Genomic DNA, 57,671 nt, shown 5'->3' with positions numbered 1-57,671 from the left:
TGCACGATCCCGGAGGTCTCCAGGCCGCGCGGCGCGCCCGCGCCTCCGCCGGAGGAGGCACCCTCCGTGGAGGAACGCCAGAAGCCGGGCCCGGGGAAGTAGGCGTCAAGCGGTACATGGGAGTTGAAGACGATGTGCGGGATCCGTCCGTCGTCCCACTGGCCTCCGAGGAGCGTCTCGAGTTCGCGCTGGGCACGGACGGGCGAGAGATGACGGAGCCCGATGGCGATGAACGCCGAGTCCCAGCTCCACTGGTGCGGATACAGGCCGTGCGAGGGCACCGTCGAGGCCCCGGTCCAGTTGCCCAGCAGGACGCGGTGGGCCCCGCGCCGCAGGCCGCTGCGTTCAGATCGTCCTGGAAACCGGTGCGGAGGAAGGGACTTCGCCGAACCGGGCGGGGCCTCCCGCGACGCGGACGCTCCCGCAGATCCCTGTGCCGTCCGTGACGCCGAGGCAGGCGCGGCGGCGTTCACGCGGCGGCCCGCTCGAGGAACGCCGGTACGGAACGGACGGCTTCGACGGGGTCGCCCGTCAGCCTGCATTCGACGGCCAGTTCGCCCGTGTAGCCGGCCGCGTCCAGCGCCCCGAGCCAGGCGGGCCAGTCCAGGTGCCCCGCGCCCGGCTGGAAGCGGTTGGAGTCGCTGACCTGGGCGTGCCCGATGTACGGGGCCGCGGCGAGGAGGGCGGCGGGCGGGTCCGCCTCCTCGATGTTCATGTGGTAGCTGTCGACGCCCACACGGACGGACTCCAGACCGGTCTCGCGTATCAACTCCACTGCCTGATCGAGCCTGTTGACCATGTGGTCCTCGTACCGGTTGAGCGGTTCGAGGAAGAGGGCGACCCCTTCGCGGCGGGCGTGCTCCCCGAGTTCCGTGAGACCCGCGAGCAGCACCTCGCGGTCCTCCTCGCCGCTGCGCGGCGGCTCGAAGGGGGGCAGACGGCGGGAGAACATCCCGTAGGAGGCGGGGGTCATCGCGCCGCGGCCGCCCAGTTCACCGATGACGGACAGCTGGGACTTCATCTGCTCCACGGCGTCGCGCCGCAGTTCGTCGTCGAAGGCGCCGAAGAAGTGCAGCATCTCGACGCACACCGTCGGCATGACGACACCGTCCGCGAGGGCCTTTCGCAGTTCCGGCAGCCGTTCACGGAAGTGGAGACCGCCCTTTCCGCGCAGCTCGATCGCGCCGTAGCCCGCCGACTGTGCGAACTCCCACTTCTGCTGGAGGGTTTCGCCCGGCAGCAGCTGCTCCTGGCAGGCGGTTGTGAACATGGTGGGGCCTTTCGCAGGTGTTCTCGGTGCGTCGGTGCGTCGGTGCGTCGGGTCGTCGGGGGGCGCCGGGTCCGGTCTCAGAACTCCAGGACGATCTGGAGGGCGTCGGCCGGGCGTTCGTCCAGCAGCGCGTAGGCGTCGCCGGCCTCGGCCACCGGGACGACGTGGCTGACCAGTGACTTCACATCGATCTGCTCCTCGGCGACCAGCCGCAGGAACGTCTGCTGGAGGCGTTCCACGCTCCACCGTCCGGCCAGCTCCTGGGGCACGTCTCCGATCTGCGAGCAGATCAACTGCGCCCGGTTGTGGTGGAATTCGTCGCCGAGTCGCAGCCCCGCGCCTTCGCCCTGGTAGAAGCCGGAGGCGACGACGCGTCCGCCGACGGCCACCGAGCGCAGTGCCTCGTGGAGCGCGGGGTAGGCGCCACTGATCTCGATGGCGGAGTCCGCGCCCCGGCCCTCCGTCAACTCCCGTATGCGTTCGGCGACATCGTCCTCGCGGGCGTCGAGGGCGATGTCCGCGCCGTAGCGGCGTGCGACCGGCCGCCGCGCCGCGAGCGCGTCGACGGCGATCACACGGGCCCCGCTCAGCCGGGCGAGGCGCGTGGTCAGAAGCCCGATCACGCCCTGCCCGAACACCGCGACGTCCTCACCGAGGTTGACCGCGGCGCCGAGTACGGCGTTGTAGGCGATGGCGCCGACACGTGCGAACGCCCCCGCGAGCGGTTCGAGTTCAGCGGGCAGCGTGTGACCGGCAAGCCTCTCGCCCGGGACGATGCCCTCGCTGCGGTGCCCCCAGATGCCCCACGCCAGGTCGCCGACGGCGGGCATCCGGGGGAACCCGGTCAACTCGGGGGAGACTTCGGTGACTTCGCCGACCTCGGAGTAGCCCCAGCCGGTCACGGGATATTCGATGCCCGCGGCGCCGTCCCGGAAGAGCCGGGCCTGCGGGTCCCAGGTGCGGGTGAGATAGGGGTTCGTGCCCCGGTACGCGGTCAGTTCCGTGCCCGCCGATATGCCGGAGTACAGCGTGCGGAGCCGCACATGGCCGGACGGCAGCGGCGCACGCTCGTGCTCGGCGATCTCCACCTGCCGCGGTCCGGTGAACTGGACGACTCGCTCCACAACGCACTCCGGGGGTCTGGCTCTGACGTGGGCTTCCCAAGTTCCGTCGAAGATACATGAGAATTACGTCTTGTTAATAGACAGAAGTGGTGCTGAGATGCATCACTGTGAAGCGGAAGCCAGGTGAGGACAAGGCAGGCATGGCACTCATGCGGATGTGGGCGCGGCGCCGGCACACGAGGTACGCCGCCCGGAAAACCGCCGTGGCCGCCGTGGCCGTGTCGCTGGGTGCCGCGCTGCTCGCGGGATGCTCGGCGAACGCCCGGACGGGCCCGGACCGGCCGGACAACAAGATCACCGTGTGGACGCTGGAGAACCTGCCGGCGCGCATGGCGGCCGAGAAGAAGATGGTGGCCCGCTTCGAGAAGAAGAGCGGAGTGCGGGTCGAACTCGTCGGCGTGGACGAGGGCCAACTCCCGCAGCTCATCATGTCCGCCGCCGCGTCCGGCAATCTGCCCGACGTCATCGGTTCGCTGCCCCTCGGCCAGGCCTGGCAGATGTACGGCAACGGGCTGCTGAACACCGAGGCCCCCGCCGACATCGTCAAGGAGCTGGGCCGCGACACCTTCAACCCCAACGCCCTCGAGCTGACGTCGGACGGCCCGGCCCGGCTCACCGTCCCCTCCGACGCCTGGCTGCAACTCCTCGTCTACCGCAAGGACTTGCTGAAGAAGGCCGGCCTGCCCGCGCCCGACAGCTACGCCACGATGCTCGACGCCGCACGGAAGCTCGACAGAGGCCGCATGCACGGCATCTCGCTGGCCACCGATCCCGCCGACGCCTTCACACAGCAGAGCTTCGAGGACCTCGCCCTCGCCAACGACTGCCAGTTGGTGGGCAAGGGCGAGGTGACACTGGACTCCTCCGCGTGCCGGCGCACCTTCGCCACGTACGACGAACTGGCCCGCGAGCACGGAGCCCCCGGCACACAGACCGTCGACACCACCCGCGCCACGTACTTCGCGGGCAGGTCGCCCATGATGGTCTGGTCCTCCTTCCTGCTGGACGAGTTGTCCGGGCAGCGCGCCGACGCGGTGCCGAGCTGCCCGCAGTGCAAGAAGAACAAGGCGTTCCTCGCGGAGAACAGCGGCATCACCACGGCGTTGAAGGGCCCGGACGGCAAGAAGCCCGTGCAGTTCGGCGAGATCACCTCGTGGGCCATGACGAAGACCGCGGAGACCGGAGCGTCCCGCAAGTTCGTGACGTACATGCTCAGCGACGGCTACGAGGACTGGTTCGGGATGGCGCCCGAAGGCAAGATCCCGGTACGGCAAGGGACGTCGGACGACCCGCACAAGTTCACCCGCGCCTGGCACTCCAGCCGGCTCGGCGTCGAGGCGAAGGTGCGCAAGCCCCTGAACTCGATCTATCCCGACGAACTGCTGGACGAACTGACCGAGGGCATCGGCGTGATGCGCCGCTGGGGCTTCACCCAGGGCGAGGGAGCCCTCGTCGGCGCCACGAACGGCGAACTGCCCGTGCCCAAGGCCATCGGAGCCATGACCAGCGGCCAGACCTCGCCGGACGAGGCGGCCCGCGAGTCCCAGGACGAGGTCGACGCGCTGCGGCGGTCCCTGCGGTGAGCCGCTCCCGCGCCCAGGGGGCCGTCCACGCGGGCCCGACCACCCCCGTCACCCGAGGTACGCACACACCCGAGGTACGCACACCATGACGCATCCCACGACCACCGCACCGGACGGCGTCCCCCGGCCGGACGCCTCCTCAGGAGACGGCGGGGCCGCGGACGGGCGGAGCCCGCGAGGCCTGCCCGGCCCCCGGGGCCCGCGCCGCCCGCTCACCGCGAGCCGCAGGGAGAACCGCGCCGGGCTGGCCTTCGTCACGCCCACCGTGGTCGTCGTGGGCGTCGTCGTCGTCCTTCCGATCCTGTGGACGGTGCTCCTCGGGTTCCAGAACGCCCGGCTCATCGACATCCAGAACATGGGGCTGCTGGGCGACTGGTCGCTGGAGAACTTCCAGTCGGTGTTCGGCTCTCCCGGCTTCTGGACCAGCCTGTGGACCACGCTCCTGTACACCGTGGGCTCCACGGCCGGCTCGATCGCGCTCGGCCTGGTCGCGGCGCTCGCCCTGCGCAAGCCCTTCCGGGGCCGGGGCCTGGTCCGCGGCTCGATGCTGCTGCCGTACGTCGCGCCGGTCGTGGCCGTCGCGTTCGTGTGGCAGATCGCTCTGAGCCCGCAGTTCGGCATCGTCAACGAGTGGGGCGCGAAGCTGCTCGGCTGGGACGACCCGGTGGCCTTCCTCTCCACCCGTTCGTATGAAGTCTCCTTGCTCGGGCTGGACTTCGAGCTGCCGCTGGCCCTGCTGACCGTTATCGCCTTCGAGACCTGGCGCTACTTCCCGTTCGCCTTCCTCTTCCTGCTGGCCCGCCTGCAGGCGGTGCCCGAAAGCCTGGAAGAGGCCGCGAAGGTCGACGGCGCCGCTCCCACCCAGCGCTTCCGGCACGTGCTGCTGCCGCAGCTCATGCCCGTCGTCGCGCTGCTGTCCGTGCTGCGCTTCATCATGGAGTTCAACAAGTTCGACGACGTGTACCTGCTGACCGGCGGCGGCTCCGGCACGGACGTCGTCGCGGTGCGCGTCTACAACTTCCTCACCGCCCGCTTCGACGTGGGCGCAGCCGCGGCCCAGGCGCTCGTCCTCGCAGTGATCCTCATGGCGCTGCTGGGCCTGTACTTCACGTTCTTCGGCAGGAAGGTCCAGGAGGACTCATGAGCCGCGCCCAAGTCCCCATGAGCCGGGCTCAGTTCGAGGAGCGGCTGTTCGGCGTGCTGCGCTGGGTGGTGATCGCCTTCCTCGCGCTGATCACGCTGGCGCCGTTCTACTACATGCTCCTGCTGTCGGTGAAACCCATCGATGCGCTGCTGCTGGACCCCGGCCGACTGTGGGTCTCCGCCCAGGAGTTCACCCTGAGCACGTACGAGGAGGTGCTCAAGCCGACCGCCGAGGGCGGCCAGGGATTCCTGGGCATGCTCTCCAATTCGGCGCTCGCCTCGCTCGGTGCCGTGGTGCTCACGCTGCTCGCGGCCATCCCCGGCTCGTACGCGGTCAGCCGGCTGCGCTTCTTCGGCGGACGGCAACTGAGCGCCCTCTTCCTCGCCGTCTATCTCTTCCCGGCGACGCTGCTTGCCGTACCGCTCTTCGTGATGTTCGCGAAGATCGGGCTGCAGGGCAGCATCGTGGGGCTCGCGATCGTGTACATCGCACAGACCGTGCCCGTCTCGGTCTACATGCTGAGGAACTACTTCGCGACGATCCCCTTCAGCATCGAGGAGGCCGCGGCGCTCGACGGCTGTTCACGACTGCAGACGATCCGCAGGGTCGTACTGCCCCTGGCCGCACCGTCGTTGATGGCCACTGCCCTGTACATCTTCATGATCGCGTGGAACGAGTTCCTCTTCGCGCTGCTCTTCCTCGCCGCGACGCCGGAGAACTGGACGGTCTCCCTCGGTCTCCAGCAGCTGGCCAACGGCATCGAGGTGTCCAAGACCGTGCTGATGGCAGGATCGGTCGTGCTGACCGTTCCCGTGGTCCTTCTCTTCCTCGCCGCGGAACGGCTGCTGACTGAGGGCCTCACCAGCGGGGCGGACAAGAGCTGAGGAGCAGATGACCGGGAACCAGGCGAGCGCGGGACACCTGCTGCAGCTCATCCGGGAGGGTCGCGCGACCACGCGCGGGGCGCTGCAACGGGCCACCGGGCTCTCCCGGTCCACCGTCGGGCACCGGCTCGACCAGCTCTTCGCGGCGGGCTGGCTGCGGGAGGGCGAGGCTGCACCGGTCGAGGGTTCCGGTGGCGGACGGCCGTCCACACAACTGGAGTTCGACGCGGAGCACGCCGTCGTGCTCGCCGCCGATCTCGGCACGCACCTCACGAGCGCCGCCGTCGTCGACCTGGCGGGCACCGTACTGGCCGAGCGGTCCGGCGAGATGCTCATCACGGACGGTCCGGACCACGTACTCGACACGCTGGCGCAGTGGTTCGCCGGGCTGCTGAAGGAGACCGGCACATCGCACGGCCGGGTGTGCGGCATCGGACTGTCCGTGCCGGGCCCCGTCGACTGGGACTCGGGTCTGGTCGTCCAGCCGCCGATCATGCCGGGCTGGGACGGATTCCCGATCCGCGGCAGACTCCAGGAGGCATGGGTGCGGCACATCGCCGCCGACGGGCCTGCCGTGCCCGTACTCGTCGACAACGACGCCAACTTGATGGCCTACGCGGAGCAGCGCGACGGGCACCGGGACTGTGCCGCCTTCCTGTTGGTGAAGGTCTCCACCGGCATCGGCGCGGGCGTCGTCGCGGACGGCCGGCTCTACCGCGGGATCGACGGCGGCGCGGGCGACATCGGCCACATCCGCCTGCACGACTGCCCGGACGCGCTGTGCATGTGCGGCTCGTACGGCTGCCTGGCAGCCGTCGCCAGCGGACGGGCGCTGGCGGCACAGCTCTCCGACGCCGGCATCGCCACGACTTCCGCCTCGGGTGTCCGCGACCACCTCGCCGCCGGGCAGCCGGACGCGGTGCGGCTCGCGCGTGAGGCGGGACGCAAGGTGGGTGAAGTGCTCGTCACCGTGGTCACGTTGCTCAACCCGGGCGTTCTCATGATCGCCGGTGATCTGGCGGGGACGCCGTTCCTCACCGGCGTCCGTGAGCTGCTGTACCAGCGGGCCATGCCGCGCACGACCGCACACCTGAACGTCGTCACCTCACGGCTGGGGGAGCGGGCGGGGCTGCTGGGCGCCGCCGCGAGCGTCGTCGAGGAGCTCTACTCGCCGGAGCGGGCCGATGCCCGTCTCACAGACCCCGGCCGCTGACGCCACCGGGGGCGTTCGCCGTCCTGAGGGTGGTGCGGCGCCCGAACCGGCCTCACCCCATGTCCCGTACGGAAGGAGCGCTCGTGACCGAGCCTTGGACCGCCGACCCGGTACGGGTCGGTCTCGTCGGAGCCGGGCCCTGGGCCCGCACCATGCACGCCCGGATGCTCGCGGCCGGCCCGGAGACCGAGCTGGCCTGCGTGTGGGCGCGCAGGCCCGAGGCCGCGGCGGAGGTCGCCGCGCCGTACGGTGCCGCCACCGCGTCCTCCTTCGCCGAACTCCTCGAAACGTGTGAGGCGGTGGCCTTCGCCGTGCCGCCGTCGGTGCAGGCCGAGTTGGCGCCGTCCGCCGCGCGGGCGGGCCGGGCGCTGCTGCTGGAGAAGCCTCTCGGCCTCGACCTTGCCTCCGCCCGTGGGCTGGTGGACGCCGTGGCCGGGAGCGGTGTCGTCTCCCAGCTCGTACTGAGCAAGCGGTACCACCCGCGCACCCGTGAATTCCTGGCCCGAGCACGGCAGTTGAAGGTCGCCGGCGCCCGTTCCTGCTACATACACGGCGCCTTCCTCGACGGGGAGATGGCGACCGGCTGGCGCCTGGAGCACGGTGCGCTGCTCGATCTGGGCCCGCATCTGCTGGACCTGCTCGACCTCGCGGTCGGCCCCATCGCCTCCGTGCGCGCCGCCGGGGATTCGCGGCGGTGGATCGAGCTGACCTGTGAGCACGAGAACGGTGCTGTCAGCCAGGCGTCGTTGTCCGGCGCGGTGCGGCTCCCACGGGCGCGCACCCGGGTCGAGCTCTACTGCGAGGAGGAGGAACTGGTCTACGACACCGCCGAGTTCGACATGGACGAGGGCTGGGCCGTGCTGCGGCGCGAGTTCGCGGAGGCAGTACGCGACGGGCGTTCCCGGGACCTCGACGCGCGGCGCGGGCTGCGTCTCCAGGAGCTGCTGGAGCAGGCGCGGCGATCGGCCGCCTGAGCGAGGCCGGAAGTGACGGGCACCGGAGACGGGCCGGGCGACGAGGCCGACATGTCCGCATTGTGAGACGCGGATATTCCCTCGCAGGCGTGATTCTCGCCACCTTGATCAGGGGTGCGCTCAGATGAGCGCTCAACTGTGCGGTGCAGATCTCCAAGGAGCAGGACGCCACTTTGCCTGCTCTAGATTCATTGCCCGAAGGTCGACATGACGCAGGGTGACCTCCCGGCCGGGCGAGGTTGCGTCCCGGAGTCGTGAATTCGACTTGTGGAGTCGATCTTTACGGCCGTATGAGGCGACCGCCACCTTCGATCCTCTCCGTCCGAGTGGTTACGGCCCTTTGGCGTACCGCTGGACGTACGTCTGTGCCTTCGATCTGGGTACGCTCCCCGCCGTCAGGGCCAGCCGTCCACGAGGAGTCGAGTCGCGTGCCGGATCACGATGTAGCGCAGAAGTTCGTCTACGACTTCACAGAGGGCAACAAGGATCTCAAGGACCTCCTCGGTGGCAAGGGGGCCAATCTCGCCGAGATGACCAACCTCGGGCTCCCCGTCCCGCCCGGGTTCACGATCACCACCGAGGCGTGCAAGGTCTACCTCGACAGCGGCGAGGAGCCCGACGCGCTCCGCGACGAGGTCAGCGCTCATCTCGAGGCGCTGGAACGGAAGATGGGCAAGAAGCTCGGCCAGGCCGACGACCCGCTCCTGGTGTCCGTACGGTCCGGGGCGAAGTTCTCGATGCCCGGGATGATGGACACCGTCCTCAACATCGGCCTCTCCGACGACTCCGTGCACGGTCTGGCCGCGCAGTCCGGCGACGAGCGCTTCGCCTGGGACTCCTACCGCCGCCTCATCCAGATGTTCGGTGACACCGTCCTCGGCATGGACGGCGAGGTCTTCTCCGAGGCCATCGAGCAGGCCAAGAGCCTCAAGGGCGTGACCAGCGACATCGACCTGGACACGGCGGACATGCAGACCCTGGCCGAGAAGTTCAAGCACCTGGTGCTGAAGGAGACCGGGCGGGACTTCCCGCAGGACCCGCGCGAGCAGATGGACCTCGCCGTCACGGCGGTCTTCGACTCGTGGAACGGCCAGCGCGCCAAGCTCTACCGCCGTCAGGAGCGCATCCCTCAGGACCTGGGCACGGCCGTGAACGTCTGCTCGATGGTCTTCGGCAACCTCGGCCCGGACTCCGGCACCGGCGTCGCCTTCACCCGCGACCCCGCGACCGGTCAGCAGGGCGTCTACGGCGACTACCTGCAGAACGCCCAGGGCGAGGACGTCGTCGCCGGCATCCGCAACACGGTGCAGCTCGCCGAGCTGGAGTCGCTGGACAAGGCCTCCTACGACCAGCTGATGCAGATCATGGAAGCTCTGGAGACGCACTACAGGGACCTCTGCGACATCGAATTCACCATCGAGAGCGGCAAGTTGTGGATGCTGCAGACCCGCGTCGGCAAGCGCACCGCCGCCGCCGCCTTCCGCATCGCTACGCAGCTCGTCGACCAGGGCCTCATCGACGAGGCCGAGGCGCTGCAACGGGTCAACGGCAACCAGCTCGCGCAGCTGATGTTCCCCCGGTTCGACAGCAACGGCGGTGTCAGGGACGCCGACGAGATCGGCTGGGGCATCGCCGCCTCACCTGGGGCGGCCGTCGGCAAGGCGGTCTTCGACTCGTACACCGCGATCAAGTGGTCGCGGTCCGGTGAGAAGGTCATCCTCATCCGCCGCGAGACCAACCCCGACGACCTGGACGGCATGCTCGCGGCCGAAGGCATCCTCACCTCCCGCGGCGGCAAGACCTCGCACGCGGCCGTCGTCGCCCGCGGCATGGGCAAGACCTGCGTGTGCGGCGCCGAGGAGCTGGAGGTCGACACCAAGCGGCGCCGCCTGAAGACCCCCGGCGGGCTGATCATCGAGGAGGGCGACGTCGTCTCGATCGACGGCTCCACCGGCAAGGTCTACGCCGGTGAGGTGCCGGTCGTGCCGTCGCCCGTCGTCGAGTACTTCGAGGGCCGCATGCACGCCGGCGCCGACGACGCCGACGAGCTGGTCAAGGCGGTCCACCGGATCATGGCGTACGCGGACCGGGTGCGCCGCCTGCGAGTGCGGGCCAACGCCGACAACGCCGAGGACGGCGCACGCGCACGGCGCTTCGGAGCGCAGGGCATCGGCCTGTGCCGTACAGAGCACATGTTCCTCGGTGAGCGGCGCAGCCTCGTGGAGCGGCTCATCCTGGCGGAGTCCGAGGAGGAGCGGGAGGAGGCCCTGGAGGGTCTGCTGCCGCTCCAGCAGGGCGACTTCGTCGAGCTGCTGGAATCCATGGACGGGCTTCCGGTGACCGTGAGGCTGCTGGACCCGCCGCTGCACGAGTTCCTGCCGGACATCACCGAGCTGTCGGTGCGGGTGGCGCTCGCCGAGTCCCGCAAGGACGCCAACGAGAACGACCTGCGGCTGCTTCAGGCCGTGCACCGGCTGCACGAGCAGAACCCGATGCTGGGGCTGCGCGGTGTGCGGCTGGGGTTGGTCGTGCCAGGGCTGTTCACGATGCAGGTACGGGCCATCGCGGAGGCCGCGGCCGAGCGCAAGGCCGCCGGCGGCGACCCGCGTGCGGAGATCATGATCCCGCTGGTCGGCACCGTGCAGGAGCTGGAGATCGTCCGTGAGGAGGCGGAGACGGTCATCGCGGAGGTCGAGGAGCAGCGCGACGTCGAGCTGAACCTCACCCTCGGCACGATGATCGAGCTGCCGCGGGCGGCCCTGACGGCCGGCCAGATCGCGGAGTGCGCCGACTTCTTCTCTTTCGGCACCAACGACCTCACCCAGACCGTGTGGGCGTTCAGCCGTGACGACGTGGAGGCCAGCTTCTTCACGGCGTACCTGGAGAAGGGGATCTTCGGGGTCTCCCCGTTCGAGACGATCGACCGGGAAGGCGTGGGCGAGCTCGTACGCCTGGCCGTGGAGGCGGGCCGCGCCACACGCCCCGACCTCAAGCTCGGCGTGTGCGGCGAGCACGGCGGCGACCCCGACTCGGTGCACTTCTTCCACGATGTGGGGCTCGACTACGTCTCCTGCTCCCCGTTCCGCATCCCCGTCGCACGTCTGGAGGCGGGCAGGGCGGCTGCGGCCGGCTGATCCCGCGGGCTCAGGCCCCGGAAGCGCCCCGGTCCGGCTCCGGTCCGGGTCACGCGCCGGTTGCCGGGCCGGACTTCCTGGACCGCCTCGCGCCAGCGCACCCTCACCGGCGGCGGGGCGGGCCCGGGAAACCCGAGGGGGTGGCACCTGTGCGGAGGTGCCACCCCCTCCTTCGCGACCTCCGGGTGCGCCCACACGTCCGTGCGTCGCTCGGCCTGGGGCAGGGACCGCCGGAATTCCCCTGGTTCTCCCTCGTGGAGGACCTGCCCGCGGGTGCCGGTGACCGGTGCCCCGGTCAGGGCTCGGCGGGCTGCGCGGCCGCGGCCTCCTCCGCCGCGCCGTCGCTGCCGTCGCTGCGTTGCGGCTTCCGCATGCGCAGCAGCACCGCCGCCGCGGCGAGCAGCAGCGTGAACGCCCCGGTCCACAGGGCCAGATGGAGGCCGGTGACGAAGGCGTCGTCGATACCGCGTACGACGTCGGCGGGCACCCCCGACGTGCTGCCGAGTCCCGTGCCGCCCCCTGCCGTGACGGAGTGGGCCAGCGCGTCCGCGTCCGGCGCACCGGTGGCGGGGAGCTCCTCGCGGAGTGCGCCGGCGAACCGTGCGGAGAGGATCGCGCCCATCACCGCGACACCGGCCACACCGCCGACTTCGCGGAGCATGTTGAGCGTCGCGGAGGCGGCCCCCGCCCGTGCCTTGGGTGCCGCTTCCATCACCGCGACGGAGGTGGAGGCGACCGCCATGCCGAACCCCGTGCCCAGGAGCGGCATGAGCCAGCCGAACTCGGTGAACCGGGCCTGCGCCCCGTGCAGGGTGAATCCGGCGAGCCCGGCGGCGAGCAGGACCAGTCCGGCGGCCAGGACGGAGCGGTGGCCGAAGCGGGCGCAGAGACGTCCGGTCAGTACGGCCGTGACGGCGGTGAACACGGTGGCGGGCAGCATGGCCAGCCCGGCCTTGGTCGGGGACCAGTTCAGGACGTACTGCAGATAGAGCGTGACGAAGACGCTGAGTCCGAAGAAGCCGAAGCCCACGGCGGCTCCGGCCAGGACCGCGGTGCCGGTGGACCGGTCCGTCAGCAGCCGCAGGTCCAGCATCGGCGAGGCCACCCGGCGTTCGACGACCATGAAGACGGTCAGGGCGACGGCGGCGGTGCCGGCTCCGCACAGGACCGCCGGGTCGCTCCACCCCCGTACGGGTCCCTCGATCAGGGTCAGTACGAGGGCGCCCAGCCCGAGCACGGCCGTGAACTGCCCGGCAGGGTCGGGCCGCGCGCCCGAGCGGGGAACCTCCGGCAGGACACGCGCGGCGACCATCAGCCCGGCGGCCCCGACTGGGACGTTGATCCAGAACGCGCTCGACCAGCCGAAGTGATCCACCAACGGGCCGCCCAGAGCCGGTCCCAGGACGAGGCCCGCACCCGAGACGCCGCTGTTGACGCCTATCGCCCGTGCCCTCTCGCCGGGATCGGTGAAGACGTGCCGCAGTATCGAGAGCGTGCCCGGGGTGAGCGCCGCGGCGCCCACTCCCTGCACAGCGCGCCCGGCCACCAGGACGCCGACGCCTTCGGCCAGGGCGCAGACGGCCGAGCCGGCGGTGAACAGCGCGAGCCCGGCGAGGTAGACGCGACGCCGGCCCCAGCGGTCGCCAAGAGTTCCACCGGTGAGCAGCAGCGCCGCGAAGACGACGCTGTACGCCTCGACGACCCACTGCAGACCGGCCGTTCCGGTTCCGAGGTCGGCCCCGATGCCGGGCAGGGCCGTGGTCACCACGAGGTTGTCGAGCATCGCCATGAACAGGCCCGTGCACAGGGTCATCAGCACGGCCCGCTTGCGGGCCCTCGAATACGGCATGACAGAACCCTCGTGCAGCACCCGGCCGCGCGTCCACGCCGGTGCGCTCCCGCGGCGCTGCTCTCTGCCGCCGCGAGCGCGCCGCTAGAGCTCCGAGCCGATGCGCTCGGCGGTCTGCCGCAGCAGCGGGGCGAGTTCGGCGGCGCGCGCGAGGTCGAGGCGGATGCTCGGGGCGGCGACGGTCACCGCCGCCACACATGTGCCGAACCGGTCCCGTACCGGGACGCCGACACCGTGCACGCCCATGACGCTCTCGTCGACGTTGAGGGCGTAGCCGCGTGCGCGCGTCACGGCGAGTTCGGCGACGAGGGCGTCGACGTCGGGCAGCGTCGAGGCGGTAAGCGCCGCCAGTCCGCGCCGGTAGCGGGTGCGCGCCGCCTCGGGGGAGAGCTCGGAGAGCAGCGCCTTGCCTCCGGCCGTGCCGTACGCGGGCACGCGGTCGCCCGTACGCGTGCCCACGCGGAGCGGGTGCGGGCCCTCGACGCCGTCGGCGAAGCGCGAGTCGGGACCGTCGAGGACGAGGAGGTTGGTCGTCTCGCCCGCCTCGTCCCGGAGCCGGGCGAGATGGCTGTGGGCGACCTGCACCAGCGTCGGCTCGTCGACCGGTCCGCGGGTCAGCCCCAGCAGCACGGGGCCGAGGCGGTAGCGGCGGCCGCCGGGCTCCTGTTCGACGAATCCGTGGCCGCGCAGCGTCGTCAGCAGCCGGTGCGCGGTGGAACGGGCCACGCCCAGGTGGTCGCTGATGTCCGTGACGCGGGCGCACTGGTGTCCGCGCAGATAGACCAGGGTGCGCAGTGCGTTGTCGACCGAGCTGGCGGCGTAGACGTCCGCCTGCCGATCGTGTTTCTCCCCCTGTTTTTTCGGCATAGCAGAAAAGCTACCGCAACCCGTTCCGCCTACCACTCCGTGAGCCTAGTTTGACCGGCGGCCCGCGCGCGCCCTTCGGACGCCGCCCGGCGTCCGGCACTGCAACAACCGCTACGGAGACCCCATGAAGGCTGTACCGGGAGACCCTTCCTCAGTTGAGCCACGTACGGACACCACCGCGGAGGGCCGCGGCTGGCGCTCCTGGCACACCCTGTGGGTGCTGCTGCTCCTGGGCTGGACGGTCAGCGCCGCCGACAGAGCGGTCACCGGTCCCGTCGTCACATGGATGATCGACAACAAGGTCGGATTCCTGGCAGAGGCTCCGCATCCGCACGCCCTCGGCGGCCTGGTGGGCGGGTTGTTCTTCGCCGGCTACATGCTGACCCAGTTCCCCGGCGGCTACCTCGGGGACCGCTACGGGCACCGCACCCTCATCGTGGTCAGCCTGCTGTGGGCGGGTGTTGCCACGATCCTGACGGGCTTCATCGGCGGCCTCGTCGCGTTCATCGTCGTACGCGTGGTCACGGGCCTCGGCGAGGGCGCGTTCTACTCCAACGACCGCAGCCTGATCAGCGCCACGACACCCGAACGGGACCGCAGCCTCGGTATGGGCGTGGTCATCACGGGTCTCTCACTCGGCATCACCATCGCGATCGTCTTCACGCCCGAACTCGTCGAGTTCGGCAAGCTCTTCCTCGACCACGTCGAGGCGTGGCGGATGGTCTTCTGGGTGCTGGGGGTCGCGACCGTGGTGGTCGGCGTCATCGTCGCCTTCTGGTTCCGCGCGCATCTGACGATCTCGGGGCTGAGCCGCGCGACGCTCCATCTGAGCGCCTACTCCGCCGTCTCGCTCGCCTTGATCATGGGGGTGTACTGGCTCGGCACGAGTGCCGGTCTCAATGAGCTGTGGGTCGCCCTGCTCGAAGTCGCCCTGGCCCTGGGCCTGGTGCTCTTCGTACTGGTCCGCAAGGGCACGGAGATCGGTCCCGTGATCAAGAACCGGGATCTGATGCTGATCTACATCGTCTACATCGCGATCCTGTGGAACCTGTGGTTCTTCAGCTTCTGGTCGGTGTCCATCGTGGCCGGCGCGGCGAAGTCGTCGTTCATGGCCGCCGCGCTCACCGCGGGATTCAACGCGGGGGCCGGCATCCTCGGCTTCCCGGCCGGCGGCTGGCTCTCGGACTACGGGCTGCGCCGCGGCTGGGGACGCAAGCCGATGATGCTGACGTTCACCGGGATCCAGGCAGTGCTGACGCTCGCGTTCGCCTGGTACCTGAGCGCCGCCGCCAAGCCGTCCCTGTGGGTCATGGGCCTCCTGCTGTTCACAGCGAGCCTCTTCTTCAACGCCCTGCAGCCCGTCGGCCACGCCCTGACCGCCGACCTCGCCCCGGAGTCCCTGCGGGGTTCGGCCTTCGGCATGCAGAACCTGATCGGCGAGATCGGCGCCGTCCTCTCGCCGGCGATCAGCGGCGTTCTCCGTGACAGCACGGGCGGCTGGGAGGCCGCCGTGTGGCTCGACGCGATCATCGTCGTCGCGGGCTTCTTCGTGCTCTCGCAGGTCCGCAGCCGGAAGCAGCCCGCGGCGGCCTAGGGCGTGTCCGCCGGCCCAGGCCCCGCGGTCCAGACGGGACTTCGCGGACACGCCCTCGGAGCGGCGGCAGCCGTCCGTACACACGCCAGTACGAGGGGCCGGCACTCCGGCCGGCCCCGCACGTCACCGCAACAGGAGCTCCACTTTCATGCCCACCGTCCGCGAGGCGGCGCTCGACGTGATGCGCCGGCACGACCTGACCACCGTGTTCGCCAACCCCGGCTCGACGGAGGTGCCCTTCCTCGTCGGCCTCCCCGACGACATCCGCTTCGTGCTCGCGCTGCACGAAGGCTCCGTCATCGGCGCCGCCACCGGCTACGCCATCGCGCGTGAGGCGCCCGCGCTCGCGCTGCTGCACACCACCGCCGGCCTCGGGAACGCGGCGGGCGCACTGTCCACGGCACGGGTCAACCGCGCGCCGCTGGTCGTGGTCGTCGGCCAGCAGGACCGCCGCCACCTCGTCCAGGAGCCCTTTCTCGCGGGGCGCCTGGAACAGCTCGCCGGTGACTATCCCGTACGGACGGAGACGCCTCCGCGCGCGCAGGACGTGCCGGGCGCGATCGCGCGGGCCGCGCATGCCGCCCGAACGCTGCGCGGTCCTGCCCTGGTCATCGTCCCGATGGACGACTGGGCCCAGCCGGCGGAGGAACTGCCGCTCCCCGCGCCCGCGCACCTGCGGCTTCCGGCCGCCGCCGACACCGGCGACGTGCGGGAGGTTGCCGCGCTGCTGGACGCGGCGAGCACACCCGCGCTGGTCGTCGGTGCCGGCGCCGACCACCCCGTGACCTGGGAGGCCCTGACGCTCCTCGCCGAGCGGCTCGGCTGCCCTGTGTGGCAGGAGTCCTTCGGTGCCCGCGCCGGATTCCCGCAGGACCATCCGCTCTTCGCGGGACATCTGCCGGCCGACCGTACGCGGCTGCGGGAGGTCCTCAGCGCACACGACCTGGTGCTGAGCGTGGGGGCGCCCGTCTTCCGCCAGTACCCGTACGAGGAGGGCCCGTTGGTGCGGCCGGGCACGCGCCTCGCCGTCGTCACGGACGACCCGGCCGAGGCACAACGGGCCCCGGTCGCACTCGCCGTGGTGGCCGCGCTGCCCGAGTTCTGCACGGCGCTCGCCGAGTCCGCCGGCAAGGGGGAAGGCGGTGTCGTACGGGCGCCGGACACCGTGCGGCCCGTCGCCGAGAGGCCCGTGCCGCCCCCGCCGCCCGCGGAGGGGGAGCCGCTGCGCGCCGCACACGTACTGGCGGAGCTCGCGCGGCGACTGCCGGAGGAGACGGTGCTCGTGGAGGAGACCCCCTCCAGCCGCCCCGATCTGCACGCGCTCGTGCCGGCGCGGCGGCCTCTCGGGTTCCTGAGCGCCGCGATGGGCGCGCTCGGGTTCGCGCTGCCGGCGGCCATCGGCGTGCGGATGGGAGCGCCGGAGCGTCCGGTGGTGGCGGTCGTCGGCGACGGGTCGTCCCTCTACCAGATACAGGCGCTGTGGACCGCCGTGCGCTACAGGGTCGGCGTCGTCTTCGTCGTCCTCGCCAACGGGCGCTACGCGATCATGGACCGGCTCGCGGACAAGCACGAAAACACCGCACCCTGGCCCGACTTCGAGGAAGTCAGCGTCTCCGGCATGGCGAAGGCCCTGGGCTGCTCGGCGCGCCGTGTCACCGGACACGCCGAACTTCTGGCCGAATTGGATGCGCTGCTTCCCGAACTCCCCGACAGCACACGGCCGCTGGTTCTCGAAGTTGCCGTGCGCGCCGAGGAGACCTTCCAGCCCTGAAAAGGCCGCGGCAAAATCCGTTCCGTCGCCCGTGACAAGGAGGAACAGGGAAAGCCGATGGCGGCTCGCTCCCCGGAGGAAATCCGGTGAACGAGCCGCCATCGGCGTGGCGATGCGGTGGACCGCCGATTCGCCGAATCACTGATCCGCAGACGACTCGGAGAATCGCAGGAATGCTGAATCGCACCGCACATGTGTTGAGTTGTCGCCGGCCTTGTCGCCGATCCGGTCGCCGACCCGCGATATCGGATCCGGCGGACCGCTCGGTCAGTACGGTCCGTTGACGTTGTCGATCGAGCCGTACCTGGCGGCCGCGTAATTGCATGCGGCCACGATGTTCGCGACGGGGTCGGTCATGTTGTTGGCCGTTCCCTCGACGTGGTAGGAGTCGAAAGTCGGCTTGATGGTCTGCAGCAGACCCTTGGACGGGGTGCCGTTCTGGGCATTGATGTCCCAGTTGTTGACGGCGTTCGGGTTGCCGCCGGACTCCCGCATGATGTTGCGCTTGATGCCGTTGTAAGTGCCGGGAATGTTCTTGGACTTCATGATGTCCAGAGACTCGCGGATCCAGCCGTCGAGGTTGTTCCCGTACTTCGAGCCGGACGAGTGCGTGGCGCCGGCCTGCGGTGCCTTGTCGCGCTGCGGCTGCGAGCGCGAGGCCCGCGCCTCGCCGTCGAGGCTGAGCTTCTGACCCGGGCGGATCAGGTCGGGGTCGGAGCCGACGGTCTTCCGGTTGGCCTTGTACAGCCCCTGCCAGCCGCCCTTGGTGTCGTGCTCGCGGGCGATCGCGCTGAGAGTGTCCCCGGTCTCGACGGTGTACTTCTCGTCGCTCCTCGGGCTGTCCTTCTTCTCGGCCTTCTTGGGCTTGGTCTTCTCGGCCTTCTTGTCGGCGTCGCCGGTGGCGGCCTTCGCCTGCTTGCCGGAGTCGCCCGACAGGTCCGGAGCGGCGCTGTCCGCGCTCAGGCCGGCCTTGGCGCCGCAGGACGGCCAAGCCCCGGGGCCCTGGCTGTCGAGCACCTTCTCGGCGACCTTGATCTGCTCTTCCTTGGTGGCCTGGTCGGCGCTCTGGGCGTATTCCGTGCCGCCGTTGGCGGCCCATGTGCTCTGGCTGAACTGAAGGCCGCCGTAGTAGCCGTTGCCGGAATTTATGGACCAGTCGCCCGTGGACTCGCACTGGGCGACCTTGTCCCAGGTGTCCACGGAGGCGGCGTTCGCGGTGCCCGAGCCGATGAAGGGCAGGGCGATGCCCGCACCGCCCGCCGTAATGGCGAGGGAAGTGCGCGACACTCCGCGCGGGATACGGCGATTGGACTGACGACGGTGTCGACCGCGTCCGGACATAGGGCTGTTCCTCTCCTGCGCCTGCGAGGTGAGCTGTCGGATTCGGGCTGGAGCAGCCCGGCCGCAGCGAATGCGAGGGGGCATTCGCGTGCGGCTTCACCCCAAGCCGTGCGTTTCCAAGGGGGCGAAACGCGCGGCACTTACCTGGGTCCCCCGCTCCTGCCGGGCTGGGATTGCGTGATTTCCGCGGGCCGGTGGCAGGATTCGGCGTTCCGGCAGCGGACCACCGCACGGGAGACGCGGTGGGCTTGCACGTTAATCAGAAGGAATTCGTCACCACAAGAAAGGCGCAGAATCCACCGAAGATGAAGATCGCGGAAATTGGCATGTACGGGTTAAGGCATGCCGTTCCATTCGCCTTACGGGGCAAGGGAATTGAACGGACCGGGATGAGCGCGAAGTCGCCGATGTGACGCTGGTCACAACATTTCTGTGGCGCGAATCACGCTTTCCGCCCGATTTACGGACCGGCGTGTGCGGGGGCTTCGGGTCCGGACGCATCCACGCGGTGATAGCGGCGCTCCGGACGCCCGGTGGTCCCGTACCGCAGGGTGACCCGGGCGGTCCCGACGGAGACGAAGTGCTCCAGATACCGGCGGGCGCTCACACGGGACAGGCCGATGCGTCCGGCGCACTCGGAAGCGGAAATACCCGCGGGACCGGTCTCGGCCTCGAGCGTGGCACGCACCAGTCCGGCCGTCTGCTCGGTGAGGCCCTTGGGCAGCCGCGTACGGCCGGAGGGCCCGTCCGCCGTCACATGCGGGCGGTGCGCTCCGGACTCCTCGGTGCCGCTGCCGCCCGGGAAGCCAGGAGCGCCAGGGTCGCAGCCGGGGGCGGACGTGTCGCCGAACAGCCGGTCCACATCCCGCTGTTCCGGTGCCTGGAGAGCCGCAAGGGCCTCGCGTCGTTCCGCGAACCGGAGCAGCCGCTCCTTCAGCAGCTGCCCCTCGAAGGGCTTGATGACGTACTGCACGGCACCGCCGCGCTGCGCGCCCCGCACGGTCTCCGCGTCGCGGGCGGCGGTGACCACCAGCACGTCCGGGCCTTCCTCCGGCCCGCCGGTGCCGCGCAGCTCCCGCAGGACCTCCAGGCCGGGCAGGTCGGGAAGGTACATATCCAGCAGCACGAGGTCCGGGCGCAGCTCGCGTACGGCTGCCAGGGCGTCCTTGCCGCTGTGCACGGCTCCCGCCACGGTGAAGCCCGGCACCTGCTCGACGAGGGTGCTGTGCAGGCGGGCAACCATGAAGTCGTCGTCGACGACGAGTACGCGGATCACGGCTGCCTCCTCCCGCCGCGCCGGGCGGGCGGCTCTGGCGTGAACGGACGTAAGGGAAGTACGGGACACATGGGATGTGCGGGGTGGCGGGCCGGTGCGCGGGCGGCGGTCCCTCCCGGTGGCACCGCACGGACGCAGGAAACCATGCCCGATGCCGAGGTCCCGCACAAAGGCCCCGTACCGAGCCGCACGGCGGCGGCACGGGGACAGCACGTCGGCCGGGGCGGGGATGAGACGGCACCCCGCCCCGGCCGGCCGCCGGAGGAGCCCGCGTCAGGATCGCCCGGCACCGCCCCCGCTCACCGTCCCGGGGTCACGTCACTGGGTAGGTGACGTCCGTCAGCCGTTCCGAGACCGCCCAGAGCTGCGCCCCCGCGATGTCGTTGCGCGTCCACGGGGCCCGCCAGGCCGGACCGGGGCCGCCTCGCACGCCGAGGATGCGCGGACCGTAGAAGGAGTCGCCGTGCACGTACGGTGCGGTCGCCGCATACAGGACCGGCGCCGCACCCTGGTCGGCCGAGGCGCCGACCGCGTCGGTGAACAGCCGCGTCACCCGCTCGCGCCCCGCCTTGCCCGCCAGTCGCGGGCCCTTGGCCTGCAGTTCGGTCCGCGCATAGCCGGGGTGGGCGGCCGTGACGGTCAGATCGAGGCCATGACGGTCGGCACGGTGCGCCAGCTCCCGGACGAAGAGCAGGTTGGCAGTCTTCGAGGCGCCGTAGGCGACCATCGGGCGGTAGTGGCGTTCGCTGCCGAGGTCGTTCATGTCGATGTTGGACAGGAAGTGGGCCATGCTGGCGACCGTCACCACCCGGGCGCCGGGCGCAGCGAGGAGCCGCTCCAGCAGCAGCCCGGTGAGGGCGAAGTGGCCGAGGTGGTTCACGCCGAACTGCGTCTCGAAGCCGTCGACTGTGCGTCCGTAGGGAACCGCCATCAGGCCCCCGTTGTTGACCAGCAGATCGAGCCGGCGGTAGGGCAGCGTCCTGGCGAACTCCCTTACGGACGCCAGGTCCGCCAGGTCCATCAGACGCAACTCCGCGCGGGCCTCGGGCACTTGGGAGAGCAGCCGGTCCAGCGCGGCGGCGCCGCGCTGCTCGCTGCGGCACGCCAGCACCACCCGGGCGCCGCGCCGCGCCAGTTCGCGCGCAGTCACGTAGCCGATGCCGCTGTTGGCGCCCGTCACCACTGCGGTACGCCCGCTCTGGTCGGGGATGCTGCGCGCTGTCCAGCTCATGCGACTCAGCGTATGGCGGTCGGACGGACCGCGCGAGGGAGCCGCAGAGGGGTTGCGAGACTCAGGGGGTCGCCGCCGGCCACCCGCGCCCGGCTCACCGGCGGTCCGCCTGGCCGGGCACGCCTTCGTGGTGGACGAGCAGGGCCGAGGTGACCGGGTCGGGACACTCGGCGTTCGCCAGATGCGCGGCCCCGGCGACCTCCACCAGGGCGGCGCCCGGGATGCCGTCGGTGATCTCACGGGAGTGCGCGGGCGGCGTGGCCGGGTCGAGGCGCCCGGCGACGGCGAGGGTCGGCACCGTCACCTCGGCGAGCCGGTCCCGCAGGTCGAACGACGCGAGGGCGTCGCAGCAGGCCGCGTACCCCGCGGCTTCCGTCCAGCGCAGATCCTCGATCATCGCCGAACCGTGCGGCGTGCTCCCGTACTCGGGGGAGAACCACACGCCGGGGCGGGACGCGATCATGGACTCGGTGCCGTTCGCACGTACGGCCGCGGCACGCTCACGCCAGACGGAGGGCTCCCCGAAGCGGGCCGAGGAGCACACCATGGAGAGCGTCGTGAGGCGCTCGGGGTGGTGCACCGCGAGGTACAGGCCGACTGCGCCGCCCAGAGACACCCCGGCGTAGGCGAACCGCTCCCAGCCCCGGGCGTCGGCCGCACGGAGCACGAGTTCGGCCAGGTGCCCCACGGTGGCGCTGCCGTCGGTGGGGATCAGTTCGCTGGAGGAGCCCGCCATCGGTTCGGCCGGTGAGGCCCCGTGCCCCGGAAGGTCCCAGCGCAGCACGTGGTGGGTGCGGATCAACGCGGGAAGCTGCGGCTCCCACACGGCCAGCGATGTGCCCAGGGACGGCCCGAGGATCATCGGTCTTCCGTCGGCCGGCCCGTCGACCCGGTGGTACGGGAGCGGCTCGGTACCCGGCCCGCCGAGAGCGGTCACGGTGATGTCCCCGGGGCTGCTCGACCTGCGGGGCGTATCGCTTCCGCTGTCGCCGGGCGAGGCGGGGGGTGGGATTCCGATGCCGATGGTCTGTCACCGCTCTCGGTCGGGGGTTGTTGCGTCGTCTGCGTCGTCGGGGCTGCCGCTGGGCCGGCTTCCGTGATTCTCCGCGTCCTGTCCGGTGCCGGGCGGGTGCGCGGGCCCGTGCCCCGGCACGGAGGAACGGACGGGTGTCGGCCCGCGCCGCAGCGCGCGGTCGGTGAGGGCGGGCGCGGAGCCCGTGTAGTGCGTCGGGTCCGTAAGGTCACGCAGCCGGTCCCTGGAGAGCATCTCGCGCAGGGTCGGCTCCTCCTCCTCGAGTGCCTCGTCCAGCGTGATGCCCTCGTCCACGGCCATCCGTGAGGCGGCGTCCAGGAGCTTGCGCGCGCGGGCGCGGCCGAGGAGAGGCCCGAGGGCCACGGTCAGGCGCTCGCTGACGATCAGCCCCTCGGTGAGGGCGAGGTGTTCGTGCATCCGGTACGGGAAGACCTGGAGCCCTTCGGCGAGTTCGGCCGCCTCATGGGCCGCGCCGCCGGTGAGCCGCAGCAGGTCGCGCACCGGCTGCCACTCGGCGTGCCAGGCGCCCGCGGGACGCTCGTCCTCCGCCGCGAGGGAGGACAGCAGTGTCGCGGCGAGGGCCGGTGCCTGACGGGCGCTGGCGGCGATGAGCGTGGCACGCACCGGATTGGTCTTGTGCGGCATGGCGGACGAACTGCCGCCGTCGCCCTCGCCGACCTCGCTGATCTCGCTGCGCGAGAGCACCAGCACGTCCGCGGCGAACTTGCCCAGCGCACCGCAGGCGAAGGCGCACGCCGACCCGAGATCGGCGACGGGCGTGCGCAGCGTGTGCCACGGCAGCGAGGGTTCGGCCAGTGGGAGTTCGCGCGCGTACGCGGCCAGCAGCCTGAGGCCCAGGTCGGTGGCGGGAACGCCGTGGGCCGCCCCTTCCGGGGACTCCGACTCCGGCCCGTGGCTGCCGGGCCCGGTCCTCGGGCCCGTGCCGTCGCCGTCCGTGCCCGTGTGGGCGTCCGCCTCGGCGTAGGCCGCGAACGCCGCCAGCGTGCCTGCCGCGCCGCCCAGTTGGACGGGGAGGCCGGCACGTGCCGCCGAGAGCCGGTCGTGGGCGTCCAGCACCAGGCTGCGCCAGCCGGCGACCTTGAGGCCGAAGGTCGTGGGCACCGCGTGCTGGGTCAGCGTCCGCCCCGGCATGGGGGTGTCGCGGTGTTCGGCGGCCATCAGGGCCAACTCGCGCGCCGTGCGGTCCAGGGCGGGGAGGACGGCGTCCAGCGTGCGGGCGGCGACCAGCATCAGTGCCGTGTCGAGGATGTCCTGGCTGGTGGCGCCCCTGTGCACGTACGGCGCGGCGTCACGCCCGACAGTGTCGGTCAGGTCCGCGACCAGCGGGATCACCGGATTGCCGCCGGAGCGGGCACGCAGCGCCAGCCCGCGTGCGTCGAAGCGTTCCGCGCGCGCGGCCTTCGTGACCGCCGACGCGACGGAGTGGGGTGCCAGCCCCAGCGCGGCCTGCGCCCGTGTCAGCGCGGCCTCGGCGTCCAGCAGTGCCTGGAGCACTGCTTCGTCCCCCGTGCCGGACTCCGCGCCCGAACCGGCACGTGCCGGTGCGAGAAGTCCGACGTCCTCCGGTCCGGGGCCAGGGCCGTTCCCCGGCCCCGTACCGGAGCCTCGTTCATTGGAAGTCAAGGAAAACGGTCTCCTTCTCGCCCTGAAGCCGGATGTCGAAGCGGTACGAGCCAGTGGCACGTTCAGCCGTTGCCACCAGGGTCTCGCGCCGTTCTGCATCGAGCGAGGCGAGAAGCGGGTCGTCGGCGTGCGCTTGAGTGTCTCCCGGAAAGTACACGCGGGTGAAGAGGTGGTGCAGGAGCCCGCGCGCGAAGACACACACACTGATGTACGGGGCGTGGCCCGTGCGTGCGCCGGGTCGGAGGGTGTGCGCGGTCCAGTGGCCGTCCGCGTCCGTCGCCACGCGTGCGAAACCGGTGAAGTCCACGCCGTTGCGCCCGAGATGACCACCGTTCACAGGGTCGCGCCGCATGGAGCCGGGCGCCCCCGCGAGGTCTCCGTCGGTGTCGGCCTGCCACAGCTCTATGAGTGCGTCAGGTACGGGCGCTCCCGAACCGTCGTAGACGTACCCGTGCACGGTGACGGTGCCGTCGCGGCCCGCCGGGGCGACCTCGCCGCCGCCGGGGAAGGGAAGGGCGTAGCCGTAGAAGGGCCCCACGGTGTGGGACGGGGTCGGCTGCAGGGAGGTGTGTGCGTCCGTCATCAGCGGCCCTCCTCGATCCAGGTGGCGGACGGTCCGTCGAGGACGATGTCCCAGCGGTAGCCCAGGGACCATTCGGACCGGGACAGCTCGTGGTCGTACCGGGCCACCAGTGCCTGCCGTGCGGACTCCTCGGTGACGGACTGCAGGATCGGGTCGTGGGCGAAGAGCGGGTCGCCCGGGAAGTACATCTGGGTCACCAGGCGCTGCGTGAACGCCGTGCCGAAGAGCGAGAAGTGGATGTGCGCGGGGCGCCAGGCGTTCTCGTGGTTGCGCCAGGGGTAGGCGCCGGGCTTGATCGTGGTGAAGGTGTAGCTGCCGTCGTCACCGGTCAGGGTGCGTCCGACACCGGTGAAGTTCGGGTCCAGCGGCGCCGGGTGCTGGTCGCGCAGATGCGCGTAGCGTCCCGCCGCGTTGGCCTGCCACAGCTCGATGAGCTGCCCGCGCACGGGGCGTCCGGCGCGGTCCAGCAGCCGTCCGGAGACGGTGATGCGCTCGCCGAGCGGCTCGCCGGTGTGCCGCGTCGTCAGGTCGCGGTCGGTGTCCGTGACATCGGTGGTACCGAAGACCGGGCCGTGCAGCTCGACGGTCTCCGGGTCGGACTTCACGGGGACGAGCGGCTGCTTCGGGTGGCGGAGCATGCTGCTGCGGTACGGGGCGTAGTTCCGGGACGGGTGGTGGGAGGCCGGGGCTCCGGCGGCGCGTGACTTCTCGTACGCGTCGCGCAGTTCGGCGACCTCGCGATCGATGTCTCGCTGGGTGAGGGGCATGGACGGCTCCTGTCGGTCCTCCTCGTGGACGGACACGAGGACGCGGACGGGGACGAGGACGGGGGCGGTGTGGGTGATGTGCGGCCGGGACTGGTTCCGGCGGTTGTCACTCGGCCCGAATTGCTCAGTGTGCTGATTATTTTCGGGTGAGTGTCTCCGACGCTGCCACTACCCGTTCTGGCGCGTCAAGGGCAAGGAACATGCAGGATGGCGTGGGGAGGGCTCGACACCCTGTGACTTGCGGCGCCAGAATCAGTCAGTACACGATCGGAAATCGTGCACGGAGGAACAGGACGAGGGAGAGCTGAGAGCGCATGGCGGCGGTCGATCTGAGCACGCACCCGGGGCATCTCGCCCGCCGGCTGCAGCAGGCCCACTCCCTGCTGTGGGGGGCGATGGTCTCGGAGGAGACGACGTCGCCGCAGTTCGCCGTGCTCAACGCGCTGGAGGAGAAGCCGGGCATGGACCAGCGCACCCTCAGCGAGCACGTCCACCTCGACCGTTCCACCATCGCTGATCTCGTGGCACGGCTCGCCGGGAGGGAACTGGTCGAGCGGGTGCGCGACCCGGACGACGGGCGCCGCAACGTGCTCAAGCTGACGGAGGAGGGCCGCCGCCTGCACCGGAAGCTGGTCACGCGGACCGCGCGGATGAACCGGGTCTTCCTGGCGCCTCTGAACGGTGAGGAGCAGGAGACCCTGCTGCGGCTCATCGCGAGGGTGGCCGGCGCCGCGGAGGAGCTGCGCGGCTGACGGCTCCCGTCGGCAAGGGCCGGCGGGGGTGACCGGGCCCCTTGCCGGGTGACGGACTCAGCGGGTGCGGGAGCGGAAGACGGGGACGCTCACCGTCCCGTCGTCCAGGCAGCGTCCCGTTCGCAGGTCGAAGCGCTGCTTCAGCAGTGGCGAGGCCACGAAGGGGGTGCTGTTTTCATGGCCGGTCCCCGGGGCCTCCGTCGCGGCCGGGTCACCGGGCGCCGAGCCCAGCAGACCGCGGGAGAGTACGTAGGCGCCGGTGAAGGGGTCCCGGTTGCCGATGACGTACGTGCGGCCCGCACGGTCCACGAAGACCGCGGCCTGGGAGCCGTCCCGCAGCAGGGCCGCCACGCCCCGCCCGGGGGTGAGGTCGTCCAGGCCGCAGACCGCGAACCAGCCCTGGGCGTCGCGCACTTCGACGCGGGGGCCGTCGAACTCGCCCGCCCTGGGGGAGCGTTGCGGGGACGGGGCGCTGGCCCCAGGGGACTCCGTCGCCGTCGCCGGTGTCGTGGCCGTCATCGGACCGGTCGTCGCTGTGATGGTCATCGGGTGGCCGTCCCTTCGAGTTCGGGTGTGCGGTCCGCCGCGCCGCGCACGGGGATGTCGGGGCCGGACAGGAGCGTCAAGTCCGGCTTCATCTGATCGCGTTCGGCGACGAACCGCACCGTCGGATCGGGCACGCCTGGCGCGTTGACGAACGAGACGAAGCGGGAGAGCTTCTCCGGATCGGCCAGGGTTTCGGACCACTCGTCGCGGTAGTGCGCGACGTGGTCGGCCATCAAGGCCTCCAGCTCCTCGCAGAGTCCCAGCGAGTCGTGCACGACCACGTCCCTGACGTGTCCGAGCCCGCCCTCGATCCGCTCCAGCCATGCTGAGGTGCGCTCCAGCCGGTCCGCGGTGCGGATGTAGAACATCAGGAACCGGTCGGTCAGGCGCACCAGTTCGGCATCGCTCAGGTCCTGCGCCAGCAGATCGGCGTGGCGCGGCGTCGCGCCGCCGTTGCCGCCGACGTAGAGGTTCCATCCGGACGAGGTGGCGATGACGCCGAAGTCCTTGCCCATCGCCTCGGCGCACTCACGTGCGCACCCCGAGACCGCCGACTTCAGCTTGTGCGGGGAGCGCAGACCCCGGTAGCGCAGTTCGAGGTCGATGGCCATGCGCACGCTGTCCTGCACGCCGTAGCGGCACCAGGTGCTGCCCACGCAGGACTTCACAGTGCGCAGCGCCTTTCCATATGCGTGGCCGGACTCGAAGCCCGCTTCGACCAACCGCGCCCAGATCGCCGGGAGTTCGTCGACCCGCGCGCCGAACATGTCGATGCGCTGCCCACCGGTGATCTTCGTGTAGAGGCCGAAGTCCCGTGCCACCTCGCCGATGACGATCAGCTTCTCGGGCGTGATCTCCCCGCCGGGGATGCGAGGGACGACCGAATACGAGCCGTTGCGTTGGAGGTTGGCGAGGAAGTGGTCGTTGGTGTCCTGCAACGCGGCCTGCTCGCCGTCGAGTACGTGGCCCCCGGCTCCGATGGAGGGCGCCAGCGAGGCGATGATCGAGGCCACGGCAGGCTTGCACACCTCGCAGCCCTCTCCCTGGCGGGCCTGCTCGCGTCCGTGCGAGTCGAGCAGCCCCGCGAACGACGTCACCCGAAGGGTGCGCACGATCTCGTACAACTCGCTGCGCGTGTAGGCGAAACAGCCGCACAGGCCCTTGTCGACGGTGACGCCGTTCGCCTCCAGCTCGGCGTCCACGAGCTGCCCGAGCACCTTGACGCAACTGCCGCAGCCCGTACCGGCCTTGGTGCACTTCTTGACCGACGGCACGTCCGTGCAGCCGTGTTCGGAGACGGCCGCACGGACTGTTCCTTTGTCGATGTGATGACAGTTGCAGACGACGGCGTCGTCGGGCAGAGCGGCGGGACCGAGAGCGGTGGACGAGCTGTCACCGGCGCCCGCCGGGAGCACCAGTGACTCCGGCGGCACGGGCGGCACAGAACCGGTGAGCGCTCGCAGCGTGCCGTACGACTCGGCATCGCCCACGAGAACGCCGCCGAGCAGTGTGCCCTCGGGGGAGATGACCAGCTTCTTGTAGACGCCCGCGCGGGAGTCGGAGTAGACGACGTCGAGACTGCCCTCCGCGGTGCCGTGCGCGTCGCCGAAGGAGGCGACGTCGACACCGAGGAGCTTGAGCTTGGTGGAGGTGTCCGCGCCGGTGAAGGTGCGCGACTCCGGCTGTGCGGGCGGCGCCTGACCGTGAGTCTGCGGCGCCGGTCCGGGCGGCGCCAGGCGGGCCGTGACGGCGTCGGCGGCGGTCTCCGCCATCTCGTAGCCGGGCGCGACCAGCCCGTACACCGTTCCGTCGGCGGCCATGGCGCACTCACCGATCGCGTACACATCCGGGTCGTCCGTGCGGCACCGGTCGTCGACGACGATGCCGCCGCGCTGGCCCACGGCGAGCCCGGCGTCGCGTCCGAGCCGGTCGCGCGGGCGTATGCCGGCCGCGAAGATCACCATGTCGGCGGGGATACGCGAGCCGTCCGAGAGCGCCATGCCCGTCACCGCTCCGGCCGCGTCCGCTTCGATCCGCTCGCCCGCCACACCCGTGCGGACGTCCAGCTCCATGTCCTCCAGGGTGCGGCGCAGCGCCGATCCGCCGCCCGCGTCCACCTGGAGCGCCATCAGCCGGTCGCTCAACTCGACGATGTGCGTGCGCAGTCCGAGCCCGCGCAGCGCGCCCGCCGCCTCCAGCCCCAGCAGCCCGCCGCCGACGACCACCCCGGCGCGTGCCGCGCTCTTCGCGTACGTCTCGATGGCGAGGAGATCGTCGAGGGTGCGGTAGACGAAGCAGCCCGTGCTGTCGTTGCCGGGGACGGGCGGCACGAACGGGGAGGAGCCGGTGGCCAGGACGAGCGCGTCGTAGGTGATCGTCCGCCCGGAGCGGGAGGTGACCGTCCGCCGTGCGAGGTCGACGGCCGTCGCCGGGTCCTCCAGAAGCAGTTCGATGCCGTGCGAGGCGATGAAGTCCTCTTCGGCGAGGGCGAGTTCGTCGGGTGCCGTGCCGGAGAAGTAGGAGGTGAGCCGCACGCGGTCGTACGCGGGACGCGACTCCTCGCACAGCACGACCACCCTCGCTGTCGCGGTGGTGCCGCGGGCGGCCAGGGCCTCCAGGAAGCGCTGGCCGACCATTCCGTGACCGATCAGCACGATCGTCGGCGTTGTCATCGAAGGGCCTCTCCGTCTCGGGTGAGCAGGTGGAGCAGCGGTTCGGGCGCCAGCGGTTCGTCGCTCTCCCAGGTGCGGGCGAGGGCGCCGACCGTCGTGAGGTCGCCGAGGAGGATGCCGCCGGCGAGCCGGCCGTCGCGCACGACGACCTTGCGGTAGGTGCCGCGAGTGGCGTCGGCGAGGTGGACGACCTCGTCGTCCGCCCGCGGCAGCGGGTCGCCGAAGGCGGCGAGGTCCAGGGGGTGGCGCGGCGCCTGCGTCCGTGTCCGCGCGGGCGCCGCGGGGCCGCCGGCGAGTGTGAGGCGGGTGAGGGCGCGCGTGCCGCGGTACTGCGGGGCGCCCGAACCCCTGGTCAGGACGCGGGCAAGGGCGTCGGCCTGTTCCTGCGCGGGGCCGGCGAGACCGTAGAGGACGCCGTCGTGCTCGGCGCAGTCACCGATCGCGTGAACGTGCGGGTCGTCGGTGCGCAGCTCGTCGTCGACGACGACGCCGCGCGACACGGCCAGGCCCGCGGCCTCGGCGAGCCCGGTCCGGGGGCGGACGCCGCAGGCGACGACGACGAGACCGGCGTCGAGGGTGCAGCCGTCGGCGAGTTCGACGGCGCGGACCGCTCGGCCCGCTCCGTCGCCACCGGCACCACGAACCGCACCGCCGGGAGGATGCGGCCGGGTGAGCAGGCCGCGTACCCGGCACTCGGTGTGCACCTCGACGCCCAGTTCCTCCAGGTGCCTCCGCAGCAACGCCGCAGATCCCGCGTCGAGTTGGCGCTCCATGAGACGTTCGCCCTGGTGGGCGAGGACGACCTGGGTCCCGCGACGGGCCAGCGCGCGCGCCGCTGAGACGCCGAGCAGCCCCCCTCCGATGACGACGGCGTGCATGTCCGGCCGTGCCTCGCTGCGGAGGGCGAGGCAGTCGTCCATCGTGCGGAAGGCCCGTACCCCGTCCGGGAGTTCACCGCCGCCGGTGGTGAACAGGCCGCGCAGCGGCGGCAGTACGGGATTCGCGCCGGTGGCCAGCACGAGCGTGTCGTAGGGGACGACCCCGCCGTCGTCGCACATCACGCGCCGGTCGGCACGGTCGATGCGGACGGCGCGCACTCCGGACAGCCGGCGGGCCGGGCCCGCCGGAAGCGTGATGACCTCCGGCGGGTACTGGCCGGCGAGGACGTCCGCCAGCAGCACCCTGTTGTACGGGGCGTGCGATTCCTCGCCGATGACCGTGACGTCCGCGGGCGCGCCGGCGGCACCGAGCTGCTGGGCGAGCCTGGCACCGGCCATGCCGCCGCCGATCACCACCACGCGTTCACGCTCTCGCAAGGTCATGGCATGAGCGTGGGTCCTGCCTGTTTCCCGGCCGCATCGCTGTTGTTTCCCCGGAGGAACGGTGCCCTCATCGGACGGCCCGGCGGCGTGTGAGCGGCGAGGCCCCCGTCCGGCCGGGGCCGATTGTCGGTGGCGGGCGGCATGCTGTGGACATGTACCGGGAGCGGCGGTCGCTGGTGGACGGTGCCGTGGTGTGGACCCACGGCACCATGTCCGACGGGGAGGGGCGCGTCCTGCCCGACGGGTGCATGGATCTGCTGCTGTGGGACGGCGCGCTGGTCGTCGCGGGGCCCGACACGCGGGCGCATCTGTTCACGCGGGCGGCCGGGTCCCGTATGACAGGCCTCCGTCTCCCGCCCGGCGCGGGCCCGCTCGTGTTCGGCGTACCGGCCCACGAGGTGCGCGACCGGCGTGTGCCGCTCGGCGAGCTGTGGCCGTCAGCCGCGGTGCGGGTGCTGGAGGAGCGGGTCGCGGAGGCCCCGGCGCCGGGGCGGGCCCTGGAGGGCATCGCGGCGGAGCGGCTCGCCGGGCGGGAGCCGGTTTCCAGCGGTGACGTGGCCGGACTGCTCGCGCGTGGACGGGGAGTGGCATCAGTGGCCCAGGTCCTGGGCCTGAGCGAGCGGCAGTTGCACCGGCGTTGCCTGGACGCCTTCGGCTACGGGCCCAAGACCCTCGCACGGGTACTGCGCATGCAGGACGCGCTGCGCCTCGCGGCCCGGGGCATGCCGCCCGCCCAGGTGGCCGCCGTCGCGGGGTATGCCGACCAGGCCCACCTCTCGCGCGAGGTCAGGGCTCTGGCCGGGGCGACCCTGGGCGAGCTGTCGCCTCAGGGGAGCGCGGCGAACAGGTCCACCCCGTTGCCGTCGGGGTCGGCCACGACGGCGTAGCGCTGACCCCAGAAGGCGTCCCAGGGTTCCTTGTGGCTCTCGTATCCGGCGTCGGTCAGCTCCGCGTGGAGCCGGTCCACCTCGGCGGGGGAGTCGCACAGGAACGCCAGGCCGATGCGGCCGCTGCCCTCGGGGCCGGGGTCCCAGCCCGGGTCGAAGGAGCGGATGGTCTCCTCCGTGTCCCAGGCGATCCGCAGCCCGCCGGGCAGCGCGGCCTCGACGTGCGGTTCGCCGTCGGCGGAGGCGGGGATGTCCAGACCGAGCCGGCGGTAGAAGGCGAGGGTGGCCGCCATGTCGGCGGCGACGAGCCCGATGAGATCGAATCGTGGTGTCATGCGCCGCACGTTAGGCGGGGCACCGCCCGAAGGTCTTGAACGAATCGGACGTGCCGCGTGCGCGACGGGACGGACCCGGCCGGTGTACTAACGGACCTGGAGGAACTCTCGAGCCCCACGCAGTCGTGTGTGTATGCCCCGCTGGGTGGCGTTGCTGTCGAGGCGGACATCGAGGGCCCCGGACATGAGGGTGTCGGCCCGGCGCCCCGCAGGCAGCCGGGTTGCGTCCAGTCCGTCGCGTCGGGCGATGAGACCGCCGAGTTCGTGACGGCTGAGCGCGTCCGCCCCGCCGAGGTTCCCGGGCGCTCGAAGGTCGAGCTGGTACCAGGAGGCTCCGGCCGAGCTGCCCGGGCGGGAACAGTACGTTGCGGCCGTCTCCCATCCCACAGCCGTCGCCTGCCGCACAACTTCCGTCCCGAGGAAGCCGCTACCGCCGATGATCAGAACCTTCACAGCGTCCTACGGTAGACAGCCCAGGTCTGCTCCGGGTGTCCGGAGCTCGAACGATCGGTCAGGCCGCCGACGCGCCGACGCGCCGACGAGCGCAGGAGCGGAGCCCCGGTCCCGATTTCGCTTGGGACCGGGGCTCTTCCGCTGACGGGGCGGCACTCCGGCCGGACCTGTGTGGGGCAGGTCGACCGCCGCGTCACGGCGTGCGGCCCCGTTCAGGCCGACTGCTGTTCGATCGCCGCCGGGTCCATCCACACGACCTCCCAGTGGTGGTCGTCGAGGTCGTAGAAGCTGCGCCCGTACATGAATCCGTGGTCCTGCGGGTCGCCCGCGGGGCTGCCGCCCGCGGCCAGGGCCTTGTCGCACAGATCGTCGACCTGCGCTCTGCTCTCGGCGCTCAGCGCGATCATCGCTTCGGTGCTGGTCCGGGAGTCGGCGATGTCCTTCTTCGTGAACGACTTGAAGAAGGGCTCCGTGAGCAGCATGACGAAGATGTCCTCGCTGATCACGAGGCATGCGGCGTTCTCGTCGGAGAACTGGGCGTTGAAGCCGTAGCCGAGCTGGGAGAAGAAGTCCCTGGACTTGGCGAGGTCCTTCACGGGGAGATTGACGAAGATCTTCGTGGACATGAGCCGCCACCTTCCGCTGGTTTCCGTGCGCTGCCCGGGTTTCTGCCGGGTTGCGGGGCTTTCCCCGCTGTTGTGTGGACCATCGAGGCAGCGGCAACTCATCGGTGCCGGTGGAGTTTTCCGCGCGCTACTTCTGCGGGGACGGCGGAGAGGGGCACAGCAGCAGCGTGACGAAGCCGAGCGTTCCCCGGTAGCCGCGCAGCCAGCCCTCGCGGTGTTCTGCCGCGACCCTCAGGGCGAGGCTGCTGATCACTTGACGGTCCATGGCGGGCAGTGTGCCGTCCTGTCCGTCCGGCGTCGTGCGAATTTCTCATCGGTCCGCGCCCCGGCGGGCGTCCGCCAGCGCCTGGTCCACGCCGCGTTCGTGCGGGCCGAGGAAGTGCGGGGCCGGGGTGACGCCGGCGTCGAACGCGGCCTTGGCCGCGCCGGGGATCTCCCGCAGGCCGCCCGCGTACCAGGTGGCGTCGCGGGGCTCGGGCACGGCCACGCCGTAGGAGTCGATGCCCGCGGCGCGGCACAATGCGGTGGCGCGGCGGATGTGGAAGTCCTGACTGAGCAGGAGCGCCCGCCCGACGCCGAAGACGCGTGCCGCTCGCGTGCAGGAGTCCCATGTGTCGAAGCCCGCGTAGTCGGCGGCGATGTGCCGCTCCGGAACGCCCCGTTCGGTCAGGTAGGTGCGCATGGCGTCCGGTTCGTCGTACTCCTCGCGGCTGTTGTCGCCGGAGACCAGTACCGCCCGCACCTTCCCCCGTTCGTAGAGGTCGGCGGCCGCGTCGAGCCGGTGGGCAAGGTACGGGGAGGGCTCGCCGTCCCACAGGCCGGCGCCGAAGACCAGGGCGACGGGCGCGGACGGCGCGTCGGCGACCGAGGCGTGCGGGCGCACGTCGTCCGTGGAGAGCCGAAGCCAGGTGACTGGCAGCAGACCGAGGACGCAGCACACCATCGCCGCCTGTACGGCACGTCTGCGGCGGGCGGTCAGGCCGGCGCGGACGGGATGTCTGTCGGGCACGTCTCCTGCGACGCGTCGGTGGCACCGCCCGGTTGCGCAATCGGCCACCGAAGGCGGGGCAGGGCCGGACGGGAGTCCGGGGCTCGGCGTGTACGGGGATGCCGGGGCTCGCCCCTCATGGCGCAGGCCGCGCCGTGCCCAGCGTGCCGGATCTCCCCAACTCCGTGGGTGCGGCGGGCCGTTCGGGCTCGGTTGGCTCGGTTGTCGGCGTTGCGAGTTCCACCCGCACCGCGCAGACCTTGAACTCCGGCATCCGCGAGTCCGGGTCGAGTGCCGGGTTGGTGAGGGAGTTGGCGCGACCCTCGCCGTGCCAATGGAAGGGCATGAACAGGGTGTCGGGGCGGATGCCGCGCGTGATGCGCGCCGGTGCCACCGCGCGTCCGCGGCGCGAGACGACCGCCAGCGAGTCGCCCTCCTCGGCTCCCAACCGGCCCGCGAGCGACGGGTGCAGCTCGACGAACGGGCCGGGGGCCGCCTCGTTGAGCGTGGCGACACGCCGCGTCTGCGCGCCCGACTGGTACTGGGAGAGCACGCGTCCCGTCGTCAGGCGGAGCGGATAGCCCTCGTCGGGCTCCTCGTCGGCCGGACGGTGCATCACGGGGACGAAGCGGGCCCGTCCGTCCGGTGTCGCGAAGCGGTCGAGGAAGAGGCGCGGGGTCCCGGGATGCGGCGACCGGGAATCGTCGTCATCGCCGGTCTGTTCCGGGCAGGGCCAGAAGACGCCGTCCTCGGCCGCGATGCGCTGATAGCTGATGCCCGAGTAGTCCGCGGGGCCGCCCGCCGACGCGCGTCGCAGCTCGTCGAAGACTTCCTCCGGTGCGGCGGGGAAGCCCTTCTCCCAGCCGAGACGCGCGGCCAGTTCCTCCAGGACCTCCAGATCCGTGCGCACGCCCGCGGGCGGGTCGACGGCCTTGCGACGCAGCAGCACGCGGCCCTCCAGGTTCGTCGTCGTACCCGACTCCTCCGCCCACTGCGTCACGGGAAGCACGACGTCGGCGAGGCGCGCCGACTCCGACAGGACGACGTCGCACACAGCGAGGAAGTCCAGTGAACGCAGCCGCTGTTCGACGTGCGCGGCGTGAGGGGCGGAGACGACGGGATTCGAGCCCGCCAGCAGCAGAGTCCGTACATCACCGCCGAGCGCGTCGAGGAGTTCGTACGCGCTGCGCCCGGGGCCCGGCAGGGACGCCGGGTCGACACCCCATACCCGGGCCACGTGTTCGCGGGCCGCGGGGTCGTCGAGTCTGCGGTAGCCGGGCAACTGGTCGGCCTTCTGGCCGTGTTCGCGGCCGCCCTGCCCGTTGCCCTGCCCGGTGAGGCAGCCGTAGCCGGACAGTGGGCGGCCCGGACGGCCCGTCGCCAGGCAGAGGTTGATCCAGGCGCCGACCGTATCGGTGCCCTTCGACTGCTGCTCGGGTCCGCGCGCCGTGAGCACCATGGCGTGACCGGCGTCGCTGAACAGCCTTGCGGCTCGGCGCAGTTCGGGCACGGAGACCCCGGTGATGCGCTCCACCAGCTCCGGCCAGTGAGCCATGGCCGCACTGCGGGCCTCGGGCCAGCCGGTGGTGCGGGCCTCGATGTACCCGGTGTCCGTCCCGCCCTCGGCGACCACCAGATGCAGCAACCCCAGCGCGAGTGCCAGATCCGTGCCCGGCCGTGGCGCGAGGTGCAGGTCGGCATGCTCGGCCGTCCGGGTGCGGCGGGGGTCGACGACGATCAACGTACCGCCGCGCTCGCGCAGTTCGGTGAGGTGGCGCAGTGCGGGCGGCATCGTCTCGGCGAGGTTCGAGCCGACGAGCACGACGCAGTCCGTACGGCCGACGTCCTCCAGCGGGAACGGCAGTCCGCGGTCCACGCCGAAGGCCCTCGTGCCGGCCGCTGCGGCGGAGGACATGCAGAAGCGGCCGTTGTAGTCGATCTGCGACGTGCCGAGCACGACGCGGGCGAACTTGCCCAGAGCGTAGGCCTTTTCGTTCGTCAGTCCGCCGCCGCCGAAGACGCCCACCGCGTCGGGGCCGTGCTCGTCGCGCGTACGGGCCAGGGCCGCGGCGACGAGATCCAGGGCCTCCTCCCATTCCGCCGGCTCCAGTTCACCGGAGGACGAGCGACGCACCAGGGGCCGTGTGAGGCGGGCGTGCGGTGCCAGGACCTCCGTGGCCGTGCGGCCCTTCACGCACAGCGCGCCACGGTTCACGGGGAAGTCCGGGCGCTCCGCCACCTCCAGGCCGGGAGGCTCCGCGGCCTCGTCGCCTCCGTCCGCGCGGCGCAGCGTCATGCCGCACTGCAGCGCGCAGTACGGGCAGTGGGTGTCGGTCCCGGAGCGGACGGCGAGGGGGTTCGCGTGCATGGCACCACCGTGGAACCCGCCTGTTACGGACGGCCGCGGCCCAGGTAACGGGCCTGGCAAGGCGTCCTCAGCGCAGCGACGTCGCACCGGTGAGGTCGCAGGTGTGAGCGCGACGAAACGAAGCGGGCGGGCCGGCGCAACAGCACGGCAAACACCGCGCGGCAGCCTCGATCCATGAACGCGTCGCCCACACCGGAACCCACCCCCGGGCCCGGTTCCGAATTCGGACCGGCACTCGGGTCCGGCCCCGAACCCGGACCCGGACCGCTCCACGGCCTCGACAGCACGGCGCAGCTCATGACCCGACTCACCGCACAGCTCCACACCCAGCTCGCCTCGGTACGCCCGCGCCCCGCCCCGACGCTCGTCGCCGTCGCGCACGGTTCCCGCGACCCCGGCGCGTTGGCCACGGTCACGGCACTCCTCACGTCCGTACGGGCCCTGCGTCCGGGGCTTCGCGTCGAACTGGGCCACATCGAACTGAACGAGCCGCGGCTGCCGCAGACCCTGTCCGCGCTGCGGGCCCGCGGCGAAGTGGTCCTCGTGCCCCTGCTGTTCGGGCGGGGGCACCACGTCAAGCACGACATCCCGCGTGCCCTGGCCGCCGCTTCGCACCTTCGGGGCAGGGTCTCGGAACCCATCGGGCCCCACCCGCTGCTCGCCGAAGCGCTGCACGACCGCCTGACCGAGGCGGTCCGGCGCGCGGGATCCCTTCAGGCCGAGGACGGCCTCCGTGGTGGGGAGGCCGCCCATGGGCAGGCCGCGCCGGACGCGGTCGTGCTGGCCTCCGCGGGTTCACGCGACCCCGAGTCCGCCGAGGGCGCACAGCGCATCGCGGCCGCACTGCGCGAACGGCTCGGCGGTACCACACCGGTGCTCCCGGGGTACGCCTCGGCCGCCCGGCCGACCGTGGCCGAGGCCGTGCAGATCCTGCGCGCCGCCGGGCACAGCCGCATCGCCCTCGCCTCCTGCTTCACCGCTCCCGGCCACTTCGCCGCCCGTTGCGCGGCTGCGGCCCCGTGGACAGCCGCGGCGCCGATCGGTGCGCATCCCGCGCTGGCCCGGCTCGTCCTGCACCGCTACGACGAGGTGCGCGCGGCAACAGCCACGGGGCGGCGGCTCGTGCACGCCTAGGCAGTGTCCTAGGCGTGCACGGGCGGACTGTTTCACGGGTGATGTCAGTGGTGCGGCCTGGCCAGGGCCGCCTCAGGACGCCCGGCTCTCGCGCCTGGGCTGCCTGACCCCCCCAACCGGCAACAACTGCACGCTGGCATGCGCGGTTCAATGGTTCGCACATTTCTCCCGATCGCGCCAAGAAACGGTCCCCTGTGTGGCCGTCCCCGCCCAGGGCCCGCTCCGCCGCCCGTGCCGCTACCGTCGGCGTATGCACGGCACGTACGACACAGAGGCCTCCGGCCCCGACGGCGCTTCCGGCCACTACGGCCCGTCCGACATCGAGCGCTGGGCGCCCGAGCCCGACAAGCGGCCAGGGCGCACCGCCTTCCAGCGCGACCGTGCGCGCGTGCTGCACTCGGCCGCGCTGCGCAGGCTCGCCGGCAAGACCCAGGTCGTCGCGCCGGGCACCAGCGCGCAGGCGTGGGACGCCAGTCCGCGCACCCGCCTCACGCACTCCCTGGAATGCGCACAGGTCGGAAGGGAACTGGGCGCGGCGCTCGGCTGCGACCCGGACCTGGTCGAGACGGCCTGCCTCGCGCACGACCTCGGGCACCCGCCGTTCGGGCACAACGGCGAACGCGTGCTGAACGAGATCGCCGCGCCCTGCGGCGGCTTCGAGGGCAACGCACAGTCGCTGCGCCTGCTCTCCCGGCTGGAGCCCAAGCGCTTCCTGGACGTCGACCCAGGCCCGCACTCCGGCGGGGGAGCCGCTCCGGCAGGAGACCCCGCCGAGGGTGCGGCCACGGGCCCGGACGGTTCCGGAGACCGTGCCTTCCGCATCCCCGTCGGCCTCAACCTCACGCGCGCGGCACTCGACGCCGCCACCAAGTACCCCTGGACGCTGGGCTCCCGCCCCGGCGACCCCTCGTCGCCGAAGTTCGGCGTCTACGAGGACGACCTTCCCGTCTTCGACTGGATCCGCCGCGGTGCCCCCAGCGACCGCACGTGCTTCGAGGCGCAGGTCATGGACTGGTCCGACGACGTGGCCTACTCCGTGCACGACGTCGAGGACGGCCTGCACGCCGGCCATCTCGACCCCAACGTGCTCCTCGCCGAACCCGAACGCCGCGACATCCTCACCGTCGCCGCGGAGCGCTACGCACCTGACGCCGGTCACGGCGAACTCGCCGAAGCCCTCGACCGGTTGCTGGACCAGGAATGGTGGCCGCACGGCTACGACGGTTCCGCCGTTGCCCAGGCCCGGCTCAAGGACGCCACGAGCCAGCTCATCGGCCGCTTCTGCCTCGCTGCCGAGGGGGCGACACGGGCCGCGTACGGATCCGGAGCGCTCACCCGCTACGCCGCCGAACTCGTCGTACCGCGCGGCGTCCGGCTGGAGTGCGCGGTGCTGAAAGCCGTCGCGGACCGCTATGTGATGCAGCGTCCGGACCTGGAGCGGCTGCGGGCCGATCAGCGCGTCGTGCTCGGCGAGCTCGCGGACGCGCTGACCAAGCGCGCACCCGAAGGTCTCGACCCGCAGTTCCGCGCGCTGTTCGGGGAGGCGGAGGACGACGCGGCACGGCTGCGCGTCGTCGTGGACCAGATCGCGGCCCTGACCGACGTCTCGGCGCGCTCCCTGCACAGACGCCTCACGCGGGCCCACCTCTAGACACCCCCTGGCCGCCGCCGCGGCCGGAGCGGCCCCGGCCGTGGTCCGTTGGTGTCCGGTTGTGCCCGCCACGGGCACGGGTCCTCTTCCCGCTGCCCGTTCTTTGCGGGACGCTCGCTCCTGGACGTTTCCGTCGGGGGGTCAGGTCAGCGAGGAGGAACCAAGTGGTCGACGCACACCGGACGTTCGTCATCGTCGGTGGAGGGCTTGCCGGGTCGAAAGCCGCCGAGGCCCTGCGAGCCGAAGGCTTCACCGGACGGGTCATCCTGATCGGTGACGAGCGCGACCACCCCTACGAACGTCCGCCCTTGTCCAAGGGGTATCTGACGGGCTCCGACGAGCGCGAGAGCGTGTTCGTGCACGAGCCGGCCTGGTACGCGGGTGCCGACATCGAACTGCACCTGGGCCAGACCGTCGTGCGCCTGGACCGCGACGCCAAGAGCCTGGAACTCGGCGACGGCACCCGCCTCCACTACGACAAGCTGCTTCTCGCCACCGGCGCCGAACCGCGCCGCCTGGCCATCCCCGGTACCTCGCTCGCCTCCGTGCACCACCTGCGGCGCCTCGCGCACGCCGACCGTCTCCGCGGCCGGCTGACGGCACTCGGCCAGGAGAACGGCCATCTCGTCATCGCGGGAGCCGGCTGGATCGGGCTGGAGGTCGCGGCGGCCGCACGCGGGTACGGGGCGGAAGTCACCGTCGTCGAGCCCGAACCGACCCCGCTGCACTCCGTGCTCGGCCCCGAGATGGGCATGCTCTTCGCCGACCTTCACCAGGAGCACGGCGTGCGCTTCCACTTCGGGGCGAGGCTCTCGGAGATCGTCGGAACGGACGGAATGGTGCAGGCCGTACGGACCGACGACGGCGACGAGCACCCCGCGCACGACGTGCTGGCCGCCATCGGCGCCGCACCCCGCACCTCGCTCGCCGAAACCGCGGGGCTGGAGCTGGCCGAGGGGGGCGGCGGCGTGGCCGTGGACTCGGCGCTGCGCACCTCGGATCCCGACATCTATGCGGCAGGCGACGTCGCGTCCCTGCGGGAGACCCCGTGGGGGACGTCTCTGCGCGTCGAGCACTGGGCGAACGCCCTCAACAGCGGCCCGGCCGCGGCACGTTCGATGCTGGGGCGGGAGGTCGTCTACGACCGGGTGCCCTACTTCTTCTCCGACCAGTACGACGTGGGCATGGAGTACTCCGGCTTCGCTCCGCCCGGCACCTACGACCAGGTGGTGTGCCGAGGAGACGTCGCCAAGCGCGAGTTCATCGCGTTCTGGCTGAGCGACAACCGCGTACTGGCGGGCCTCAACGTGAACGTGTGGGACGTGACCGGTGCGGTCCAGGACCTGATCCGCTCCGGTACGCCCGTCGAGCCGGACGCGCTCGCCGACCCGGGCGTCCCGTTGAGTGACCTCGGCCGCGGCGACCGCCAGGAGAAGGGATGAGAGCGCCGACGCGTCGGCGCTGAGCCCAGGACGCCGCAGGCGGCGAGCGGTTGGCGAGCGGCTGGGCACGGTCCACGGCACCGCGCCCGGGCAGACGGGGGTGTCGGCGGGCGGCCGTACAATTCCGGTGTGGCGGGCAGGATCAACGACGAGGACGTGAAAGCGGTGCGGGGCGCGGTCCCGATCGACACCGTGGTCTCCGAGTATCTCCAGCTGCGCAACGCCGGCGGCGGCAATCTGAAGGGCCTGTGCCCCTTCCATGACGAGAAGTCGCCCTCGTTCCACGTCAGTCCGGCCAAGGGTCTCTTCCACTGCTTCGGCTGCCAGGAGGGCGGCGACACCCTCGACTTCGTGATGCGGGTCGACCACCTCTCCTTCTCCGAGGCCGTCGAGCGCCTCGCAGGCCAAGCCGGCATCACGCTGCGGTACGAGGAGGGCGGCTACGGCCGTGCCAGTCAGCAGGGCGAACGCACCCGCCTCGTCGACGCGCACAAGGCGGCCGCCCAGTTCTTCTCCGAGCAACTCCAGGGCGCCGAGGCCGAGACGGGCCGCCGCTTCCTGACCGAGCGCGGCTTCGACCAGTCGGCCGCCGAGCACTTCGGCATCGGATACGCCCCGGCGGGCTGGGACCATCTCGTGCGGTTCCTGCGCGGCAAGGGCTTCTCCGACAAGGAGCTCACCGCCTCCGGGCTCGCGCAGGAGGCGCGCAACGGGCGTCCCATCGACCGGTTCCGCGGCCGGCTGATGTGGCCCATCCGGGACATCACCGGAGACGTCGTCGGCTTCGGCGCCCGCAAGCTGCGCGACGACGACAACGGCCCGAAATACCTCAACACGCCCGAGACGGCGATCTACCACAAGTCCCAGGTCCTCTACGGCATCGACCTCGCCAAGAAGGACATCGCCAAGGGCAACCGCGCCGTCGTCGTCGAGGGCTACACCGACGTCATGGCCTGCCACCTGGCCGGCGTCACCACGGCGATCGCCACGAGCGGCACGTCCTTCGGCGAGGGCCACATCAAGATCCTCCGCAGGCTCCTGATGGACAACTCCGGCTCGGAGGTCATCTTCACCTTCGACGGCGACGCAGCCGGGCAGAAGGCGGCGCTGCGCGCGTTCGAGGACGACCAGAAGTTCGCCGCCCGTACCTCCATCGCGATCACACCGCAGGGCATGGACCCCTGCGAGCTGCGGATCGCCGAGGGCGACGAGGCCGTGGCGAAGGTCGTCGAAGCCCGTTCCCCGCTCTTCGAGTTCGCGATCCGCTCGATCGTCGGGCAGCACAACCTCGATACGGCGGAGGGCCGTTCGGCAGCGCTGGAGCAGGCGGCGCCCGTCGTCGCGCAGATCAAGGACCCCTCGATCCAGCACGAGTACGCCGTGCGCCTCGCGGGGCTCCTCGGCATCCTCGATACGCAGTTCGTGGTGCGTCGCCTGGGCCAGCTGGCGCGGCGCCGCGCGGCGAGCCCGTCCGCGCCGCGAGCGGGCGCGCACGCGTCCGGCTCCACGCCCACGGGCCCCGGGTCGGGAACCGCGGCGCCGTCCGCAGCCGCACGCGGGGGCGGCCCCGCCCTCAACCTGCGCAGTCCCGCCCGTCGCGTCGAGCGTGAACTGCTCAAACTCGCCCTGCAGCGCCCCGAGTTGGTCGCACCGGCCTTCGACGCCTATGAGACCGACGAGTTCACCGCACCGCCCTACGCCGCCGTGCGTGAGGCGGTCGAGGCCGCCGGCGGTGTGACCGGCGCCGACGACGAATTCGTCGCCAGGGTGCGTGCCGCCGCTCCCGACGACACCGTGCGCGCCCTGGTGCACGAACTGGTCGTCGAGCCGCTGCGCAGCGCCCGCGGCCGCGAACCGGACGAGATGTACGCGGGGATGCAGCTCGTCGCCGTGCGCCTCGCGGCTGTCAACGCCCGCATCGCCGACCTCGAAAGCAGCGCCCGGCGCCTGGAGGCCCAGCGCGACGACGAGCGTTCGGCGGCCGTGCGCCAGGAGATCTGGACGCTCACGCAGTACGGCCGCTCCCTCCAGGAACGCGGCGCGGCGGCGCTCTGACGCGGTCCGCCTCCCGCGGCGGCAGCCTCCGGTGCATTGGTCCGGCCTGCGGTGACGCCTGATTTCCCTCCTGCGAAGGCCGGACGGCCGTAGTGGTACGTATGCGACAAGTGACGCCCATCTCAAAAACTGGGCGCACGACCCTCGTGGCCGGAGTGTGTCGTACCCCACACTGGTGGGCGGTGCTTGAGTCCTCGGAGCGGAGTGTGCCGGCCGCACTTGCCGGAACGCCCCCGCGGCTCCGAACAGCAGGTACGCCGCCCCCCGAACCGGCAGCGAGCACACTGGAGGTCGCCCCCGTGCAGACCCGGACCCTGACCAGCGCGGCTCCTCCGGCCGCCCCGACGGTTCCATCCCTGGCCGCCGCGCCCGCTCCTGCGGCGACGCCCGTCCGGCCTCCCTCCGCACGGCCTCCGGCCGCCCCGCCCGCCGACGCACCAGTCGCTCCCGCCCCGCCGGTTTCGCCGTCGATGGAGCCGGAGACCGAGATTCCCGCCAGGCAGGAGAAGAGGGAGGCCGCCGGCAGCGGTACCTCCGCCGATCTCTTCCGGCAGTATCTGCGCGAGATCGGCCGCATCCCGCTGCTGTCCGCCGCCGACGAGGTCGAACTCGCCCGCCGCGTCGAGGCGGGTCTCTTCGCCGAGCAGAAGCTCGCCGAACCGGCCACCCATCCCGACGGACGTCTCGCGCACGAACTCGACCAGCTCGTCGTGATGGGCAGGATCGCCAAGCGGCGCCTCATCGAGGCGAACCTCCGCCTCGTCGTCTCCGTGGCGAAGCGGTACGTCGGCCGCGGGCTGACCATGCTCGACCTGGTGCAGGAGGGGAACCTGGGGCTGATCAGGGCGGTCGAGAAGTTCGACTACGCCCGCGGCTACAAGTTCTCGACGTACGCGACATGGTGGATCCGGCAGGCGATGTCCCGCGCGCTGGCCGACCAGGCCCGCACGATCCGCGTGCCCGTGCACGTCGTCGAGCTGATCAACCGCGTCATACGCGTCCAGCGCCGGCTGCTCCAGGAGCGGGGCGAGGAGCCGACGCCGGACGAGGTCGCCGTGCAGCTGGACCTCACCGGCGAACGCGTCACCGAGGTGCTGCGCCTCGCTCAGGAACCGGTGTCGCTGCACGCGCCGGTCGGCGAGGAGGAAGACGTCAACCTCGGTGATCTCATCGAGGACGGCGACGCCCCGTCACCCGTGGAGTCCGCCGCCTTCCTGCTGCTGCGCGAGCATCTCGAGGCGGTGCTCTCGACGCTCGGCGAGCGCGAACGCAAGGTCGTGCAGCTGCGCTACGGGCTGGACGACGGGCGGCCGCGCACCCTGGAGGAGATCGGCACCCTCTTCGGCGTCACCAGGGAACGCATCCGGCAGATCGAGTCCAAGACCCTCGCCAAGCTCCGCGACCACGCCTTCGCGGACCAGCTGCGCGGCTACCTGGACTGACGCTCGACGAGGCTGGGCCTTCAGCCGGCTTCAGTCGACCTCCGCGACGGCGGCGGCGAACTGCGACCGGTACAGGCGGGCGTAGGCACCGTCCGCCGCCAGCAGTTCGCTGTGTGAGCCCTGTTCCACGATCGACCCGTCCTCCATCACCAGGATCACGTCGGCGTCCCGGATGGTGGAGAGCCGGTGGGCGATGACGAAGCTCGTACGGCCGTGCGCCAGCCGCGCCATGGCCCGCTGGATGAGCACTTCCGTGCGGGTGTCGACGGAACTTGTCGCCTCGTCCAGTACGAGGATGACCGGGTCGGAGAGGAAGGCGCGGGCGATGGTGATCAGTTGCTTCTCACCGGCGCTGACGCCCGTGCCGTCCTCGTCGAGGACCGTGTCGTAGCCGTCGGGCAGGGTGCGGATGAAGCGGTCGGCGTGTGCCGCGCGTGCGGCCTCCTCGACCTGTGCGCGGTCGGCACTCTGCGCGCCGTAGCTGATGTTCTCCGCGATGGTGCCGCCGAAGAGCCAGGTGTCCTGGAGCACCATCCCGATGCTGGAGCGCAGGTCCTCACGGATCATCCCGGCCGTGTCCGTGCCGTCCAGCAGGATCCGGCCGCCGCGCGTCTCGTAGAAGCGCAGCAGCAGATTCACCAGCGTGGTCTTTCCCGCGCCCGTCGGTCCGACGATGGCGACGGTGCTGCCCGGCTCGACGGTCAGCGACAGATCCTCGATGAGCGGCCGGTCCGCGTCGTAGCGGAAGGAGACCCGGTCCAGTTCGACACGGCCGCGCACCTTCTCGGGACGGGCCGGGTGTTCCGGCTCGGGCGTCTGCTCGTCCGCGTCGAGGATCTCGAAGACGCGTTCCGCGGAAGCGACCCCGGACTGCACCATGTTCGCCATCGAGGCGATCTGGTTGAGCGGCTGCGTGAACTGCCGCGAATACTGCACGAACGCCTGCACGTCGCCGATCGACAGCGCACCCGAGGCGACCCGCAGACCGCCCGCGACGGCCACCAGCACGTAGTTGAGGTTCGCGACGAACATCATCGCCGGCTGCATGATGCCGCTGACGAACTGCGCCTTGTAACCGGCGCTGTACAGCGCCTCGTTGTGCTCGCGGAAGGCCGCGGCCGACTCCTCCTGCCGCCCGAAGACCTTCACCAGCGTGTGACCGGTGTACATCTCCTCGACGTGGGTGTTCAGCTTGCCCGTCTCCGACCACTGCCGCACGAACTGCGGCTGCGCCCGCTTGCCCAGCCGCGTCGCCACCAGCAGCGACAACGGCACCGTCACCAGCGCGACGAGCGCCAGCAACGGCGAGATCCAGAACATCATCACCAGCACACCCGCCACGGTGAGCACGGAGTTGACGATCTGTCCCAGGGTCTGCTGAAGGGTCTGGCCGATGTTGTCGATGTCGTTGGTCACGCGGCTGAGGACCTCACCGCGCGTCTGCTTGTCGAAGTACGACAGCGGCAGCCGCGAGAGCTTCGCCTCGACCTGCTCCCGCAGCCGGAAGACCGTGTGGTTGATCGCCCGTACGGACAGGCGCCCGCTGACGAACATCATCAGGCCCGCCGCGGCATAGATGGCAAGAACCACCAGCAGCACGTTGCCGAGTGCAGCGAAGTCGATGCCCTGGCCCGGCGTGAAGTCGGTGCCCGAGAGCATGTCGGCGACGCCGGAGTCGCCTTCGCTGCGCATGCCGTCGAGGACCTGCTCACGGCTTGCGCCCTCGGGCAGCTGCTTCCCGATGAAGCCCGCGAAGATCAGGTCGGTGGCGTCGCCGAGGATCTTCGGGCCGAGCACGCTGAAGCCCACGCCGACCAGCCCGAAGGCCACCATGCCGGTGAGCGTGGCCCGTTCGGGCCGGAACTGTCCCAGAAGGCGTTTCGCCGATCCGCGGAAGTCCGTGGAGCGCCGGGGCGGTGCACCGCCGCCGAGCATCCGTGCGCCGGGGCCACTCACGCTGCCTCCTGCTCGGTGAGCTGGGAGAGGACGATCTCCCGGTACGTCTCGTTGCCCTCCATCAGTTCGTGGTGCCTGCCGGTGCCGGCGACGCGGCCCTCGTCCAGCACGACGATGCGGTCCGCGTCGCGGATCGTGGAGACCCGCTGGGCGACGATGAGGACCGTCGCGTCCGCCGTGCGGTGGGTGAGGGCGGCACGCAGCGCCGCATCGGTCGCGTAGTCGAGAGCGGAGAAGGAGTCGTCGAAGAGGTAGACCTCCGGGCTGTGCACCAACACCCGTGCGATCGCGAGGCGTTGACGCTGACCGCCCGAGACGTTGTTGCCGCCCTGCCCGATCGACGCATCGAGCCCGCCGTCCATGGCGGCGACGAACTCGCGTGCCTGCGCGATCTCCAGCGCGTTCCACAGCTCCTCGTCGGTCGCGTCGGGGCGCCCGTAGCGCAGGTTCGATGCGACCGTCCCCGAGAACAGATACGGATGTTGCGGCACCAGGCCCACCTTGCGTGCCAGCAGTCGCGGATCGAGCGTCCGCACGTCCTCGCCGCCGACGAGCACCGAGCCCTCCGTGACGTCGAACAGCCGCGGCAGCAGGCCCAGAAGCGTTGACTTGCCGCTGCCGGTGGAACCGATCACCGCCGTCGTCTCGCCCGGACGGGCCATCAGATCGACGCCCTGCAGGACCGGCGCCTCAGCCCCGGGATAGCGGAACCCCGCGCCCCGCAGCTCCAGCACGCCGTGGCGGCGCAGCTTCCGCACGGGTGCGTCGGGCGGCACCACGCTCGAAGAGGTGTCGAGTACCTCCGTGATGCGGTCCGCGCACACCTCCGCGCGCGGAACCATCATGAACATGAAGGTGGCCATCATCACGGACATGACGATCTGCATCAGGTACGACAGGAACGCCGTGAGCGCGCCGATCTGCATCCCGCCGCTGTCGACACGGTGCGCGCCGAACCAGACGACGGCGACGCTGGAGACGTTCACGACGGTCATGACGGTCGGGAACATCAGCGCCATCAGCCGTCCGGCGCGCAACTGCACATCGGTCAGCCCGCTGTTGTGCTCGTGGAAGCGCCGCTGCTCGTACTCGTCCTTGACGAAGGCCCGGATGACGCGGATGCCGCCGATCTGCTCACGCAGCACCCTGTTCACACCGTCGAGCCGCTTCTGCATGGTGCGGAAGAGCGGACGCATGCGCCGCACGATCAGGCCCACCAGCACGGCCAGCACCGGTACGACGCCCACCAGCACCGAGGAGAGCGGCACGTCCTGGTCCAGTGCCATGACGATGCCGCCGACGCACATGATCGGCGCCGAGACCATCAGCGTGAAGGTCAGCAGCACCAGCATCTGCACCTGCTGGACGTCGTTGGTGGTGCGGGTGATCAGGGACGGGGCGCCGAAGTGCCCCAGCTCGCGCGAGGAGAACGTCTGTACCCGGTCGAACACTCTCGCCCTGATGTCCCTGCCGGCCGCGGCGGCGGTCCGCGCCGCGAGGAGCACGGCACCGATGTTGCAGACGACCTGCACGAAGGAGACGCCGAGCATGACAGAGCCGTAGCTGAGGATGTTGCCGGTGTCACCGATCACGACACCGTTGTCGATGATGTCGGCGTTGAGCGTGGGGAGATAGAGCGTGGCGGACGTCTGCAGCAGCTGCAGCACCACCAGCACGGACGCCGGGCGACTGTACGGGCGCAGATGCTCACGGAGCAGGCGTATCAGCACAAGGGTCCCCCGTACGGAAAAGAACTTCGATGCAGAGCGAAAGCGGGCGATCGACACTACTCGTGGCCGGAGTGGCGTGTACTCCTATTTTCGAAGCGCCGCCCGGCGCGCGCCCCCAACTCCGGGCAAAGACCGTGGTGATCGCTGCCGGCTGAATCCGCTCTCCGCGCCGGTCAGGCGTCGAAGGCGCCGGGGTGTGTCTCCTCGCGCACGGCCATGTACTGCTGCCGGACCGCCTGCCCGGCTGCCAGATCCTCGCCGGGGTCGAACACCTCGCACTCCGCGGCGGGCCACTGCGGCGGTTGCGCACCGCCCCTGAGGGCCCAGGCCGCCTGCCGTGCGGCGCCGATCGCGGTGTAGTCGGCCGGCCTGGGCACCACGACCTGCGTGCCGAAGAGGGCGGGTGCGGCCATGTACACGGCCGGCAGGCCCGCGGCCGGTCCCAGCAGGAAGAGTCTTCGTACCTGAACGCCTCTGTTGCGCAGCACGTCCAGCGCGTCGGCGAGTCCGCACAGCATCCCCTCGACGGCAGCCCGCGCCAGATGCTCCGGCTTCATGCTCTCCAGACGCAGACCGTGCAGCGATCCGGCGGTGTGCGGGAGATGCGGGGTGTGCTCGCCCGCGAGATACGGCAGCAGAACGAGCCCGTACGCACCGGGGCTCGACCCCTGTGCCAGGTCCGAGACCCCCTTGATGTCCGTGCCGAGCAGCTCGGCCGCGCCGCGCAGCACACGCGTCGCGTTGAGGGTGCGCACCGCTGGCATGTGCAGGCCCGTGCCGTCGGCGTACGACGTGATGATGCCGCTCGGATCGGCCAGCGCCTCATGGTGCACGGCGCACACCGAGCCCGATGCGCCGAGGGAGAGCACGGCGTCTCCCATGCCCAGGCCAAGCCCGAGCGCCGCGGCCATCGTGTCGCCCGTGCCCGCGGAGATCAGCAGGCCCTCCGGTGTGCGCCCGGCGGGCTCGGCGGGCCCGATGACCTCGGGCAGCGCGATCCGGTGGCCGAGGGCGAGTTCGACGAGGTCGGGCCGGTAGTTCTCCAGTGCCGCGGACCAGTACCCGGTGCCCGACGCCTCCCCGCGGTCGGTCGTGCGCCGCGACGGCCGGTCCATCAGCTGCCACACGAGCCAGTCGTGGGGCTGGAGCACCTCGGCGACCCTGGCCGCGTTCTGCGGTTCGCTGCGTGCGAGCCAGCGCAGTTTGGAGACGGGGTGACCGGCCTCCGGCACGGAGCCGACGGCCTCCGCCCATGCGTGGCGGCCACCCAGAGCATCGACGAGGTCCGCGGCCGCCGGCTGCATCCGTCTGTCGTTGCCGAGCAGGGCCGCCCTCACCGGATTGCCACCCGAGTCGAGCGCTATCAGCCCCTGCTGCTGACCGGCCACTCCTATGGCCTCGACATCGGAGAACTGCCCCGAGCCGGCGGCCCGGCCCAGGGACAGCAGCCAAGACTGGGGATCGTCGCGATCCGCGGGATGCTCGGCGTAGCCGTGCTTCACCACGGCTCCGGAATCCACGTCGCAGACGATGATGCGAGTGAACTCGGCGGAACTCTCCAGACCGGCGACTATCCCCATGCCGGAATGATGCCCTACGTGCCCCCGCGCCCGGCCGCCGCCCTCGGCCCCGCGGCCGCCCCGGAACCGGCCCCTGGCCGGGCGCGGTCTGCTCACGGGAGCGGATGCGCCCTAGCGTGTTGGGGGTGGAGACCTATGTGAGCAACCCGCTGCGGCAGTGCTCCCCGGACGAGCTCAGCCGCCGTACGAGCGCGAAGTGGCGTGTGCACCCTGCCGACGTGCTGCCGATGTGGATCGCGGAGATGGACGTGCCGCTGGCGCCTCCTGTCGCCGAAGCGCTGCACGCGGCGGTCGACGCGGGAGACACCGGCTATGCGATGGGGGAGCCCTACAGGGAGGCGCTGGACGGCTTCGCCGAGCGGCACTGGGGCTGGAGAGTGCCGCAGGAGCGGGCGGCGATCGTCCCCGATGTGATGGCCGGGGTCGTCGAGGTGCTCAAGCTGATCACCTCACCCGGCGACGCCGTCGTCGTCAACTCGCCCGTCTATCCGCCCTTCTACCAGTTCGTCTCGCACATGGACCGCCGCGTGGTGGAGGCGCCGCTGACCGCGGAGGGTCGCCTGGACCTGGACACCCTCGCCGCGGCGTTCCGTACGGGCGGGGACGGCGCGGGCGCTGCTGCGTATTTGCTGTGCAGCCCCCACAACCCGACCGGTACCGTCCACACCGCCGAGGAGCTGGCGGCGGCGACGGAGCTGGCGAACGCCTGCGGCGTGCGCGTCGTCGCCGACGAGATCCACGCACCGCTCGTGCTGCCCGGCGCCCGCCACGTCCCCTATCTGTCGGTGCCCGGGACGGAGCGGGCCTTCTCGCTCCTCTCGGCGTCCAAGGCGTGGAACCTGGCGGGACTGAAGGCGGCGATGGCCGTCGCCGGCGAGGAGTCCGCCGACGAACTGACCCGGATGCCGGAAGAGGTCAGCCACGGCCCCAGCCATCTGGGCGTCATCGGGCACGTGGCGGCGCTGCGGCACGGCGACGCCTGGCTGGAGGCTCTGCTCGCCGGACTGGACGAGAACCGCAGACTGCTCGCCGGGCTGCTGAAGGAGCACATGCCGGAGGTGGGCTACCGCTCCCACGAGGGGACGTTCCTCGCGTGGCTGGACTGCCGTGCGCTGGGCCTCGGCGACGACCCGGCGGCCGCGTTCCTGGAACGGGGCCGTGTGGCGCTCATCCCCGGGCCGGCGTTCGGCACCGGCGGCGCCGGATACGCGCGGCTCAACATGGCGACGTCGCCGGAGACCCTGGAGGAAGCGGTACGGCGGATGACTTCGGCGGTCTGACGATCCGTCGCGTACGGTCCCGTCGGCGGACACGGCAGACGAAAGCTCCCCGTACGGCGATCCGTACGGGGAGCTTCGCAAAACCCCCGTCAGCCGAGCAGGCTCAGCAACGCTTCGACGAAGCGCCGTTGTTGGGCAGCGGGTCGCCCGCCTTGCGGACGGAACCCACGGCTGCGGTGCACTCGGACACCGTGCCCGTGCCGTAGGACCAGAACTCCTGGCCCGTGGTGTTCAGCCAGGACCTGCCGCCGAGCACCTCGTCCTGGGAGTAGCTGTAGACCGCCGCGGTGACGTCGTAGTCGCCGGCGGTCTCGCGGAAGCTGTCCCAGACCCACACGTAGCTGTAGTTCTCCGCGCAGTCCGGTGAGTAGAACTGCTTGACCGAGGCGATGGTGACGCCGCCGCGCTTGACGTACCCGGTGGTGCCGATCTGGTACGCGTCGTCACAGACGTCGGCGGCCTCGGCCGCCTTGCTGTTCGGGTTGCCCTTGGCGGAGGGTGCGGTGGACTTGGCCACGCTCCGCTCGGACGGCTTGGGTGCGGGCCCGCTGCCTGCGTAGGCGGCTCCCGCGGGGACCGCAAGCATCGCGCAGGTCAGCGCGGCGATCGCGGTCTTGGCGTAACGAAAGCGCATTACTCCCCCTCTTGTGCTGCAAAGCATGACTCATCAGGACAGAGGATCCTTGTGGGCTATTGCCCGAAGAATCCGACATCCAGAAAGACACCCGGAGTGGCCGAGGGGTTGTACGGGTTTTTCGACCGGTCCCGTCGCCGCCGGCGTCGTGACACCTCAACGGCCCGCCCCCGCCGTGCTGTCGGGCCGCTTGAGGAGGGAATGCGGCTCAAGTCCGCTGACAGGCGGGGGAGTTGCGGACGGTACGAGGTCGCCGGCTGCCGGAAGTGAGGTCCGGGAGGGTCGGGACCGCTCCGCCGGCCGGACGGTGAGCTGCCCGGGCGGTGCGTTTCCCGGGCGGTGCCGCCCGGGAAGGCCGGAGCTCCCGTGTGCACCCGGGAGCGGCCCTGCCCGGCGCGTGTCACGCCGCCGACCGCAGATCCGCGAGGACGCGGTCGCGCAGCTCCTTCGGTGCCACCCCGAGCTGCTGGAACATCCCTTGCGAGATCTTGTCGTCCCCGCGCAGCAGTGCCAGCACGACGTGCTCCACGCCGATGCGGCGGTCCTTGCGCGCGATCGCTTCCCGCAACGACAGTTCGAGCGCCTTCTTCGCCCGGCCGGTGAAGCGGATGTGCCCCGAGGGCCCGGGTGCGGACGCCGGTACGCCCAGGCTCCCCGCGCTCTCGGGGCGAACACGCTTGAGGAAGCGGCGCCTTCGAGGCGTGCCCGCCTCCGGGTCGCGCGCCGGGGTGTCCAACGCGCCGTCCCCGAAGGCGTTTTCGGCACGCCGGCGGATCTCGTCCAGGTCGATCCCGAACGCCTTGAGTGCTTCCGCGTCCTGTGGCCCCAGCGCGTCACCCTCGGCCCCTCCGACGACGCTGGAGACCGCGGTGCGGCAGCTCTCCGCGCTGACGCCGAGCCGGACGAGCGTCGCGGCTCCCGGCTGTTCGGGAAGGCGCAGGGCGGCGAGGAGAAGGTGCTCCGTGCCGATCCAGTCGTGGCCGAGGCTTCGCGCCTCCTCCTGAGCTCCCACGACGACCTCCCGTGCCGACCGGCTGAAACGTTCGAACATCGCCGCCTACCTCCTCGCGTGCTTCTTGTGTACGGCCTGCCGGCTCACGCCGAGCGCGGCCCCGATGTCGTCCCAGGACCAGCCCTGGGTGCGGGCGCTGTCGACCTGGAGCGCCTCCAGGCGCTCCGTCAGCCGCCTCAGCGCCGCGACCGCCCGCAGTCCTACGCGGGGATCGCTGTTCAGGGCGGCCTCGGCTGTGTCCACTGCTTCACGTGCGTCCGATGCGGCCATGGTGTCAACCTTGGATGACAAGCCTGCCTTCTGTCAACCAATATTGACAACCTGATTCCGCGGATGCGGATCCGCGGGACGGTGTGCGGTCCGGGCGGCTCTAGCATGGAGTGAATGCAGTCGGATGTATTGAAACAATCGCCGGACGAGGAGCAGGTGTGCCGAAGCAGGTGGATCACGACGCGCGCAGGACGGCGATCGCCCAGGCGCTGTGGAGGGTCGCGCGCGTGCGTGGTCTGGAGCGGGTGAGCCTGCGCGAGGTGGCCACCGAGGCGGAGATGTCGCTGGGGCAGCTGCAGCACTACTTCGCCAACAGGCAGGACCTCATGAAGTTCGCCATGGAGTTCATGAGCCGCAAGAACGTGGAGCGCGTCACCGAACGGCTCATCACCGTCGGCGGTACGGAGCACGCTGCCAGGCTCCGCGCCATCGTCATGGAGATGCTGCCGATCGACGAAGACGCCCGCGTGGGAAGCCTGTTGAACATCGACTTCCTGCTGGAGGCCGCGCGCAACGACGCCCTTCGCGATCACGTGAAGCAGCGGACGGCTGCCCTCCGCGGGCTGCTGGAGGGGCAGATCGCGCTGGCCGTCCAGGCCGGCGACATCTCTCCCGATCGCGACGCCCGCGCCGAGGCGGCGCTGCTCATCGCCCTGGCCGACGGGCTGCGCACCCATTTCCACCTCGGTACGCACACCGCAGTCGAGGTGGTGTCGCTGATGGAGCAGTACGTGGCGCGGCTGCTCGGCGGTCCCGGCGAAGAGGAACGGCGTTGATCCAAGTCAACTGCCTTGCTACGTTGTTTCCATACAGGCGACCCGAAAAGGGGGTCGCGATGACGGAGCAACGGCACCTCTGGCTGCGTCCCGCCCACGCGCCCGGCGACCAGACCGTGGCGCGCGCCGGGTGAGGCGGACACGCGTCACGCGAGGCCGCCACCGCCCTCGCCGGGCTGCGCGTGGCATGGAGCGTGGTGCGCGACCGCTCCCTGAACCTGTTCGCCACGGTCGTACTCGTCGCCTTCGGTGTCGGAACCGTCCTCACCCTCGTCAGCGGTGACACGGAGTTCCTCCTGCTCAAGAACTCGTTCACCACCGGCGCGATCGGCCTGGTCTTCCTGGCCACGGTCCTGTGGGGCCGCCCGCTCACGCTGGCGGCCGCGGAGAGCTTCAACCCCGCGCGTGGCGCCGAGTTCCGCGAGCAGTACCGCACCGACCCGCGAGTGCGCCGAGGGCACCGCCTCTCCTCCGCCGTCTGGGGTGCTGGACTGCTGCTGGAGGCGCTGGTCCGGGTGCCGCTGGTCCACCTGCTCCCGGTCAGCGTGATGGTCGGCCTCAGCGAAGTCCTCATGATCGCCACCTTGGCCGGCCTCACGACGTGGAACGTCTGCTATGTCCGTCTGGCCCGCCGACGATGTTCGCGCGCTCTCACGGCGGAGCGGGCCGTGACCGTGGGTTGAGCGTCCCGGCTCCGGCACGCCTGGCGTCAGGCGCCCCGCATCCGGCGCCGGAGATTACACCGGTGAACCCCGAGGCACCATTGGGCAGTTGGGGGAGTCGTCGCACGAATCGCACGCCCCCGCTCATCGGTTCCTGCACCGTCCGGCACCGGGAGCGCGGTGCAGGAGCAAACGGCCGGACCGGCCGGGCAAATCCGGTGGGCAGCCGGAGAGCACCTGTCGCGCCTCGTCGGGAGCGAGGGGCCGGGCGAGCGCTCCGTGAGCAACCGTCCGCCGGGAAAGCCCTGTTGGCCTCATCCGCCGACGCGGAGGCTCTGCCGTGGGGCGCTCCAGGGCGGAAGCCCGGCCGTCCCGCAGCGCCTCGATGACCACTCGTCGAGGACCGAGGCCGGATCGTCCAGGCCGTCCCGCCTGGTCGGCCGGGGGCCCCGGGGTCGGCGTGCCGACGGGCCGTCGGGCCGACGTCCCGTCGGATGACGTGGCCTCAGAGGGCTGGAGGAACGGCGCGAGGCGCCCGCTTCCGGGCGCCTCGTCGGGCATGTTGAGTGGGGCGGGTGGGACTCGAACCCACGGCCGACGGATTATGAGTCCGCTGCTCTAACCGGCTGAGCTACCGCCCCGTTCGCCGGGTCACGCACATGTGTGCGCGCCGCGTCTGCCGCAGCATAGCTGCTCATACGATCTCCCGCCCCTGCCGGGTGGTGCCGTACGGGAGGGAGGACTACGGGCACGCGGTGATCGGTTCCCGCCCGCCCCAACGGACTTGCCCGGCAAAGAAAAAGAGCCCCGGGGAGGGCTCTTTCGGTTGCTCCCGCGACTGGACTCGAACCAGTAACCTGCCGGTTAACAGCCGGCTGCTCTGCCGATTGAGCTACACGGGACTGCGCTGCTCGGACGCGCCCACTTGGTCATGGGCCGCGTTCCTTGGCCGCGGGCATACATTAGCGCATGCCAGGGGGTACTCCGAAATCGGTATCGGTTCGGCCTCGCGTCCGCGGGTAACCGATGGAACCGAGAGATCCGAGAGAAGGGTGGAGCCATGCGCTACCGGCTCACGTTCGTTGCTGGACTGGCCGTCGGGTACGTGTTCGGTACGCGTGCCGGCCGCGAGCGCTACGAGCGGCTGCGGCTGACGGCACAGCGCCTGTCCGAGAATCCTGCCGTGCGCAACGCCACCGAGAGCGCGGCGCAGACCGGCCGTGAAGCCGCGTCGAAAGCGGCCGGGATCGTGACGGAGAAGGTCGGGCACCGGCTGCCGGAATCGGTCAACGAGCGGGTCCGCTCGCTCCGCGACCACAGGACACCCATGGACGACGACTGGGGCTCCGGCAGCAAGTAGCCCGTACGGAGAGCGCCGCGGTGGGCGGGCGGAACAGTGTTCCGCCCGCCCACCGTCGTGTGCGGACGGCGCGGCGGATCCGGATCTTCCTCCGGCGCGCCGGAGCTGAGGGGACGTCGCTCAGGAGCCCGGAAGCGGTCTGACCAGACCGGGATCGAGCAGAGGCGCCATCAGGTCCCCGTTGTTCTCCAGCCGCAGGGGCAGTTGTTCGGCGAGGAAGACGAGCTCCTCCGCGCTCCTCGCCGCGTTCAGCTCCTCCCAGGTCAGCGGGGTGGAGACGCTGGGCTGCTGCTTGGCGCGGAGAGTGTAGGGGGCGGCGGTGGTCTTGGCGGCGGCGTTCTGCGAGTGGTCCACGAAGACCTTGCGGGGGCGCAGCGCCCTGGCCATCTTGCTGAGCGCCAGATCGGGCATGGCTGCCTCGGCCTCCAGGGCGATCTTCTTCGCGTACGCGGAGACCGCCGAGGACGGGGTGACCTCGACGGGTGCCAGCAGATGCAGCCCCTTGCCGCCGGAGGTCTTCGGGAGCACAGTGATGTCGTCCGACGCGAGCCGCTCCCGCAGCCACAGTGCGACGGTGCGGCACTCGAGGACGCCGGCTCCCGGGCCGGGGTCGAGGTCGAAGACGAGCCGGTCCGCCCGTGCCTCGTGTTCGACGCGCCACTGAGGGGTGTGCAGCTCCAGCCCTGCGAGGTTCGCCGCCCACACGAGGGTGGCGAGATCGTGGATGAGTACCTGGTGCAGCGGGGTGCTGCTGACCGCGGTGATCTCGTGGACGGTCACCCAGTCGGGGGCGCCGGGCGGCACGTTCTTGGCGAAGAAGGCTGCGGAGTCCACACCGTCGGGATACCGCAGGAAGGAGACGGGGCGGCCCCGCAGATGCGGGAGAAGCGCCTCCGCGACGGTCACGTAATAGTGCAGTGCCTCACCTTTGGTGAATCCGGTGGCCGGATAGAGCACCTTGTCGAGATTGCTGAGAGCGAGACGGCGGCCCTCGACCTCCGTGTACGGCATACCCTGAGAGTCCCATAGAAGGGACGAACCATGCGATCCATCTGGAAAGGGTCCATTTCCTTCGGGCTGGTCTCCATACCGATCAAGGTGGTTTCGGCCACCGAGAGCCACAGCGTCTCCTTTCACCAGGTGCACACGGCCGACGGCGGACGCATCCGCTACCGCAAGGTGTGCGAACTGGAGGAGCGCGAGGTGCCTCGGGAGGAGATAGGCAAGGGATTCGAGACCGGCGACGGCACGACCGTGCAGCTGACGGACGCCGATCTGGCGGCGCTGCCGCTGCCGACGGCCAAGACCGTGGAGATCCTGGGCTTCGTCCCCTCGGAGGACGTGGATCCGATCCAGCTCGACCGCTCGTACTACCTCGCAGGTGACGGCCGCTCCGCGACCAAGCCGTACGCGCTGCTGCGGGAGGCGCTGAAGCGCTCGGGCAAGGTGGCGGTCGGCAAGCTGGCGATGCGCGGGCGGGAGAGCCTCGGGCTGCTGCGCGTGTACGAGAACGTGATCGCGCTGCACACCATGCTCTGGCCGGAGGAGATCCGTTCCGTCAGCGGCGTCGCGCCCGAGGAGGACGTCACCATCCGTGACGCGGAGCTGGATCTCGCGGACACCCTGATGGAGACGCTGGGGGAGCTGGACTGGTCGGAGCTGCACGACGAGTACAGGGAAGCCGTGGAACAGCTCGTCACGGCGAAGATGGAGGGCGTCGACACCGCAGCGGCGGGTAAGGAGGCGGCGGCCCCGGGCAAGGGACAGGTCGTGGACCTGATGGCCGTACTGGAGAGCAGTGTGCAGGCCGCCCGGCAGTCCCGGGGAGAGGGTCGCGAGGCGGCGGCCCCCGACGCCACGGTGCACGAGCTGTCGAAGCAGCGGGGGACCAAGAAGTCGGCCGGTACGAAGAAGGCCCCCGCGAAGAGCACGGCGAAGAAGACCTCGGGAGCGAAGAAGACCGCCGCCAAGAAGTCGCCGGCCACGGCGAAGAAGGCGGCGTCGAAGACGACGGCGAGGCCGGCCGCGAAGAAGACCGCCGCGGCGAAGAAGACCTCCGGCACGAAGAAGCCCGCCGCGAAGACCACTGCGAAGACCACCGCGAAGAGCACGGCGAAGACGGCCGCGAAGAAGACCGCCCGCGCGCGGAAGTCCGCCTAGGAGCTGCCGGTGCCGCCCGAGCGGCGAGGGCTGTGCAGGGCCGGGCGAGCCCTCGGCATTGTCGGCGCTGTCGTGGCGTGACTAGTCTGTTCGCGATGCCGACCGACTGTCGGTATTTCGAACCGACGGTAAGCGCGAAGCGAGCAAGGGGAGGGCGGGGGACATGGGACGTCTTGTGCCGGCCGTGACCAGGGCCCTGGACGTACTGGAGCTCTTCCTCGACTGCGAGGGGACACTCTCCGCCCCCGAGATCACGCGCAGGCTGCAGCTGCCGCGTACGACGGTGCACGAGCTGG

The 57,671-nt window shown here is 71.2% G+C and carries 48 protein-coding genes, 2 tRNA genes, 1 pseudogene and 1 riboswitch (2 of these 52 only partly in view); of the genes and pseudogenes, 21 read left to right on the top strand and 30 right to left on the bottom strand.

The window, feature by feature from the left end; genetic code table 11:
• The 3 genes from I004_RS32875 to I004_RS0107975 all read right to left on the bottom strand — a co-directional run.
• Positions 1-542 carry the 5' portion of an MGH1-like glycoside hydrolase domain-containing protein gene (locus I004_RS32875; protein ID WP_486579850.1) on the bottom strand. It extends 1,123 nt beyond the left edge of the window, so only the first 542 of its 1,665 coding nucleotides appear in the window; its start codon is at positions 540-542; its stop codon lies off the left edge, out of view.
• The gene (locus I004_RS0107980) at positions 470-1,270 is read right to left on the bottom strand and encodes a sugar phosphate isomerase/epimerase family protein (RefSeq protein ID WP_028435042.1); all 801 of its coding nucleotides are present in this window, start codon (positions 1,268-1,270) and stop codon (positions 470-472) included. Before I004_RS0107980 ends, I004_RS32875 begins: the two co-directional genes overlap by 73 nt.
• A 77-nt stretch (positions 1,271-1,347) precedes the next feature.
• Positions 1,348-2,394: a zinc-dependent alcohol dehydrogenase gene (locus tag I004_RS0107975; RefSeq protein WP_028435041.1), complete on the bottom strand. Its 1,047-nt coding sequence runs from the start codon at positions 2,392-2,394 to the stop codon at positions 1,348-1,350.
• 149 nt (positions 2,395-2,543) lie between these two features.
• Between I004_RS0107975 and I004_RS0107970 the strand changes: the two genes are divergently transcribed.
• The 6 genes from I004_RS0107970 to ppdK all read left to right on the top strand — a co-directional run bounded on the left by I004_RS0107970 (position 2,544) and on the right by ppdK (position 11,326).
• A complete protein-coding gene (locus I004_RS0107970; RefSeq protein WP_028435040.1) occupies positions 2,544-3,977 on the top strand; it encodes an extracellular solute-binding protein in 1,434 nt (477 codons plus the stop codon).
• 85 nt (positions 3,978-4,062) lie between these two features.
• Complete coding sequence (locus I004_RS0107965; protein ID WP_051344833.1) at positions 4,063-5,121, top strand: carbohydrate ABC transporter permease; 1,059 nt, start codon at positions 4,063-4,065, stop codon at positions 5,119-5,121.
• A 17-nt stretch (positions 5,122-5,138) separates the two neighbouring features.
• Positions 5,139-6,005 carry a carbohydrate ABC transporter permease gene (locus I004_RS0107960; protein WP_028435038.1) on the top strand — a complete coding sequence of 289 codons (867 nt, stop codon included), beginning with the start codon at positions 5,139-5,141 and terminating at the stop codon, positions 6,003-6,005.
• Positions 6,006-6,012: 7 nt separating this feature from the next.
• The gene (locus I004_RS0107955) at positions 6,013-7,218 is read left to right on the top strand and encodes an ROK family transcriptional regulator (RefSeq protein WP_028435037.1); all 1,206 of its coding nucleotides are present in this window, start codon (positions 6,013-6,015) and stop codon (positions 7,216-7,218) included.
• An 83-nt stretch (positions 7,219-7,301) separates the two neighbouring features.
• A complete protein-coding gene (locus I004_RS0107950; protein WP_028435036.1) occupies positions 7,302-8,192 on the top strand; it encodes a Gfo/Idh/MocA family oxidoreductase in 891 nt (296 codons plus the stop codon).
• 428 nt (positions 8,193-8,620) lie between these two features.
• Positions 8,621-11,326: a pyruvate, phosphate dikinase gene (ppdK, locus tag I004_RS0107945; RefSeq protein WP_028435035.1), complete on the top strand. Its 2,706-nt coding sequence runs from the start codon at positions 8,621-8,623 to the stop codon at positions 11,324-11,326.
• Positions 11,327-11,621: 295 nt separating this feature from the next.
• Here the strand turns inward: ppdK and I004_RS32870 are convergent, their stop codons facing one another.
• Positions 11,622-13,175: an MFS transporter gene (locus I004_RS32870; protein WP_078510964.1), complete on the bottom strand. Its 1,554-nt coding sequence runs from the start codon at positions 13,173-13,175 to the stop codon at positions 11,622-11,624.
• Between the two features lie 84 nt (positions 13,176-13,259).
• Positions 13,260-14,042, bottom strand: coding sequence for an IclR family transcriptional regulator (locus tag I004_RS0107935; protein WP_028435034.1), 783 nt, complete (start codon positions 14,040-14,042; stop codon positions 13,260-13,262).
• Between the two features lie 124 nt (positions 14,043-14,166).
• Between I004_RS0107935 and I004_RS0107930 the strand changes: the two genes are divergently transcribed.
• Together I004_RS0107930 and I004_RS0107925 are read left to right on the top strand one after the other, a co-directional pair.
• Positions 14,167-15,636 (top strand): MFS transporter, encoded by a 1,470-nt coding sequence (locus I004_RS0107930; protein ID WP_028435033.1) that lies wholly within the window; start codon positions 14,167-14,169, stop codon positions 15,634-15,636.
• 148 nt (positions 15,637-15,784) lie between these two features.
• On the top strand, positions 15,785-17,407 hold the full coding sequence (locus I004_RS0107925; protein WP_028435032.1) for a thiamine pyrophosphate-dependent enzyme: 1,623 nt from the start codon (positions 15,785-15,787) through the stop codon (positions 17,405-17,407).
• 267 nt (positions 17,408-17,674) lie between these two features.
• On the opposite strand, the gene I004_RS37465 is transcribed toward I004_RS0107925, so the two are convergent.
• From I004_RS37465 to pcaH, 7 genes are all read right to left on the bottom strand, one after another.
• Positions 17,675-18,694 (bottom strand): transglycosylase family protein, encoded by a 1,020-nt coding sequence (locus I004_RS37465; RefSeq protein WP_051344831.1) that lies wholly within the window; start codon positions 18,692-18,694, stop codon positions 17,675-17,677.
• Between the two features lie 59 nt (positions 18,695-18,753).
• Positions 18,754-18,932: riboswitch (cyclic di-AMP (ydaO/yuaA leader) on the bottom strand.
• Positions 18,933-19,208: 276 nt separating this feature from the next.
• On the bottom strand, positions 19,209-20,024 hold the full coding sequence (locus I004_RS0107915) for a response regulator (RefSeq protein ID WP_028435031.1): 816 nt from the start codon (positions 20,022-20,024) through the stop codon (positions 19,209-19,211).
• Between the two features lie 313 nt (positions 20,025-20,337).
• The gene (locus I004_RS0107910; protein ID WP_028435030.1) at positions 20,338-21,255 is read right to left on the bottom strand and encodes an oxidoreductase; all 918 of its coding nucleotides are present in this window, start codon (positions 21,253-21,255) and stop codon (positions 20,338-20,340) included.
• Positions 21,256-21,349: 94 nt separating this feature from the next.
• Entirely contained in the window at positions 21,350-22,192 is an 843-nt protein-coding gene (locus tag I004_RS32860) for an alpha/beta fold hydrolase (RefSeq protein ID WP_051344830.1), read from the bottom strand.
• A gap of 93 nt (positions 22,193-22,285) precedes the next feature.
• Positions 22,286-23,932 carry a class-II fumarase/aspartase family protein gene (locus I004_RS32855; RefSeq protein ID WP_486579849.1) on the bottom strand — a complete coding sequence of 549 codons (1,647 nt, stop codon included), beginning with the start codon at positions 23,930-23,932 and terminating at the stop codon, positions 22,286-22,288.
• On the bottom strand, positions 23,919-24,515 hold the full coding sequence (gene pcaG, locus I004_RS0107895) for a protocatechuate 3,4-dioxygenase subunit alpha (RefSeq protein ID WP_028435029.1): 597 nt from the start codon (positions 24,513-24,515) through the stop codon (positions 23,919-23,921). Before pcaG ends, I004_RS32855 begins: the two co-directional genes overlap by 14 nt.
• A complete protein-coding gene (pcaH, locus tag I004_RS0107890; protein WP_028435028.1) occupies positions 24,515-25,282 on the bottom strand; it encodes a protocatechuate 3,4-dioxygenase subunit beta in 768 nt (255 codons plus the stop codon). Before pcaH ends, pcaG begins: the two co-directional genes overlap by 1 nt.
• Before the next feature lie 314 nt (positions 25,283-25,596).
• Here pcaH and I004_RS0107885 point away from each other — a divergent pair, with 314 nt between their 5' ends.
• Entirely contained in the window at positions 25,597-26,034 is a 438-nt protein-coding gene (locus I004_RS0107885; protein ID WP_028435027.1) for a MarR family winged helix-turn-helix transcriptional regulator, read from the top strand.
• A 57-nt stretch (positions 26,035-26,091) separates the two neighbouring features.
• Here I004_RS0107885 and I004_RS0107880 read toward each other — a convergent pair whose 3' ends face one another.
• The 3 genes from I004_RS0107880 to I004_RS0107870 are packed head-to-tail and all read right to left on the bottom strand — an operon-like array spanning position 26,092 to position 30,574.
• Positions 26,092-26,580 (bottom strand): nitrite reductase small subunit NirD, encoded by a 489-nt coding sequence (locus tag I004_RS0107880; protein WP_486579848.1) that lies wholly within the window; start codon positions 26,578-26,580, stop codon positions 26,092-26,094.
• Complete coding sequence (gene nirB, locus I004_RS0107875; protein WP_028435025.1) at positions 26,577-29,252, bottom strand: nitrite reductase large subunit NirB; 2,676 nt, start codon at positions 29,250-29,252, stop codon at positions 26,577-26,579. Before nirB ends, I004_RS0107880 begins: the two co-directional genes overlap by 4 nt.
• Positions 29,249-30,574, bottom strand: coding sequence for an FAD-dependent oxidoreductase (locus I004_RS0107870; protein WP_028435024.1), 1,326 nt, complete (start codon positions 30,572-30,574; stop codon positions 29,249-29,251). The genes nirB and I004_RS0107870 overlap by 4 nt, the downstream gene beginning before the upstream one ends.
• Before the next feature lie 152 nt (positions 30,575-30,726).
• Here I004_RS0107870 and I004_RS0107865 point away from each other — a divergent pair, with 152 nt between their 5' ends.
• Positions 30,727-31,461 carry a helix-turn-helix transcriptional regulator gene (locus tag I004_RS0107865; protein WP_028435023.1) on the top strand — a complete coding sequence of 245 codons (735 nt, stop codon included), beginning with the start codon at positions 30,727-30,729 and terminating at the stop codon, positions 31,459-31,461.
• Here the strand turns inward: I004_RS0107865 and I004_RS0107860 are convergent.
• The 6 genes from I004_RS0107860 to I004_RS32845 all read right to left on the bottom strand — a co-directional run bounded on the left by I004_RS0107860 (position 31,401) and on the right by I004_RS32845 (position 36,231).
• A complete protein-coding gene (locus tag I004_RS0107860) occupies positions 31,401-31,796 on the bottom strand; it encodes a VOC family protein (RefSeq protein WP_028435022.1) in 396 nt (131 codons plus the stop codon). The genes I004_RS0107865 and I004_RS0107860 overlap by 61 nt on opposite strands.
• Positions 31,797-31,883: 87 nt before the next feature.
• Complete coding sequence (locus I004_RS37460) at positions 31,884-32,249, bottom strand: hypothetical protein (RefSeq protein ID WP_051344829.1); 366 nt, start codon at positions 32,247-32,249, stop codon at positions 31,884-31,886.
• Between the two features lie 212 nt (positions 32,250-32,461).
• Positions 32,462-32,875 (bottom strand): VOC family protein, encoded by a 414-nt coding sequence (locus I004_RS0107850; protein WP_028435021.1) that lies wholly within the window; start codon positions 32,873-32,875, stop codon positions 32,462-32,464.
• 127 nt (positions 32,876-33,002) lie between these two features.
• Positions 33,003-33,140, bottom strand: coding sequence for a hypothetical protein (locus tag I004_RS39405; RefSeq protein WP_158677015.1), 138 nt, complete (start codon positions 33,138-33,140; stop codon positions 33,003-33,005).
• Positions 33,141-33,185: 45 nt separating this feature from the next.
• Positions 33,186-33,818, bottom strand: a complete 633-nt coding sequence (locus I004_RS0107840) for an ElyC/SanA/YdcF family protein (protein ID WP_078510962.1) — start codon at positions 33,816-33,818, stop codon at positions 33,186-33,188.
• 181 nt (positions 33,819-33,999) lie between these two features.
• A complete protein-coding gene (locus I004_RS32845; protein ID WP_078510924.1) occupies positions 34,000-36,231 on the bottom strand; it encodes a molybdopterin oxidoreductase family protein in 2,232 nt (743 codons plus the stop codon).
• 297 nt (positions 36,232-36,528) lie between these two features.
• Between I004_RS32845 and I004_RS0107830 the strand changes: the two genes are divergently transcribed.
• The 5 genes from I004_RS0107830 to I004_RS0107810 all read left to right on the top strand — a co-directional run bounded on the left by I004_RS0107830 (position 36,529) and on the right by I004_RS0107810 (position 43,955).
• Positions 36,529-37,365 (top strand): CbiX/SirB N-terminal domain-containing protein, encoded by an 837-nt coding sequence (locus tag I004_RS0107830; RefSeq protein WP_028435019.1) that lies wholly within the window; start codon positions 36,529-36,531, stop codon positions 37,363-37,365.
• A 250-nt stretch (positions 37,366-37,615) separates the two neighbouring features.
• Positions 37,616-39,016: a deoxyguanosinetriphosphate triphosphohydrolase gene (locus I004_RS0107825; RefSeq protein WP_028435018.1), complete on the top strand. Its 1,401-nt coding sequence runs from the start codon at positions 37,616-37,618 to the stop codon at positions 39,014-39,016.
• A 164-nt stretch (positions 39,017-39,180) separates the two neighbouring features.
• Positions 39,181-40,458, top strand: a complete 1,278-nt coding sequence (locus I004_RS0107820) for an FAD-dependent oxidoreductase (RefSeq protein WP_028435017.1) — start codon at positions 39,181-39,183, stop codon at positions 40,456-40,458.
• 129 nt (positions 40,459-40,587) lie between these two features.
• A complete protein-coding gene (gene dnaG / locus I004_RS0107815; RefSeq protein ID WP_028435016.1) occupies positions 40,588-42,513 on the top strand; it encodes a DNA primase in 1,926 nt (641 codons plus the stop codon).
• A gap of 206 nt (positions 42,514-42,719) precedes the next feature.
• Positions 42,720-43,955, top strand: a complete 1,236-nt coding sequence (locus I004_RS0107810) for an RNA polymerase sigma factor (protein ID WP_486579872.1) — start codon at positions 42,720-42,722, stop codon at positions 43,953-43,955.
• Between the two features lie 30 nt (positions 43,956-43,985).
• Here the strand turns inward: I004_RS0107810 and I004_RS0107805 are convergent, their stop codons facing one another.
• The 3 genes from I004_RS0107805 to I004_RS0107795 form a co-directional block, all read right to left on the bottom strand.
• Positions 43,986-45,911 (bottom strand): ABC transporter ATP-binding protein, encoded by a 1,926-nt coding sequence (locus tag I004_RS0107805; RefSeq protein WP_028435014.1) that lies wholly within the window; start codon positions 45,909-45,911, stop codon positions 43,986-43,988.
• A complete protein-coding gene (locus I004_RS0107800; protein WP_028435013.1) occupies positions 45,908-47,641 on the bottom strand; it encodes an ABC transporter ATP-binding protein in 1,734 nt (577 codons plus the stop codon). Before I004_RS0107800 ends, I004_RS0107805 begins: the two co-directional genes overlap by 4 nt.
• 173 nt (positions 47,642-47,814) lie before the next feature.
• Positions 47,815-49,221 (bottom strand): FGGY family carbohydrate kinase, encoded by a 1,407-nt coding sequence (locus tag I004_RS0107795; RefSeq protein WP_028435012.1) that lies wholly within the window; start codon positions 49,219-49,221, stop codon positions 47,815-47,817.
• A gap of 104 nt (positions 49,222-49,325) precedes the next feature.
• On the opposite strand from I004_RS0107795, the gene I004_RS0107790 reads away from it, so the two are divergent.
• Positions 49,326-50,501, top strand: coding sequence for a MalY/PatB family protein (locus tag I004_RS0107790; RefSeq protein ID WP_051344828.1), 1,176 nt, complete (start codon positions 49,326-49,328; stop codon positions 50,499-50,501).
• 103 nt (positions 50,502-50,604) lie between these two features.
• Here I004_RS0107790 and I004_RS0107785 read toward each other — a convergent pair whose 3' ends face one another.
• The 3 genes from I004_RS0107785 to I004_RS0107775 form a co-directional block, all read right to left on the bottom strand.
• Positions 50,605-51,135 (bottom strand): hypothetical protein, encoded by a 531-nt coding sequence (locus tag I004_RS0107785; RefSeq protein ID WP_199779349.1) that lies wholly within the window; start codon positions 51,133-51,135, stop codon positions 50,605-50,607.
• 400 nt (positions 51,136-51,535) lie between these two features.
• On the bottom strand, positions 51,536-52,186 hold the full coding sequence (locus tag I004_RS0107780) for a Clp protease N-terminal domain-containing protein (RefSeq protein WP_028435009.1): 651 nt from the start codon (positions 52,184-52,186) through the stop codon (positions 51,536-51,538).
• Positions 52,187-52,192: 6 nt separating this feature from the next.
• Positions 52,193-52,417 (bottom strand): hypothetical protein, encoded by a 225-nt coding sequence (locus I004_RS0107775; protein WP_028435008.1) that lies wholly within the window; start codon positions 52,415-52,417, stop codon positions 52,193-52,195.
• A 158-nt stretch (positions 52,418-52,575) separates the two neighbouring features.
• Between I004_RS0107775 and I004_RS0107770 the strand changes: the two genes are divergently transcribed.
• Positions 52,576-53,193, top strand: coding sequence for a TetR family transcriptional regulator C-terminal domain-containing protein (locus tag I004_RS0107770; RefSeq protein WP_028435007.1), 618 nt, complete (start codon positions 52,576-52,578; stop codon positions 53,191-53,193).
• Positions 53,194-53,360: 167 nt separating this feature from the next.
• A pseudogene (locus I004_RS32840) lies at positions 53,361-53,876 on the top strand (VC0807 family protein); the annotation flags it as partial.
• Between the two features lie 546 nt (positions 53,877-54,422).
• On the opposite strand, the gene I004_RS0107760 reads toward I004_RS32840, so the two are convergent.
• A tRNA-Ile gene (locus I004_RS0107760) sits at positions 54,423-54,496 on the bottom strand.
• Positions 54,497-54,684: 188 nt separating this feature from the next.
• Positions 54,685-54,757, bottom strand: a tRNA-Asn gene (locus tag I004_RS0107755).
• Between the two features lie 158 nt (positions 54,758-54,915).
• On the opposite strand from I004_RS0107755, the gene I004_RS0107750 reads away from it, so the two are divergent.
• On the top strand, positions 54,916-55,215 hold the full coding sequence (locus I004_RS0107750; protein WP_028435006.1) for a hypothetical protein: 300 nt from the start codon (positions 54,916-54,918) through the stop codon (positions 55,213-55,215).
• A 120-nt stretch (positions 55,216-55,335) separates the two neighbouring features.
• Here the strand turns inward: I004_RS0107750 and ligD are convergent, their stop codons facing one another.
• Positions 55,336-56,226, bottom strand: a complete 891-nt coding sequence (ligD, locus tag I004_RS0107745; protein WP_028435005.1) for a non-homologous end-joining DNA ligase — start codon at positions 56,224-56,226, stop codon at positions 55,336-55,338.
• A gap of 30 nt (positions 56,227-56,256) precedes the next feature.
• Here ligD and ku point away from each other — a divergent pair, with 30 nt between their 5' ends.
• Together ku and I004_RS0107735 are read left to right on the top strand one after the other, a co-directional pair.
• Positions 56,257-57,375, top strand: coding sequence for a non-homologous end joining protein Ku (gene ku, locus I004_RS0107740; RefSeq protein WP_028435004.1), 1,119 nt, complete (start codon positions 56,257-56,259; stop codon positions 57,373-57,375).
• Positions 57,376-57,538: 163 nt separating this feature from the next.
• On the top strand, positions 57,539-57,671 hold the 5' portion of the coding sequence (locus I004_RS0107735) for an IclR family transcriptional regulator (protein WP_028435003.1). It continues 632 nt past the right edge of the window; 133 of the gene's 765 nt are visible here — the first part of the coding sequence; it begins with the start codon at positions 57,539-57,541; its stop codon lies off the right edge, out of view.

The organism is Streptomyces sp. TAA486, from assembly GCF_000426165.1.
The sequence above is the reverse complement of the archived record's forward strand: the minus strand, read 5'-3'. Positions and strand labels throughout refer to the sequence as shown.

Coding starts and splice junctions, on each gene's coding strand:
- I004_RS0107980 (WP_028435042.1), bottom strand. CDS start 1,270: ATGTTCACAACCGCCTGCCAGGAGCAGCTGCTGCCGGGCGAAACCCTC.
- I004_RS0107970 (WP_028435040.1), top strand. CDS start 2,544: ATGCGGATGTGGGCGCGGCGCCGGCACACGAGGTACGCCGCCCGGAAA.
- I004_RS0107965 (WP_051344833.1), top strand. CDS start 4,063: ATGACGCATCCCACGACCACCGCACCGGACGGCGTCCCCCGGCCGGAC.
- I004_RS0107960 (WP_028435038.1), top strand. CDS start 5,139: ATGAGCCGGGCTCAGTTCGAGGAGCGGCTGTTCGGCGTGCTGCGCTGG.
- I004_RS0107955 (WP_028435037.1), top strand. CDS start 6,013: ATGACCGGGAACCAGGCGAGCGCGGGACACCTGCTGCAGCTCATCCGG.
- I004_RS32870 (WP_078510964.1), bottom strand. CDS start 13,175: ATGCCGTATTCGAGGGCCCGCAAGCGGGCCGTGCTGATGACCCTGTGC.
- I004_RS0107935 (WP_028435034.1), bottom strand. CDS start 14,042: ATGCCGAAAAAACAGGGGGAGAAACACGATCGGCAGGCGGACGTCTAC.
- I004_RS0107930 (WP_028435033.1), top strand. CDS start 14,167: ATGAAGGCTGTACCGGGAGACCCTTCCTCAGTTGAGCCACGTACGGAC.
- I004_RS0107925 (WP_028435032.1), top strand. CDS start 15,785: ATGCCCACCGTCCGCGAGGCGGCGCTCGACGTGATGCGCCGGCACGAC.
- I004_RS0107910 (WP_028435030.1), bottom strand. CDS start 21,255: ATGAGCTGGACAGCGCGCAGCATCCCCGACCAGAGCGGGCGTACCGCA.
- pcaG (WP_028435029.1), bottom strand. CDS start 24,515: ATGACGGACGCACACACCTCCCTGCAGCCGACCCCGTCCCACACCGTG.
- pcaH (WP_028435028.1), bottom strand. CDS start 25,282: ATGCCCCTCACCCAGCGAGACATCGATCGCGAGGTCGCCGAACTGCGC.
- I004_RS0107885 (WP_028435027.1), top strand. CDS start 25,597: ATGGCGGCGGTCGATCTGAGCACGCACCCGGGGCATCTCGCCCGCCGG.
- I004_RS0107880 (WP_486579848.1), bottom strand. CDS start 26,580: ATGACCATCACAGCGACGACCGGTCCGATGACGGCCACGACACCGGCG.
- nirB (WP_028435025.1), bottom strand. CDS start 29,252: ATGACAACGCCGACGATCGTGCTGATCGGTCACGGAATGGTCGGCCAG.
- I004_RS0107870 (WP_028435024.1), bottom strand. CDS start 30,574: ATGACCTTGCGAGAGCGTGAACGCGTGGTGGTGATCGGCGGCGGCATG.
- I004_RS0107865 (WP_028435023.1), top strand. CDS start 30,727: ATGTACCGGGAGCGGCGGTCGCTGGTGGACGGTGCCGTGGTGTGGACC.
- I004_RS0107860 (WP_028435022.1), bottom strand. CDS start 31,796: ATGACACCACGATTCGATCTCATCGGGCTCGTCGCCGCCGACATGGCG.
- I004_RS0107850 (WP_028435021.1), bottom strand. CDS start 32,875: ATGTCCACGAAGATCTTCGTCAATCTCCCCGTGAAGGACCTCGCCAAG.
- I004_RS39405 (WP_158677015.1), bottom strand. CDS start 33,140: ATGGACCGTCAAGTGATCAGCAGCCTCGCCCTGAGGGTCGCGGCAGAA.
- I004_RS0107840 (WP_078510962.1), bottom strand. CDS start 33,818: ATGGTGTGCTGCGTCCTCGGTCTGCTGCCAGTCACCTGGCTTCGGCTC.
- I004_RS32845 (WP_078510924.1), bottom strand. CDS start 36,231: ATGCACGCGAACCCCCTCGCCGTCCGCTCCGGGACCGACACCCACTGC.
- I004_RS0107830 (WP_028435019.1), top strand. CDS start 36,529: ATGACCCGACTCACCGCACAGCTCCACACCCAGCTCGCCTCGGTACGC.
- I004_RS0107825 (WP_028435018.1), top strand. CDS start 37,616: ATGCACGGCACGTACGACACAGAGGCCTCCGGCCCCGACGGCGCTTCC.
- I004_RS0107795 (WP_028435012.1), bottom strand. CDS start 49,221: ATGGGGATAGTCGCCGGTCTGGAGAGTTCCGCCGAGTTCACTCGCATC.
- I004_RS0107790 (WP_051344828.1), top strand. CDS start 49,326: ATGCGCCCTAGCGTGTTGGGGGTGGAGACCTATGTGAGCAACCCGCTG.
- I004_RS0107785 (WP_199779349.1), bottom strand. CDS start 51,135: ATGCGCTTTCGTTACGCCAAGACCGCGATCGCCGCGCTGACCTGCGCG.
- I004_RS0107780 (WP_028435009.1), bottom strand. CDS start 52,186: ATGTTCGAACGTTTCAGCCGGTCGGCACGGGAGGTCGTCGTGGGAGCT.
- I004_RS0107775 (WP_028435008.1), bottom strand. CDS start 52,417: ATGGCCGCATCGGACGCACGTGAAGCAGTGGACACAGCCGAGGCCGCC.
- I004_RS0107750 (WP_028435006.1), top strand. CDS start 54,916: ATGCGCTACCGGCTCACGTTCGTTGCTGGACTGGCCGTCGGGTACGTG.
- ligD (WP_028435005.1), bottom strand. CDS start 56,226: ATGCCGTACACGGAGGTCGAGGGCCGCCGTCTCGCTCTCAGCAATCTC.
- ku (WP_028435004.1), top strand. CDS start 56,257: ATGCGATCCATCTGGAAAGGGTCCATTTCCTTCGGGCTGGTCTCCATA.